Genomic DNA, 55,759 nt, shown 5'->3' on the forward strand with positions numbered 1-55,759 from the left:
AACAATTTAAGGTACACCGATGAAGCGCGCGGCAGCGCCAGACCGGCGCGCAGCTTTTCTCACAACATCGTTTCGCTGGTTCAGGCGCTGAACATTGCGCGCGCCAGCATTAAGCCCGTCCCTGCAGTGTGACGGTTCGGCTGGGGCTGAGTGGGTCGCCAGCGGTCCTCCACGAAGCGTGGCGTTACGGTGAAAAGATCCAAGACACTGACGTCATCTACGACTGGCTAAAATCTTTGTTGGAATGGTGTAAGAAAAATCGATGAGCACGCCTGATCATTCCCCGGTCACTTGGGTTGACGTTGCCCGCTGCTTGGCGGGAATCGATCCCGCCCAGTCGCCCTTGCCTGTGGAGATCGCCAGCGCGCGCGTTGGCTGGTTCGGCCTGTTGTTCGAAGCCACTGCAGCAGTAGATATCGCGCGTCTCACCGCTGGACTCGAAACGCTCTTCCCTTCCAGGGTCAAACTCAACCCGCTGCGAATCGAACTCGAAGGCGGCTTGTCGGCTAGCGATCTGCCGGTTCACGTCGATATCGTCTCAGATCAGGGGGCTTCGAGACAGCCTTTCGGCGTGATAGATGGATGGATCGATTTCCGGCCTGCCGAGGCGCAAGGTCCGCAGAGGCAAACCCCTATCGCAGCGGCTCTGAGCGTGAAGGGAGGCACGGGGCGCACAACGACCGCTGTAGCATTCGCCTTGCATTGGGCTGCCGCCAGCAAGCGCCCTATCCTGCTGGTTGACGCGGACCTTGAGGCGCCGGGGATCAGCTATCTGTTCGAGGCATTTGCCGGACACCCTAAGACGTCCCTAGAAGATCTGATCGCTTTGGCGCACGCCGAAGAGGCCGATGGCGCGCCGGAGACAACAAACTTCGTTGCTGAAAGGCTTCGAGACCATTTGCTGCCCGGAAATATCTTCGTTCTGCCCTTGCGGCGCGACATTGCTGAGTTAGCAAGTTCATCGATTCGGCCCGAGCATCTTTCCACATCCGAGCGACCGTTCGCGCTCGCAGACTTGCTTTCTGGAGTTGCGGCCCAACTCGGCGTCGCAGGGATCGTCGTGGACGTAAGGGCCGGCTTAGTCCCAATCGGTGTCAACCTCGCGATGGACCCGAACGTTTCACCGATCTTCGTCACTACCTTGGCCGATCAGTCGATCAAGGCGACAGCGGGCTTTGTGGGATTCCTTGCGCGCGAATTTCGTAGGAATGGCGCAACGCCGCGACGCCCCTTGCTAGTAATAAACCGCGTGCCTGTCCTGTTCCGGCAGACGGGAACGGACAAGAAAATTACGGAGCCCTTGACTAACGAGTTGCTGAATTCGCTTGTAGGAGACGCCTCTGTCGAGATTGGTGCGAGCGAAGACCTGTTCACGAGTGCATCCGACATCCAGCCCTTTGTCCAAGTCGATGTACCGGAGCTTCCCGATATCCAAGTCCCCACTGGGAATTGGCGCGACTTCGTCGAACAACTTAGCAGCAGTGGATTTTCTCGTGCATTGGCAAATGGAAGCGAAGAATTTGTTGCCACCGAACTGACGTTTAAGGCAGTGCAGAACAGCGTTGAGCCCGTGGCATCCTTCCCGCCTGTCGCCCATCAGCGACAGGCCCTGAGTGCCTTTGCTAACCAGTTGATCGCAGCTGAAAACGTGCAAGGGACCGTGCCGCGTCCATTGGTCACCCAGCCGCTGAGTGCCTTGGCTTCGCGCTACAAATCCGAAGTGCCGATCGCGATCGCGGAAGGTGCAAAAGGCACCGGTAAGACGCTCGCAGCACGTTTCATCGTATCGAAAGGCGAATGGAGTAAGGTCGCCGCAGATCTTGTCGGTGGCGATAATGCTATCGCCGCCGCTGTTGTGCCGATCGCGGCATCTATTCAGTCAAGCGCGATCTTGCAGCAAGAGGCAGACGATGCCCGTCGCGCTATTGCCGAAAAGCTGGGCTATGGTACGCCACTGAACATTTTTGAGACAACGAGCTACCTCAAGGAAAAGCTCCAGAGCAATTTGAGCGAGAGCAAATGGGTATTAGTCTGGCTTGACGTGATTGCATGGAGCGTTGGCTACAAAACCAAAACGGAAGGAGTAGGCGAAGGCTTCTTCGACGAGCTCCGCGCTGGCCCAACATCGATCGTGGCCGTCTTTGAGGGACTGGAAGAACTCTATTCGTCCGTGGCCGACTCCGGCGTGGAATTGGCGATGCGTGCGCTTCTCATCTCGCTTCCGCAGAAACTTCGGTCTGAACTGCGGCGGCCGATCGGGATGATCGCTTTCGTGCGCCGCGACACCGTTGAGGCCGCGATCCGTCAAAATCTTGATCAGTTCAGGCGCGAGTACGCCGCCTTCGCACTCACCTGGACGGAAGATGATGTCTTGGAACTCGCAGCATGGCTTGCATCGCAGTCAAGAGCGCTCCCAAACCTCTGGGACGCCGACTTCCAGAATCTCTCCTCGGCGGAGCGCGCAACAAAGCTTGAGCCTCTCTGGGGCACTAAGCTTGGGCCGGACGACAAGCCGGGCCAACGTACACGGGAAGCCTATACCGCCACTTGGATTGTTGCGGTCCTTTCCGATCTGCGCGGGCGCCTTGTTCCTCGCGATCTAGTTCGCCTTCTTGCTAGCGCGGCCACGGTCGCACCGGAAGGTGATGAGGCCACGCTTTACGCCGAGCGCTTGTTGACGCCGCGCTCGCTACGGACGGCGGTCGAATCCACGAGCACTTCGAAGGTGGAAGAAGCCCAGGAAGAGATAGGTGAACTAAAGCCCGCTTTTGCCAAGTTCAAGTCTCAGGCTGATGAACTTGCCGTTCCGCTCAGCCAAGAGGTCGTCGATCAGCTTGGGCTCACCGATACAGAGTTGGCAGCACTGATCCGCCACGGCATCATCTTTGGCGACAGTCCCCCATATGAAGTGCCGGAGCTATTTCGGCGGGGACTAGGTCTAAAGCATGCCGGGGCGCGGCGGAGCGTGGTGAACCTTTACAATCGTGCGCGGAAGCGACCATAGACACTGATGGGCGTGCAGTGAGCAACCGTTCAAACGTCTGAATAATGTGTCACTTTTCGACAAATACGTCGCAGAGCAACGTCTGCTGTTCCTTTAAATTTTGTAAGATGCTGCCATTCCGCAAACGGCCAAACCCACCCAGCTTTCCTACTCGGCCAATTTCTGTTCTATCCTCCACGATGGAGCAGCGACGATCCCTCCCATGCGCGCGCCAATGCGCCGCCACCCCCGCAACCCAACAGGCGCGTCACCGTGACCCTGATGGCGCGTCTCCATGACCCGGATGTGATCCAACAGGCGCGTCGGCGGCGCGTTTCAGGCGCGAAAACGCCGCAAAACGCCGATATCGTCGCGTCACGACACTGTGAACTTCGCGCCATGACCCTGGAGCGACCCAATAGTGACCCTGAAACCGCCCTCTGTCGGGCGCATCATTCAGGTGCGGGGGCGGGCCTGGCGGTAGCTGCCCAGAACGCGCACCCATTTGGTGTGGAATTCCAGCTCGGCGAGCGCGCGGTCGACCGCCGGGTCACCCGGCATCCCTTCGATATCGCAATAGAATTCGGTCGCGGCAAAGCTGGCGCCGCGCTGGTAGCTTTCCAGCTTGGTCATGTTGACGCCATTGGTCGCAAAGCCGCCCATCGCCTTGTAGAGCGCGGCGGGGATATTCTTCACCTCGAACAGGAAGGTGGTCATGACCGGGCCGACGCCCGCCGCCGGTGCCTTGGGCTCGCGCGCCAGCACCAGGAAGCGGGTCATATTGTCGTCGCTATCCTCGATATTCTCGGCGATCAGGCGCAGGCCATAGATTTCGGCGGCCAGATAGGGGGCGATCGCCCCCTCGCCCGGCGCGCGCGTTTCCGCCACCAGCGCGGCGGCGCCGGCGGTGTCGGCATAGGCGACCGGCTGGATGCCGCGCTCGCGCAGATAATGGCGGCACTGGCCCAGCGCCTGCGGATGGCTGATCGCGCTCTTCACCGGCACCGTGTCGGGCGCCATCAGGCAGTGGCGGATGCGCAGGAAATATTCGTCGACGATGTGCAGCCCGGATTCGGGCAGCAGGAAATGCATGTCGGCGACGCGGCCGTGCAGGCTGTTTTCGATCGGAATGATCGCTCGGGCGGCAAGGCCATTGCGCACGGCGTCGATCGCATCCTCGAACGCAAAGCTGGGCAGCGGCACGCAATCGGGGGCGTAGCCAAGCGCGGCCAGGTGCGAATTGGCACCGGGCGCGCCCTGATAGGCGACGGCGCGCGCCGGATCGGCAGCGGCCTTTTGCGACATGTCGGCGACCAGCGCGCGAGCGGGGGCGGGATAATTTTCCATGCGTGCCTGCGCGCTTAGGCAGTTGGGGGATCGCGCGCAAGCATCGGCGGGGCGGCGGGGCGCGAAAAGCGCCACGGCGGGTTGCACCCCGGCCTATCCCCCATTATGGCAAGTGCTTAAGTGGGGGAGCGCAAGACAGCCTCCATAACAAAGATGCGAGGGAAATCTGCGGATGGGCGATCGATTCAACACCGTTGCAGGGTGGGCGTTGTTTGCAGGCATCATCGCGCTGGGTGGCGCGATCGTCAGTTCCAAATATTTCCACGATGAACGGCCCGAAAAGATGGGCTATGCGATCGAGGGCGTCGAGGTGGAAGGCGAAGGTGGCGGCGACAGCGGCCCCGGCCTCAATACCCTGCTCGCCAGCGCGGATGTCGCGGCCGGCGAAAAGGTGTTCGCGAAATGCGCCGCCTGTCACACCGTCAACCAGGGCGGCGCCAATGGCATCGGTCCCAATCTCTACGCCACAGTCGGCGAAGGCATCGGCCAGGGCAAGGGCGGTTTCGCCTTCTCCGAAGCGCTCAAGAGCAAGGGCGGCGAATGGAGCTTCGACAATCTCGACCATTGGCTGAAAAGCCCGCGTGAATTTGCCCCCGGCACCAAGATGACCTTTGCCGGCCTCTCCAACCCGGCCGATCGCGCCAACCTGATCGCCTGGCTGAACACGCAGGGGTCCAACCTCCCCCTGCCCGCCGCCGATGCCGCGCCGGCCGCGGCCGACAATGCGGCGCCGGCCGAAGGCGGCGACAATGCCGCCAACGCGACCGAGGCCCCGGCCGAGAACGCGGCGCAGTAAAATTTCAGCAAGGGCGCGGCCGGTGGCTTTGGCTATCGGCTGCGCACCGCCGTCACGCAGCGCTGAGCATCCAGCGCCACGACCAGATCGGCCCGCGCCGGCATCTCGTCCAATATATGCCGGGTCAGCCGCTCATAATGCTGGATGAAGCAGGCAATCTCCGCATCGTTCATCACCGCACTGCCGCCGCCGGCCGCGCGCAATTCCGCCTCCTGCTGCGTCCGCCAGCACTGCACCACGTCGAACCCCGGCGCCGCCAGCAGCGCCAGCGCGTCGATCCGCCCGAACAGCGCCTGATACGCCCCCGCCAGCGCCGCATTGACGAAGCGCCGCCAGCGCCCGTCACCATCCTCGTCCCGCTCCAGCGCGTTGACCGGGGCATCCAGTTCACCTGCCTCCTGCCCCCGCGCGCCCACGCACCAACCCTCCAGGATCAGCAGCCGCAGCCCCGCCTTTGCCTCCGGCCACGCGTTTTCAGGCAAGCGATCATCCACCGCCTTGTCGAACCGCGGCAGCCGCACCGTCCGCCCCGCCGCCAGTGCGTCTAGCACCCGCAGCCCCAGCGCGACATCATGCGTCCCCGGCACGCCCCGCGTCCGCAGCAGCGGATGCACGCTCCCGGCGAGCACTTCCCGCTCAGCCTTCGTCAGATACAGATCATCGATCGACAGAATCGCGCTCGCCACGCCCCGCGCGCCCATCCGCGCCTGCAGCGCCTGCGCCAATGTGCTCTTGCCGCTGCCCTGCGCCCCGCACAGGCCGAGCACGGCCAGGCCGTCCTTCTCTTCCAGCAGGCGCAGCGCGAGGCGGTCGACTGCATCGAGCGCCGACGCCGCCATGGTCAGAGCTGCGCGACCAGCAGCTTGTCGATCTTGCGCCCATCCATGTCGACAATCTCGAAGCGCCAGCCCTGATCCTCGGCATAGTCGCCGACTTCCGGCAGGCGCTTGAGCAGCCACAGCACATGGCCCGCGACCGTCGCATAGTCGCGGTCCTCGGACAGGTTGATATCGATCTTCTCGGCCAGCTGGTCGATCGGCATCTGTCCCGACACCAGCAGGCTGCCATCCTCGCGCTCGACCAGATCGGGCTCGTCATAGACGTCGCGGTCCGACGCGAAATGGCCGGCGATGGCGGACAGCAGGTCGGCCGGGGTCACGATCCCCTCGAAATGCCCATATTCGTCATGCACCATCACCATCGGCACGTCGGACTTGCGCAGCACTTCCAGCGCATCCATCGCGTCGACCTGGTCGGGCACGACCTCCGCCTTGCGCAGCAGCGCCTCGATATTCAGCGCCTCGCCCCGGAACAAAGCGGTCATGATGTCGCGCGCCTGGACGATGCCGATAATGTCCTCGACCGATCCACGCCCCACCGGCAGGCGGGTATGCGGCGTTTCCAGCAGGCGCAGGCGGATCGTGTCCTCATCGGCGTTGATGTCGATCCAGTCGACATCCATGCGCTGGGTCATCACCTCGCGCACCGGCCGGTCGGCCAGCCGCACCACGCCGGAGATGATCGCCCGCTCGCTTTCCTCGATGATGCCCGACCGGCTCGCCTCGGCGACGATCAGGTGCAGTTCCTCGACCGTGACATGATGTTCGGATTCGCGGTCCAGCCCCAGCAGCTTGAAGATCAGGCCGCTCGACTTGTCGAGCACCCACACCACCGGAGCGGTCAGCTTGGCCAGATACAGCATCGGCGTCGCCACCAGCACCGCGATCGGCTCGGGCTGGCGCAGCGCGAACTGCTTGGGCACCAGTTCGCCAATGATCAGCGAGGCATAGGTGGTGAGGCCGATGACCAGCGCAAAACCCAGATTTTCCGCCATATTGGGCGACAGGCCCAGCGCCGCCAGCCGCTCGCCGGTCGGCCCGCCCAGGCTCGCACCCGAATAGGCGCCGGAGATGATGCCGATCAGAGTGATGCCGATCTGGACGGTCGACAGGAACTTGCCTGGGTCCGCCGCCAGCTGCAACGCCGACTTGGCGCCGCGCTTGCCCGCCTTCTCCATCGCCTGCAGCCGTGGCTTGCGCGCGGACACGATGGCCAGCTCCGACATCGCGAAGACGCCGTTCAGCGCGACCAGCGCCAGGATGATGATGAGGTCTACCCAGGGGAAGGGCGTCGGAGCGGGAGGGGGGATCGTGGCCATGGTGGTCCCCTCCCCTATAACCTTTATTCTTTCGTTTTCACAACCATCCCATCATCGCCCGTTCAGTTCACTTGTGGAACAATCCATCGCCTGGGTTATTAGGGAGGCATCCATCCACGCGGATGCCAAGGACAAGGGAATAGAAGAATGAGGATTTCGCACCGGATCATGATGGCCGCCGGCCTGGCCGCGATGCTGACCACCACGGCCTGCACCACCGACCCCGAAACCGGGCAGAAGCGCATGTCGAAGGCGGCGATCGGCGGCATCGGCGGCGCGCTGGGCGGCTATCTGCTGGGCGATCTGGTCGGCGGCCGGCATGACCGCACCGAAAAGATCCTGGGCGCCGGCATCGGCGCGATCGCGGGCGCCGGCATCGGCTCCTATATGGACGAACAGGAACGCAAGCTGCGCCAGCAGACCGCCGGCAGCGGCGTCGACGTGATCCGCCAGGGCGACGACCTGCTGCTGCGCATGCCCTCGGGCATCACCTTCGCCTTTAACGACGCCAGCGTCCAGCCGCAGTTCCGCCCCACGCTGGACGAGGTGTCCTCGATCCTGTCGCAATATCCCAAGACCTATATCGACGTATATGGCCACACCGACAGCGACGGGTCGGACGCCTATAATCAGACGCTGTCGGAACGCCGCGCCCAGTCGGTCGCCGGCTATCTGACCAGCCATGGTGTCCAGTCGGCCCGCATCGCCACGCGCGGCTTTGGCGAAACCCAGCCGATCGCGTCGAATGCGACCGAGGAAGGCAAGGCCGCCAACCGTCGCGTCGAAATCAAGATCTCGCCCGTCACCGAATCCGACGTGCGCAGCTGACGATGGCTCGGGCCGCTCGAACGGGCGGCCCGACCGACCATCTGCGCTGCCGACAGCACAAAACCGCCCCTACGCGCCCGTCAACATTATCCTCATTGACCTTCGCGCGCGCCGGGCATAGCAGGGCCGCCGCTGTCGCAACCCAAAGAGTGCCCTGACAATGACCTATGTCGTGACCGACAACTGCATCCGCTGCAAATATATGGATTGCGTCGAGGTCTGCCCCGTGGACTGTTTCTACGAGGGCGAGAACATGCTGGTCATCAATCCCAATGAGTGCATCGACTGCGGCGTGTGCGAACCGGAATGCCCGGCCGAGGCGATCCTGCCCGATACCGAGAACGGCCTCGAAAAGTGGCTGGAACTCAACACCAAATATTCGGCCGAATGGCCCAACATCACGGTCAAGGGCGAGGCCCCGGCTGATGCCGACGCGATGAGCGGCGTAGAGAACAAGCTGGAGCAGTTCTTCTCGCCCGAACCCGGCGAGGGCAGCTGATCGATATTATCCTGCGCCATCAAGGCGCAGCGTCCCATTTTGTGCCGCACCCCCAGACTTTGTGTCCGGGGGTGGCAATTTTGTTACGAATCTGCTAAATAGCGCCCAGCGGACGAACATGGTCGCGTTCGTCCTGGAGTATTCGCATCATGTCTTGACGGTGACGCCGCGGACTTTCCCCGACTCGTGCCCCTGCTGCACCTGCCCCGCGACGGCCCGTTCCCCGGTTGAATAGAAAGGTTTCAAATGGCTGCCAAGGCGCTGTCCTTTGACGTTGGTGATTATGTCGTTTACCCCAAGCACGGCGTGGGCCGTGTGATCGAACTCCAAAAGGAGCAGATCGCGGGCATGGAACTGGAGCTGTATGTGCTCCGTTTCGAAAAGGAGCGCATGACGCTGCGCGTTCCCACCAACAAGGCCGAAGGCGTCGGCATGCGCAAGCTGTCCTCCAACAAGACGCTGGAGGAATCGATGGAAACCCTGAAGGGCAAGCCCAAGGTCAAGCGCACCATGTGGTCGCGCCGCGCCCAGGAATATGAAGCGAAGATCAATTCGGGCGACCTGGTGTCGATCGCCGAAGTGACCCGCGACCTGTTCCGTGCCGACGACCAGCCCGAGCAGAGCTATTCCGAGCGCCAGATCTTCGAGGCAGCCTCCAGCCGCCTCGCCCGCGAACTCGCCGCGATGGAAGAGACCGACGAGCCCACCGCGCTGCAGAAGATCCTGCGCATCCTCAATGAGGCCGCACCGAAATATGCCAAGGTCGAAGGCTGATCACTTCGCCCGAACAGGCTGAAACATGACGAAGGGCGCCCTCCCAGGGGGCGCCCTTCTTCGTTACGGCAGGACCATTGCGGGAATCCCGCCCTCGTCCGTTGACTCCCCCGAACCGTTCTTCAGGACGCATAGGGGAATAGCCATGACCGACCAGGATGACGCGCAGCAGGATCTGATCCAGCGCGGCTATTCGCGCCGCGACGCGGCCCGCATATTGGGCGTGCTGGGCGCGGGCGTGGCGGTCGCCACCGCCGGCACCCCGGTCTGGGCGCAGCGCAATGACGGCCCCGAAGAAGGCAATTTCCCCAAGGTGCGGATCGGCTCGAACGAATGCTGGACCGGCCCCTTCCCCGTCGCCCAGGCCGCCGCGGCGAAGATCGTGTCCCACGCCAATTTCTACCACCCCGGCACCGAAGTCACCGACTTCAAGAAGACGCTCGCGACCATCGAGGGCGTGCCGGTCGATTATGTCCTGCCCTGGCCGGGGTCCAGCGACCCGCTCTCGCGCATCGTCGTCGCCTTTTGCTCGCCGCAAAAGGGGCTGGTGACCGCCGATGTCAGCTATGAACAGCCCTGGGGCACGGCGGAATGGGCCGGCGCCAAGGTGACGAAGGTGCCGCTGACGCCCGATTATCGCCACGACGTGAAGGCGATGCTCGCCGCCAATCCCGACGCCGGCCTCTATTATATCTGCTCGCCCAACAACCCCACCGGCACGCTGACGCCGGTGGCCGACATCGAATGGCTGATCGCCAACAAGCCGGCCGGATCGATCGTCCTGGTGGACGAGGCCTATCTCCATTTCTCGCACGGCCAGTCCGCCGCCCCGCTGGTCGCGCAGGGCAAGGACGTGATCGTGCTGCGCACCTTCTCCAAGCTGTTCGGCATGGCCGGCATGCGGCTGGGCGCCACCATCGCGCGGCCGGACCTGCATGCCAGGATGATGCGCTATGACGGCAAGCGCATGTCGACCAACCTGCCCCTGCCCTCGGTCGTGTGCGGCACCGTTGCGCTGACGCAGAAGGCGCTGATCGAGCAGCGCCGGTCCGAGATGATCGCGGCGCGCGACTTCACCTTCGCCCACCTCACCAAGCGCGGGGTAAAATTCATTCCGTCGGACGCCAACATGTTCATGGTCGACTGGGGCAAGCCGGCGGCCGGCGTCCAGGCCCAGTTCCTGGCGGCGGGTGTCGGCATCGGCCGCAACTGGGCGCCCTGGCCCACCATGTCGCGCGTCACCGTCGGCTCGATGGCCGACATGCAGGCCTTCTGCGCCGCGCTCGACAGGATCATGGTCTGAAAAAGGGCCGGCTTCGCTGTGGAAGCCGGCCCTTTGGATCAATTGCCCTTCACTCTGTCGGCGGCATCCTTGGCGGCGTCGCCGACATCGCTCGCGGCCTGACCGACCTGGCTCGCCGCGCTCGACACGGCATCATCCTTGCGGGTCTGGCTGCTGATCAGGAAGAAGGCGGCAACCGCCACCACCACGACCAGCAGCAGGATCGCGATGGTCGTGCCACCGCCGCCACTGCGCTTTTCGATGATGGTCGTCGTGGGCGCCGGGCGTTCCTGATAATCTGCCATATAGTCTCTCCTCTTTGTCACCCCGTGGGGGCAACAATGCCGGAGAGCGGGCAAAGGTTTCAGCCGCCCCGTTGGCCCGCCTTACTCGCCGGTCGGGACGAAGGCGCCCTTGGCGCGGTCCTTGACCACCTTGTCGGCGCGGAACACCGATCCGCTCATGGTGATGTAGACGCCCGGTTCGGCGACCTGCGCGGTGGCGAAAGCCATGCCAAGGTTGAAGCTCGCATCGCTCTCGCCAAAGCGCGCCGGCGCCAGCGCACCGACCAGCACGACGGTCTTGCCGGGAATGTCCTGCAACAGCTTGGCCGTCTCGGTCATGGTGTCGGTGCCATGGGTGATGACGATATGCTTCTCGCGCGCGGCAGCGACGCGGGCGGCGATCAGCGCACGATCCGTGTCATCCAGCTCCAGGCTGTCCTTGCGCGTGATTTCCTCGATGCGGAAGGGCCGCTTGACCCGTGCCACCTGCAACAGCTTGGCCATCACCGTCTCGCCGACCTGATAGTCGGACAGGGCGTCGAAATAGACCTTGTCGATCGTGCCGCCGGTGGTGAGCAGCAGGATGGGGGTTTCGGGGGACAGCATGAACGGACTCCGTATATCGATCGCGCCCCCTTAACGGATAATGGCGCCGACCGGAACCGTCCCTATTCGCCCCGCGCCATCGCCGCACCCCGGTCGCGCGCGGCGACCAGCGTGTCGGTCAGAAGGTCGAGCAGGCGATTGTCGGCGTCCAGCACATTGAGGCCCTGGCGCGTCATGCCGCCGGGGCTGGCGACCTGATCCGCCAGGGTCGCCGGGCTGACGCTGGCGCGCGCCGCCATGTTCGCCGATCCCTGCACCGTGGCCAGCGCCATGCGCGCGGCCTGATCGGCTGGAATGCCCAGCGCCTCGCCGGCGCGCGACAGCGCATCGATGAAGCGGAACAGGAAGGCCGGACCGCAGCCCGACAGGGCCGTCACCTGATTGAACAGGGCTTCGTCACCCATCCATTCGGCCAGGCCCAGCGGCGCGATCAGCGCGGCGATATCGGCCTTGGCCGCCGCATCCGTCGCCGCATCGGTGTAGAGCGCCACCACGCCCTCGCCCAGCCCGACCGGCAGATTGGGCATGGCGCAGACGACATCGCGCGGCGCCGGGAAATGCCGGCGCAGGTCGGCGATCGGCGTGCCGGCCAAGATCGACACCAGCCGCGTTTCCGCCGTCAGCAGCGGCGCAAGCCCCGCCGCCACGTCGGCAATCTGATAGGGCTTCATGCCCAGCAGCACGGTCGTGCCGGCCGGCAGCGCCGCGGGATAGGCGGTGACGACGGTCACGCCGTGCGCCACCGGCTTGCCGCTTGGCCGCAGCACGGTGACGCGGGCGGGATCGAGCCCGCACGCCAGCCAGCGGGTCAGCATCTGACCGGCCATATTGCCGCAGCCGACAAGGAAAAGATGATCGGGCCAGCAGGCAATGGTCATGGTCAGGCTTTCAGGCAGAAATGTCAGGCTTCGCCGCGGGTTTCGATCAGGCTCGCGCTGATCGCCTCGCTCGGGCTCTTGCCGCCCCACAGGACGAACTGAAACACCGGATAGAAACGCTCGCACTCGTCGATCGCGGTCTCGATCAGCACCTGCGCCTGGTCCAGCGTCAGCGTGCCGCCCTGCCCCAGCAAGGCGCCATGGCGGAACAGGATGATGCCGCTCGACGACCACAGCTCGAAATGGCCGAGCCAGAGCTGCTCGTTGATCAGGCCCAGCGTCTCGTAGATGACGGCGCGCTTGTCGTCATTGACGCGGATGTCGGGCAGCGCGAGAAGCTGCAGCACCTGATCCTCGTCACGCCAGATGCCGCGCAGCTCATATTGCGCCCACGACCCCTGGGTGCTCGCGACGATCTCGTCCTCGCCGACCTGCTCATAGCTCCAGCCATGCGCCTCGTAAAAGGCCGCCAGCATGTCGATCGGCGCGGCCTCATGGCCGCCATTCTCAAATTCGTCGCTATCCATCATCGGCGCGCCTTTATCACCGCAAGCGGCGAAAGGACAGGGCGCTTACTCGGCGCCCGCATCCTTATCCACAGCTTTCGTCTTGGCGGCGCGCACGGTCTTGGTGACCGGTTCGGGCGCCTTGCCTTCCAGCGCGTCGAGGCGGGCCTTGAGCAGTTCGACTTCCTCGCGCGCGGCGGCGGCCATCGCCTTGACCGCGTCAAATTCCTCGCGGCTGACGAAGTCGACGCCGCCGATCCATTCCTTAGCGCGTTCGCGCGCATTGGATTCGAACTCGCGGGTCATGCCCGCGACCGTGCCGGCAGCGCCGTTCACCAGCTTGGCCAGGTCGTCGAAAAAGCGGTTCTCGCTCTGCATGATCGTCTATCCTCGTATCAGGCGCGTGGGTGCGCCGAAATCATATCTGGGTCTGGAGTGCCGGCGCGACAAGCCTGTGCGCATCCGGGTTCAGGCGGCCGACCTCATAGTTGAGGTAGGAGGCAAAGACCAGCCAGACCAGATAGGGCAACATCAACGCACCGGCAAAGGGACGGATCCGCCAGAACAAGGTGGTGGTGAGCGCCACCAAGAGCGCCAGCACCAGGATCAGCCCCAGCGCCGCCCCCACCTGATGCGCGCGAAAGAAGAGCGGCGACCAGGCAAGGTTGAGCGACAGTTGCACCAGGAACAGCACGACCGCTGCTCCCCGCCCCCTGGCCCCGCGCGCATGCAGCACGATCGCGAAGGCCAGCGCCATCAGTATATAGAGGATCGTCCAGGCGACGCCGAAGGCCCAGCCCGGCGGCATCAGCGCCGGCAGGTTGAGCGAGGCGAACCAGCGATTGCCAAAACCGCTATTGGCGAGCCTGCCCGACAGGAAGCCGAGAAAGACGATCGCGGGCACCGTCACCAACGCCCAGCGCAGATAGGCAAGACGCAACTGACCCTGGGACGCGATCTCGTTCATCGGCAACGCAGCTCCAAGCTATTCGGCGGGTTCGGGCGAATCCTTGAGCGCCGAATCCAGTTTGCGACCAACGGTTTGCGGAGAAACCGTGCGCTTGGCAACGCGCGAATAGAAAATGGGAATGAGGAACAGGGTGATGAGCGTCGCCAGGCTGACGCCGAACACGATCACCACGCCGATCGAATGGCGCGCCGCCGCACCGGCCCCGCCGCGCAGCACCAGCGGCACCGCGCCGATGACGGTCGCGATCGACGTCATCAGGATCGGGCGCAGACGCCGCTTGGCCGCCTCGCGGATCGCCTCGGCAATCTCCATCCCCTCGTCGCGCAACTGGTTGGCGAACTCGACGATCAGGATACCGTTCTTGGCGGCGAGGCCCACCAGCATGACGATGCCGATCTGGCTATAGAGGTTGATCGACCCGCCGGTGATCGCCAGGCCCAGCGCGCCCCCCGCCACCGCCAGCGGCACCGTCGCGATGATGACGCCGGGGTGGATGAAGCTTTCGAACTGGGCCGCGAGCAGCAGATAGACGATCAGGATGGTGAGGCCGAAGACGATCCAGATCGACCCGCCGGTCTCACGCAGCGACTGGCTTTCGCCACGATAGCCGATCGCCAGCACCTCGGGCGACTGGCGCGCCTGATCCTCCAGGAAGGCGAGCCCCTGCCCCAGCGACGTCCCCGGCGTCAGCGCGGCGGTCAGGGTGATGGCGCGCAGCTTGTTATAGCGGTTGAGCTGACGCGGCCCGGCCACTTCGCGCACGCTCACGACCGCGGACAGCGGCACCAGCACGCCACTGCGGCTGCGCACCTGGATACGTTCCAGATCGGCCAGCGTCTGGCGCCCGTCGCGCTCCGCCTGCACCAGCACGCGATATTCCTCGCCGCGGTCGACATAGGTGGTGACGCGGCGCGAACCGAGCAGGCTTTGCAGCGCCTGGCTGACATCGTTCACCGACACGCCCAGGTCGCCGGCGCGCTGCAGATCGGTCTCGATCCGCATCTGCGGCTTGGTTTCCTTATAATCGCTGTCGAGGTTGATGAGGCCCGGATAGCTCGCCGCCGCCAGCATGATGCGGTCGCGCGCCGCCACCAGCCCTTCATAGGTAGAGCCGGCCACCACGATATTGACCGGCAGGCCACGACCACGGCCCAGCCCCGATCGCGGCGCGGCATTGCCGCGCACGCCCGGCTGGTCGGCGATCACCTTGTTGATGATGGTCGCGACTTCCGCCGTGGTGATGGTGCGGTCTTCCCACGGCCGCAGGAAGGCGATGACATTGCCGTTGTTATAATCGTCGGTGGTGCCGAAGCCGCCGGGGGTGCGGATCACCAGATTCTGCAGCGTGCCATCCTTGCGCAGGAAGGCGAGATCATTCTCGATCTTCTGCATATAGGCCATCATCCGGTCGAAGCCGGTGCCTTCGGGCGCGTTGACATTGGCCTCGACCACGCCGGTATCCTCGGCCGGGGCCAGTTCGGCCGGCAGGCGGGTGAAGAGGAAGAAGGCGACGCCCAGGAAGATCGCAACGCCCAGCAGCGGCATCAGAGGTTTCTTCAAGGTCCAGTCGAGCCAGCGGCCATAGCCATGCTCGATCCGCTGGAAGCGATCATCGACCCAGCGCGCCAGCCGGCCACGCTCGGCATTCTTGAGCAGCTTGGAGCAGAGCATCGGCGCGAGGCTCAAGGAGATGAAGCCCGAAAAGCCGATCGCCGCGATCATCGCGATGGCAAGTTCGCGGAACAAGAGGCCGGTCTGGCCGGCCAGGAACATGACCGGCACGAACACGGCGCAGACGACCAGCGTGGTCGAGATGATGGCAAAGCCCACCTGCCGCGTGCCGAGATAGGCGGCGACCAGCGGATCTTCGCCCTGTTCGACGCGGTGATAGACATTTTCCAGCACCACGATCGCGTCGTCGACCACCAGGCCGATGGCGAGGACGAAGGCGAGCAGGGTCAGCAGGTTGATCGACAAACCGAGCAGCCACATCACCGCGCAGGTGGCAAGCAGGCAGATCGGCACCGTCACCGCTGGCACGATCGTCGCGCGCACCGATCCCAGGAACAGGAAGATGACGAGGATGACGAGCAGAGCCGCCTCGATCAGCGTGTCATAGACATTGTCGATCGCGCGTTCGATGAACAGGGATTCGTCGGTGCCGATAGCGACGCGCATGCCCTTTGGCAGGGTCGGCTCCAGATCCTTGATCAGCGCCTTGGCCTTCTGTGCCACTTCCAGCGTGTTGGCGCCCGACTGGCGGATGATGCCGATGCCGATCGCCGTGCCCTGGTTGGAACGGAAGCTGCTATAGGGGTTTTCGGCCCCTTCCTCGATCCGAGCGACATCGCCCAGCTTCACCTGATAACCATCCTCGCCCCGGCCCACGACCAGCTGCGCGAACTGGTTCGGCGTGGCGAAGGGCCGCTCGACGCGCAGCGTCTGGTTCTGGTCCTTCGATTCAAAGCGGCCGGCGGGCAGCTCGACATTCTGGGTACGCAGCGCCGCCTCGACATCGGCCGGGGTCAGGCCGAAGGCGGCCAGTTTTTCCGCGTTGAACCAGATGCGGGTCGACGGCCGCGCCTCGCCGCCGATGGTGACGCGGGCAACGCCGTCGATCGCGGCGAAGCGGTCGGCAATGTTGCGGTCGAGATAGTCGCTGATCTGGATCGGCGACCAGCCGGGGCGCGAGAAGGCGAGGAACAGGATCGATCGCGCGTCGGAATCGACCTTGCGGATCTCGGGCGCCAGCGCATCCTCGGGCAGATCCTGCGTCACGGAGCCGACACGGTCCCGCACGTCATTGGCGGCGCTGTCGATATCACGCGAGGGATCGAACTCGATATTGATGTTGGACGTGCCGTCCTGCGAGGTCGAGGTGATGGTCTGGATGCCCTGCACACCCGCGACCGCATCCTCGATCTGCTGGGTGATGCGGGTTTCCACCACAGACGCGGCGGCGCCGGTATAGGTCGTCTCGACCGAGACGATCGGCGGATCGGTATCGGGATATTCGCGGACCGACAGGCTGAAATAGCCGACCAGGCCGACGATGCACATCAGCACCGCGACCACCGCCGAGAAGACGGGCCGGCGGACCGAGAGATCGGAGAGCTGCATCGGCTTAGCCGGCGGCCTTGGCGGACTTGCCGCCCTTGTCGTCATCACCCTTCTTGTCGCCGGCCAGCCGCACCGGTGCGCCGTCGGTCAGCTTCACCACGCCTTCGGTCACGATCTGCTGGCCGGCCTTCACGCCGCCCAAAATCTCGACCAGGCCGTTCTGGCGGATGCCGGTTTCGACCTTGGTCCGCTTGGCGGTGCGACCGTCCAGCACGAAGACGAAGCGTTCGTCGCCATCGCCGATCACGGCCAGTTCGGGCACGCCCAGAGACTGGCGCTCGCGCGAGAAGACGCTGACGGTCAACAGCATGCCGGGCTTCAGCGCCTTGTCGGGATTAGGCATGATCGCGCGGACCCGCACGGCGCGGGTGGCGGGATCGATCACCGGATCGATCGTCGCGATCGTGCCGTTGAACGGCCGGTCGGGCCAGGCGGCGGACACCGCCTTGATCGGCATGCCCTCGCGGATCATCGACAGCCGCGTCTCGGGCACGGTGAAGTCCAGCTTGATCCGCGAAATGTCGCTCACCGTGGCGATCGCGGTGCCGGCGGTGATGACCGCGCCGGGCGAGACCGTGCGCAGCGAGACCCAGCCGCTGAACGGCGCGCGGATGGTGCGGTCGCCGATGCCGGCACGGGCGAGGTCCGCATTGGCGCGGGCGCTGCTGGCGAGCGCGATCTGCTGCTCGACCGTGGCACCGGTGGCAAAGCCGCGCGACTTGAGCGCCTGGATGCGCTTCAACTGCTGGTCGGCCTGCAGCGCGGTCGCCTCGGCCGCGGCCAGTTCCGCCTTTTCCTGGCCCACGGCCATGCGGGCGATCACCTGTCCCTTGGACACGAAACCGCCATCGGTGAAGTTCAGCACATCGATCCGCTCGGTCACCGGCGCGGACAGCACCACCTGCTCATTGGCGAGCGCGGTGCCGACCGCCTCGACATTGTCGGTGAAGCGGGTGGGCGCAATCGCCACCGCCTCCACCAGAGCCGGCGGGCGAGCTTTCTTTTCCTTCTCTCCGCCGCAACCGGCAAGACAAAGGGCAACGAGAATGACAGGCAGGGTCGAGCGCATGACGAGGGGCTAACGGGCCTTTGTGACGGACACAACCGCATGGAATGTGTCAAAATGTATCGCAGGGCGGGTAACGAAGCTGGCGCGATTATCCGCCAAGCCGCGCATGAATCAGAAATTCGACATTTCCCTGTGGCCCGGTGATCGGACTGGTCGTGATTCCAAGCACTTCCCAGCCCTTCTCACGGACCCAGGCAGCCACTTCGTCGCAGACGCGCTGATGAATGGCGGGATCGCGCACCACTCCGCCCTTGCCCACTTCCTCGCGCCCCGCCTCGAACTGCGGCTTGATGAGAGCGACCAGCTGCGCGCCGGGCCGGGCGAAGCCGATCGGCTTTTCCAGCACCTTGGCCAGGCTGATGAAGCTGGCGTCGCACACGATGATGTCGACCGGCTCGGTTATGTGGGCGTCGGTCAGGATGCGGGCGCTGGTCTGCTCATGGACGATGACGCGATCATCGGAGCGCAGCTTCCACGCAAGCTGGTTGGTGCCGCTGTCGACGGCATAGACCTTTGCCGCGCCCTTGGTCAGCAGCACGTCGGTAAAACCACCGGTCGAGCTGCCGACGTCGATCGCGACGAAACCGGAGACGTCGATGCCATATTCATCGATCGCATGGGCCAGCTTGATGCCGCCGCGCGAGACCCAGGGATGGTCGCGCCCGCGCACGTCCAGTTCGGCGTCGTCCGGCACCTGCTGCCCCGCCTTCTCCACCTTCTTGTCGCCCAGATAGACGAGGCCGGCGAGGATCAGCGCCTGCGCCCGCGCCCGGCTTTCGGCGAGGCCATTGTCGACGAGCAACTGGTCAGCGCGAATCTTGGCCATCAGCGCACCAGTCCGGTGAGGGTCGACGGGGTCAGTAGCTGCGGCAATGTCTGGGCCTCCTTGCCCGGTGCGTACCAAAGGTAGAGCGGCACGCCCGAACGGCCCTGCGCTTCGAGGAAGCGGGTAATCGCCGGATCGGCATTGGTCCAGTCGCCCATCATGACGGTGACGCCCGCCTTCTCGAACGCTGCACGCACCTCCGCCCGCTCGATCGCGGCGGCCTCATTGGCCTTGCAGGTCAGGCACCAGTCGGCGGTGAAATAGAGGAAGACCGGCTTGTTCGCGGCGCGCAGCCCGTCGAGCTTTTCCGCATCGAAGGCGACGACCGCGCCCTCGCCCGCCGCTGCAAGGGCCGGCGCGCGCGCAGGCAACAGCATTGCGGCACCGACCAGCAGGACCGCCGCACCGACGCCGACCTGCAACCAGCCGCCGCGCCCGGCCCGCTGGCGCATGCCCAGCCACCAGAGCAGCAGCACCAACGCCAGCGCCGCGCCAAGGCCGATGGTCATGCCACCGACCCCGCGTTGCTGACCCAGCAGCCAGGCAAGGCCCAGCGCGGTGAGGAACATGGGGATCGACAGGATGCGCTGCAACCGGCCCATCCATGCGCCGGGACGCGGCAGGCGATTGCGCAGCGCAGGCAGATAGGCGAGCAGCAGGAAGGGCAGCGCCAGGCCAAGCCCAAGGCCGGCAAAAATCGCCAGCGCCGCGCCCAGGGGCAGCACCAGCGCCGTGCCCATCGCCGCGCCCATGAACGGACCGGTGCAGGGCGTCGCGACAAAGGCGACCAGCGCCCCAGTCCAGAAGGCGCCGACCATGCCGCCCTTCCCTGCCAGCTGGCCACCGCCGCCAAAGGCCGGCAGGTCGAACAGGCCAGCCAGGTTGAACGCGATCGCGCTGACCAGCAGCAGCAGCGCCAGGATGATGCGCGGATCCTGCAACTGGAACGCCCAGCCGACCGCGCTGCCCGCCGCGCGTAGGCCCAGCAGCAGGCTACCCAGTGCCAAGCAGGCCAGGATCACGCCCGCGCCATAAGCCAGCGCCTCGCGCCGCGCCGCTCGTTCATCGCCGCCCGCCTTGGCCAGGCTCAGCGCTTTCAGGCCGAGGATCGGGAAGACGCAGGGCATGACATTGAGCAGCAGCCCGCCCAATATCGCCCCGCCCAGCGCCAGCAATATCGTGCCCGCCAGCCCCTTGGGCGCGATCTCGGCTACCTCACCGGACTTGGCCGTCAGCAGGAAACCGACATGGTCGCCGGTGCGCAGCACCGCCTGCGCAGCGCCGCCCTTGAAACCCTCGCCCGCCTCCGTCTCGACCAGCAGCCGATCGCCCTCACGGCTGACCTTCTGCGCGGCGGCGAAGCGGGCCAGCCCGTCGCTCAACGGGAAGAGATGAACGTCGCGCGCCTGCGCATCGGCCGGAAACGGCACCGACAGGCGCAGCTTGCCATCGACGATCTGATAGGTCGCTTGCGCACCCAGCGGCCGGGGCAGATGGCCGCGCCAGCCATCGAAGCGCGCCTGCATCGCCGGTACGACCTTGCCATCGCCCGCGACCAGTTCCAGCGCCAGTTCGCCGCTTTCCGGCACGCAGATCTTGTCGGTGCAGGCCAGCCATTCGGCCTTCACCCGGATCGGCAGGCGGGTGCCCGCCGCCACGTCCGGCGCCACGCTCAGATTGGCGAGCACCGCATAAGGGCCTTCATAGACATGATTCATCAGGCCCGAAATCAGCAGCGTCTCGGGCACCGGATAGCGCAGCGCGCCAATCGTCACGCCCTTGGGCAGGGTCCAGGTCACGGTCATGCCCAGGCCCGCATCGCCCGGATTTTCCCAATAGCCGTGCCAGCCCTTTTCCGGCTTCATGGCAAAGGCAATGGTCGTGCCCTTGCCGGGCGCGGGCGCCGCACTTTCGGCCATCAACTGCGCGGCGATATGCGCCGGGCCGCCACCAAAGGCCGCCTGGGCCTGCACGGCCGGCGATGCGATCGACAGCCCCGCCAGCATGGCGAGCGTCACGAATATGACTTGAAAAATCCGCATCGGGCCTCTGGTCGGGTGGATGCAAGGGGGCTAGGTCGCTCCCTATCCGCCGTCAAGGCATGAGAAGGTACCCATATGTTGAAACACGTCGCCGCTGCCCTGTTGCTTGCCACTGCCATGCCCGTCGTGGCGCAGAGCCCCGCGCCTGCAGCCGCTCCTGCACCGGCCGCCCGCAGCATTGCCGCGACTCCGCCCAAGCTGATCGTCGCCATCTCGGTCGACCAGTTTTCGGCCGACCTGTTCAGCGAATATCGCCAATATTATACCGGCGGCCTCAAGCGCCTGACCAGCGAAGGCGCGGTCTTCCCGCGCGGCTATCAGAGCCACGCCGCGACCGAGACCTGCCCCGGCCACTCGACCATCCTGACCGGCAGCCGCCCGTCGCGCACCGGCATCATCGCCAATAACTGGTTCGACCTCGACGCCAAGCGCGAGGACAAGAGCCTCTATTGCGCCGAGGATGAGAGCCAGCCGGGCAGCAGCAGCGACAAATATGAAGCCTCGCCCCTGCACCTCAAGGTGCCGACGCTGGGCGGCAGGATGAAGGCGGCCAACCCCGCCACCCGCGTCGTGTCGGTCGCCGGCAAGGATCGCGCCGCGATCATGATGGGCGGCGCGACCGCCGATCAGGTCTGGTGGCTGGGCGGGCCGCAGGGCTATGTCAGCTACAAGGGCGTCACCCCCACCCCGCTCGTCACCCAGGTCAACCAGGCTTTTGCCCAGCGCCTCGCCCAGCCCAACCCCGGCTTCGAGCTGCCCGCCCAGTGCGTGTCGAAGGATTTCCCGGTCCAGGCCGGCAACCGCACCGTGGGCACCGGCCGCTTCGCGCGTGACGCCGGCGACTATAAGGGCTTCCGCATTTCGCCCGAGCAGGATGCGATGACCCTGGCCTTCGCCGCCGCCGCGATCGAGAGCATGCAGCTGGGCAAGCAGGCGCAGACCGACATCATCTCGATCGGCCTGTCGGCGACCGACTATGTCGGCCACACCTTCGGCACCGAAGGCACCGAAAGCTGCATCCAGGTCGACCGGCTCGACACCGAACTCGGCGCCTTCTTCGATCGGCTCGACAAGGACGGCATCGACTATGTCGTCGTGCTGACCGCCGACCATGGCGGCCATGACCTGCCCGAACGCCACCGCATGAACGCCATGCCGATGGAACAGCGGGTCGACATGGCACTGACGCCCAAGGCGCTCAACGCCACCATCGCCGAGAAGGCCGGCCTGCCCGGCAAGAAGGTGATCTGGAGCGACGGCCCGTCGGGCGACATCTATTATGACAAGGGCCTGACCGCCGTACAGCGCGCCAGGGTCGAGACCGAAGCGCTCAAATATCTGCGCGCCCATCCGCAGGTACAGACCGTCTTCACCAAGGCGGAAATCGCCGCCACCCCCTCGCCCTCGGGTCCGCCCGAAAGCTGGAGCCTGATCCAGGAAGCACGCGCCAGCTTCTACCCCAGCCGCTCGGGCGACCTGCTGCTGCTGCTCAAGCCACGCGTGATGTCGATCCCCGAACAGGCGGTGATGGGCTCGGTCGCCACCCATGGTTCGCCCTGGGATACCGACCGCCGCGTGCCGATCCTCTTCTGGCGCAAGGGCATGCAGCATTTCGAGCAGCCGCTGGGCGTCGAGACGGTGGACATCCTCCCCAGCCTCGCCGCGCTGATCAAGCTGCCCGTGTCCAAGGACCAGATTGACGGCCGCTGCCTCGACCTGGTCGCCGGCAAGGACGACAGCTGCGCCGGGCAATAAGCCCTTGCCGATCCTCCCCCCGTCAAAAGGGGGAGGATCAGATATTCTCGCCAATCCCGTCCGTGCTTTCCAGCAGGGCATGAACTCGGTGCGGGGCCGACACCTCGACCCGGCTGGTCACTTCGTGCCGGGCCTTGGCCTGGCGCACATTGCTGTCGGCCGGCACGCTCTCGGTCAGCCACACATTGCCGCCGATGACCGATCGGCTGCCGATGATGATCCGGCCCAGCACCGTCGCGCCGGCATAGATGACGACATCATCCTCGATGATCGGATGGCGCGGCTGCGCCTTTTCGAGCGCGCCCTTCTCGTCCGAGGGGAAGCTGCGCGCGCCCAGCGTCACGCCCTGATAGAGCCGCACCCGATCGCCGACGATCGCCGTCTCGCCGATGACGACGCCGGTGCCATGGTCGATGAAGAAGCCGTGGCCGATGCGCGCGCCGGGATGGATGTCGATGCCGGTATGGGAATGGGCGATCTCGGAAATGATCCGCGCCACCAGCGGGGCGCCCAGTTCATAGAGGCGATGCGCCAGTCGATGATGGATGATCGCCAGCATCGAAGGGTAGCAGATCAGCACCTCGTCCACGCTGCGCGCGGCCGGATCGCCCAGGAAGGCCGCCTCGACATCGCTGTCGAGCAGGGTGCGCAGCGCCGGCAGGCTGTGCGCGAACTCGCCAATGATCCGCGCCGCCGCCGCGTCGACTGCGGCAATCGGATCGTCCTTCATCGCATAGATGAGTTCGAGCCGGATCTGGCCATAGAGGCGGCTGAGCACGGTCTGCAGCGTCTCGGCGACATAGGCGTCCTCATTATGCAGTCGCACGAAGCTCGGTCCCAGCCGCAGCGGGAACAGCGCGCCGCACAGCGCACCGGTGATCTTCACCAGATTGGCGCGAGACGGGAATCCTTCGGCGCCATATTCGGCATGATGCTGCTGTTCCTGCCGCCAGCGACTGCGCGCTGCGGCCAGGTCCGTGACCAGCCGGTCCAGATCCCAATAGCCCACGCCTTCACCCTGCATATCGCCGTCCGCCATTCCCTGCGCCTCTTGTCCGATGGGCAACCGGAATAACCCGCGTCTGCGCGCCAGGATAAACGAGTTTTGCTTGGGGGTAGCGAGATTCTCTTTGCCGAACGCGCCGGAAGGCCGATCAGACCTTGGCTTCCGGCCTGTTCGGATAGAGGCAGATTTCGACGCGCAGCCCGCCCTCGGGTCGGTTGGCCAGCGTCAGGCGACCGCCCTCCTGCTCGACCGTCTTGGCAACGATGGCCAGGCCCAGGCCCATGCCACGCGTGTTGCGCTGACGCGCCGTATCCAGCCGATGGAAGGGTTTCAGCACCTCCTCCAGCCGGTCGCGCGGAATGCCGGGGCCATCATCATCGACGCGGATCAGCACCTCATTATCGTGCCGCGCCACGCTGACCCGCGCACGCACCCCATAATGGAGCGCATTCTCGATCAGGTTGCGCACGGCACGGCGCAGCGACAGCGGGCGGACCTCCATTTCCAGATGATCCGGCCCGTCATAGATCACATCGTCGCCATGATCCTGGAAGGCGTCGACCACCGTCGCGATCGTGACCGCTACGTCGATCCGCACCGCCGGTTCGGGGTTCTTCTCGCCGCCCAGAAAGGCCAGCACGGACTCGATCATCTCGCCCATCTCGGCCAGATCCTCGCCCATCGCCTCGCGGATTTCGGGGTCGTCCACCGCTTCCAGCCGCAATTGCAGCCGAGCGAGCGGCGTGCGCATGTCATGGCCGACCGCCGCCAGCGTCTCGGTCCGCTCGTTGATCAGGCGATGGATGCGGGTCTGCATCGCGTTGAAGGCGCGGATCAGGTTGCGCACATCATTGGTGCCCGCTTCCGCCACCGCCACCTGCTGGGCCAGGCCGATCCGCTTGGTCGCATGAGTGAGGTCACGCAGCGGCGCCAGGGTCCGCCGGATCAGCACGCCACCCGCAATCAGCAGCGCCAGCACGGGGATCAGCGCCAGGCCGAAGCGACCGAAGGTGAAGGCCCATTTGCCGCCGCTATGGTGCATGCCGAAATAGAGCCAGCTGCCGTCCGCCAGTTGCAGCCCGCCATTGATCTGCGAGGAACGGCCGGGTGAATTGAGCCGCAGCCACAACCGCGATTCATGCAGGCTGGGTTCCCAGTCGACGATCTGCTGCCGCATCCGCGCCAGTTCGGGCGACAGCGGCGGTGGCGGCGGCGCGGCCAGCGTCCAGTGGATGTCATAGCGGTCAGTGGTCAACTGCGCGCTGACCCCGCCGCGCTGGCTGACCGGCGCCTTGGCCACCAGCTTGCGCGCGATCACCAGATGCTCGGCCAGGCGGCGCGCCTCGTCATCCTGCAGCGACAAATGGCTGGCGCGCTCATAGATGAGCGTACCGACCACGAATTCCAGCAGAACGGTCAGCAGCAATATGCCAAAGATGCGGCCGACCAGCCCGAGCGACCGGCTGAACCGCTGTCGTCTCAAGCGCGCGCGACTTCCGCGTTGAACATGTAGCCGACGCCGCGCACCGTGGTGATCGGCGCGGGCCGGTCCTCGGTCGACAGCTTGCGACGCAGGCGGCTGACCAGCACGTCGATGCTGCGGTCGCTGCTGTCACCCATGCGGGTGCGCGACAATTCGATCAGCCGCTCGCGCGCGATCACCCGCTGCGGATGGCTGAGGAAGCTGCCCAGAAGGTCGAACTCGGCGCCGGTCAGGTCGACGATCGCGCCCGTGGGCGACCGCAGTTCACGGCGCGGGAAGTTGACGATCCAGCCGTCGAAGCGCGCTTCATTCTCGCGCTGCTCGTCCGGGCCACGCTCCACGCCGACACGGCGCAGGATGGCCCGGATACGGGCGATCAGCTCGCGCGTGCCAAAGGGCTTTGGCAGATAATCGTCGGCGCCCAGTTCCAACCCGACGATACGGTCGGTCTCGCTGCCCTTGGCGCTGATGAAGATGATGGGAACGTCGCTCTTGCGACGGATCTGGCGGCACAGGTCGATGCCGTTGGTGCCGGGCAGCATGACGTCCAGAACGACCAGGTCGACCGGGCCGGCATCGAAGGCCACCCACATTTCCGGACCGGACGAGGCCGGACGGACCTGATAGCCATGTTCCTGCAACGCGCGCGCCGTCAGCGTGCGGAGCGGCGGATCGTCTTCGACAAGGATGATCGAGGGGGCGGTCATGCGCGGAGCGACATCAGGCTGTTCATGATGTTGGGAGATAAGCAGCGACCGGTGGAGGGTCAACCGCAGCTTGCTGCCGAAACAGTTGACGGGGGCCACAGCAACAATTTGTCACGCCGGCGACAGCTCGGCACAAGATAAGGCCCGGAAATACAGCAGATCGGGCCCGCGCGAACGGGCCCGATCCGTAAAGATCAGAAAGCGGCCGAGATCGAGAAGACGACCGTGCTGCGCGCGATCGACTTGCCGAAATTATCGCCGTCCGCGACCTGGAAGTTGGGACGCAGATAATTTTCCTCGACGCGGGCGATGTCGGTGTCGACATAGGCGATGCTCAGCGTCAGCGGCGTGCCCGGCACGGCCAGGTCGGCACCGACCAGCCAGTCGAGATATTTGCCGGTCGGCGCGACCGACGTGCCGTTCGGGCCCAGGCCGCTATTGCCGTTCGACCAGCCCAGATGCGCCTTCAGGCTGACCGGGGTGTTCGGGATCGCACCGCTGACATCGCCCCAGATGTAGAAATTATCTTCCTTGTCACCCGGCTTGTAGATGGTGCAATCGGCGTCGCTGCACCACTTGCCCAGCGCTTCCTGCTTGGGGGCATAGGCCACGCCGAGCAGACCCTTGACCGGGCCGACCTGGCTCGACAGCTTCACATAGGGTTCGGCGAAGTCGGTCTTGTCGGCGCCCGACGGATACATGTACCAGGTCAGGCCGAGGTCCAGCGTCGCGCCGCTGTCACCCAGAGGAATGGCATAGCCTGCGAACAGGTCCAGTTCCATGTTGGCGCCGCCGAAGGTGCCCCAGCCCGACAGGTTGGAACCCCAGGTACCGACATAGACGCCGCTTTCATGGGTTGCGGTCAGGCCGCCCTGGATCGCCATGCCGCGATCGGACTGCGAAACACCACGGAAGCGATAATCGGAAACCAGGCCGACGCTGCCGGTCACGGTGACCGGGCCTGCGGGTTCTTCCTGGGCGAAGGCCGGCGCACTCGACATCAGAGCCAGAGCGGCACAAGCGATTTGATACTTCATGAACATTCCCCTTTTACGAAAGAATGTTCCGTCCTGCATCCGCGGCCCGAAGATCTGTTGGAATATCGTCTTCCGTACCGGCGGATGACTACTCGACTATTCTCGCCAGCCCTCGGCGCAAACCTCTATCTTCGCATCTGCACAAGGGAAGAGGGGCGCTGTGATATAGCGATCACGGTTCTTTTCTAATTGCCACCGATATTGTTTCTATTTGATGTCCAAATTGCATCTGAACATGAAAAAGCCGCCGCATCCGGGGATGCGGCGGCTTTTCTGTCATGAAGGCTCGTGTCAGGCGACGAGCTGGCGCATCCGTCCGGTCGCGCCGAACAACTCCACCTTGGCGCCCGCGCCGGTGCGGCGATCGGCCCATTCGCGCACCATTTCGGCGCAGGTATGGTCGATATGGGTCAGGCGCTCGACATTGAGGATGACCAGTTGTCCCGCCGGCACCGATTCCAGCTTGGCTGACAGCTTGGGCAGGCTCAGGAAGCTCGCCGTGCCGTGCAGCGCCACTTCATGCGCGTCGCCGCGGCTGGCTTCCTCGACGCCCAGACGCAGGCGGCTGGCATGGGGGATCAGTTCGATCAGCGACAGGCCAATGCCCACCAGCACGCCGGTCAGCAGGTCGGTCGCGACGACGCAGATCAGCGTCGCGGCCCACACGATCGCCGGCAGCGGACCATAGAGGTGGAACAGATGCTTGACGTGCGACAGGCTGACCAGGCGGAAGCCGGTCACGACCAGAATGCCGGCCAGCGCCGCCATCGGCACTTCGCGCAGCAGCCAGGGCAGCAGGGCGACGAAGCCCAGGATCCAGGCGCCGTGCAGGATCGCCGACAGGCGGGTCTTGGCGCCGGCCTGGACGTTGGCGGACGAACGGACGATGACGCCAGTCATCGGCAGCGCGCCAGCCACGCCGCACAGCAGGTTGCCCACGCCCTGCGCGCTCAGTTCGCGGTTGTAATTGGTGCGCACGCCATCATGCATGCGGTCGACCGCCGCGGCCGACAGCAAGGTCTCGGCACTGGCGATGAAGGCGATGGCAATGGCGGTGGTGGTGATGGTCGGGCTCATCAGCTGCGCCAGCAGGCCCTGTTCGGGCAGGCTGATGGCGGACAGGATCGATTCCGGCACGACAACACGGGCGACCGGCAGGCCGAGCGCGAAGGCGACCAGCGTCGCGGCGACCACGCCGACCAGCGCACCCGGCACCAGCTTCATCGATGCAGGGCGGAACTTCTCCCAACCCAGCATCGCGCCGATGGTGACCAAGCCGACAGCGAAGGCGGTGGCCGCATCCTGATTGGTGAGGCCCAATATCTGGCCCGGCATCGCGATCAGATTGTGCAGGCCGCTCGACAGCGGCTTGTCATCGAACAGCACATGGAACTGGCCGACGACGATCAGCACGCCGATGCCCGCCAGCATGCCATGCACGACCGCGGGCGAAATGGCGCGGAACCAGCCGCCGACCTTCAGCAGGCCGGCGACGATCTGGATCGCGCCTGCCAGGATCAGGATGGGGCCAAGGGCCGACAGCCCCTGTTCCCGCACGATTTCGAAGACGATGACCGCAAGACCGGCCGCCGGACCGCTGACCTGCAGCGGCGAACCCGCCAGCAGGCCGACGACCAGGCCCCCGATGATGCCGGTGATCAGGCCTTTTTCCGGCGGCACGCCGGAGGCAATGGCGATGCCCATGCACAGCGGCATGGCCACCAGGAACACGACGATCGACGCCGTGAAGTCGCGGCTGAACGTGCCGCCGGAAAAGGCCTTCAACATGATTTACTCCGCAGCTTGTGCGATGAGCGATTCGCCGGCCAGGCGACGCCCATGCGGCAGCGCCACGGGCAGCTTCTGCCCTTCGCGCAGCACCGAGAAACGGCCGGTTTCGCCGTCCAGGCCCAGGACCTGGCCGGCATGGATGTCGACATACCAGCCATGCAGGGCGATCTCGCCGCGGGCGATGCCCGACGCGACCGACGGATGGGTGCGCAGGTGCGACAGCTGCACGACGACATTTTCCAGCGCCATGTTGCGCAGCTTTTCGGCGGCATCCAGGTCGGCAGGATAGGATTCGCGGCACAGCTTCTGCGCGGCATGGCTGTGGCGCAGCCAGGCGGCGACATTGGGCATGCCGGTCAGGTCGGCGTCGGTGGCCAGCGCCTTCATCGCGCCGCAGTCGCTGTGACCGCACACGATGATGTCGCGCACGCCCAGCACCATGACGGCATATTCGACCGTGGCGGTCACGCCGCCCAGCTGGCTGTCATGCGGCGGCACGATGTTGCCGGCATTGCGACAGACGAACAGGTCGCCCGGCTGGGCCTGCATGATGTGCTCGGGAACGATGCGCGAGTCGGCGCAGGAGATCATCAGTGCCTTGGGGCTCTGACCATGGCTGGCCAACTGATTGTAGAGCGTGCTTTCGTTCGGGAAGACCTTGGTCTCGAAACTGAATACACGACCGATAAGCTCGTTCATGGCTTTCATCCTCTTATTGCTATTGCGTTGCCGGTCAGGGGGCGGACCGGCCTAGCTTGCAAAATACGCAGCAGATTTTGCTGCGGCGCAGCGGAATTGTTAAAAATCATGTCTGGGATGCAAAGCGCCCGACAGGCGCGCCAAATGGCGGAAAACCGCCATCAGCGCGCCTTTTCGGGAGGTCAGCGCCGGTCGACGACCGCGCTGAACATGTATCCGACGCCACGAACAGTCACGATCGCGGCGGGCCGTCCCTCATGGGACAGCTTGCGCCGCAACCGGCTGATCAGCACGTCGACACTGCGGTCGGACGAGGGCGCGTCGCGCACGCCCGCCAGTTCCATCAGCCGCGCACGGGCAATCACCGCCTGGGCATGATCCAGCAACACGGCGAGCAGCGAAAATTCCGCTGCCGTCAGTTCGACCAGCGCGCCGGCCGGGTCGGTCACTTCGCGCCGGGCGAAATCGACCACCCAGTCGTCGAAGCGCGCCTGGGTCTGGCGCCGCAGGCCCAGCGCCCGCTCGCTCCGCCCGCGCCGCAGCACGGCGCGCAGACGCGCCGCCAGTTCGCGGGTCGAATAGGGTTTGGCCATGTAATCGTCGGCGCCCAGCTCCAGGCCGACCACCCGGTCGACCTCGCTGCTGTCGGCGCCGACCAGGATGATCGGCACGTCGCTACGCTCGCGCACGTCGCGGCACAGGTCCATGCCGTCCGGCCCGCGCAGCCCTGCGTCCAGCACGACCGCGCCGACCGGCATCCGGTCCATGGCACTGAATATATCGCTCGACGAGGCCGCAGGCAGAGCGCGAAACCCGCTCTGCTCCAGGAATTCGCGCACCTTGTGCCGCAAATCCTGTTGCGTCTCGGCGACCAGTATCAGCGGTGGACTCATCAGCCCTTCACGGTCAGCGCGCGTACGCTGTCCAGTTCATTCACCAGCACGGCACGGTCCTGCTGCGCGACCGACACGGCCTCGGCATTGCGGGCGCTGGCATAGCGGGCGACCTCTGCGTCCACCTGGCTGCGGGCAGCAGCGCAGGTGCCGGCATAGCTGCCCGACAGCGGGGCGAAGCGATGGACCGCCTTGCCGAAGGCCGGCACCGACTGGCCCTGGGCCGCGACGGCGCGGTCAACGCGCACATCAGCCTGCCAGCGGCAGACCGGGATGGCGTTGCGATTGCCGAAGCGCGGCTCGACCTGGGTGAAGCGCACCGACGATGCGGTGTGATAGCTGGCCGTATAGGCCTGGGCGCCGTGGGTCAGTTCAGCGCTGTGGATCGGGGTGGAGGAAGCGGCGAGCGCCGCGACACTGGCAAGGATCGGCAACATGGGTGGCTTCCCTTCGAAACAGACAATATCCAGCAATAAGCGGGATCCTTCCGAGGGGTTTAGGCAGGGAGAATGTCTCCCCAATATGCCGAACGTTACAAATTATTGCTGTGTCGCTGCATGCCGTCAAGCGACCCTTGCGATCACCGGGCTGGCCTGACGCGGCTGCACCGCCCCCGACAGGGCCTCGATCAGCCCGGAAAGCCACAGCGCATCGGCCACGGCGCGGTGCCGCGCGCTATGCAGCGCATCGGCATGGGCCATGGCGGCCGCGATCCGCGGCTCGTCCGCGCCCCACTCATCCAGCAACAATGAGACATGATCGATCGCGAACGGCGCCACCACGGCCTGCGCATCTGCCAGCGTCTGCAGCCAATATTGGTCGATCACGCTGTCGGCGACCACGCGGCAGCCGGCGACCGCCGCCGCCAGTTGCGCCAGCACCACGTCCGCCGGCTCGCCCTCCGCCTCGATCCGGGCGCGCGACAGGCCGTGCAGCGCCTCTGCTTCGGCGGTCCAGTCCCAGCCGGCCCAGGCTGCATGAGGTCGAATGATCCAGCTGCGGGCAATGCCGCCGCCCGCTATGCCCACTTCGATCGGGAAGGATCGTCCGTGCCGGGGCAGGCACGACGCCTCGAAATCGATCGCCATGATGGTCAAAGGCTCTCTCCGAATAATTCCACGTCCGCCCCATTTTTGGGTCTGGCCGTCCACGTCTGATACGCCCCTGTCTCCTCCAACTATGTCAGGCCGATGTCATTGGCCATCAGGATTTTCGGAAAAGATGCGAACCGACGGTCCGGTGCGACCGGTGCGACCATCGCACCGGATTTCAACCGCCTATGGCCAGCGGCCTGCATTGCCGCTACCCCATGGCGATGACGGACGGACGACTGCGGGACGCGAACGACTAATGTGGGTGTTGCTGGGCATCGCCCTGATCGTCGCGGGCTTCGTGTTGCGCTTCAATCCGCTGCTGGTGATCCTGGCCTCGGCCATCGCCACCGGCCTTGCCGCCGGGCTCGATCCGATCACCATCCTCGCCGCCTTTGGCAAGGCGTTCAACGACTCGCGCTATGTCTCGGTCGTCTGGGTGGTGCTGCCGGTGATCGGCCTGCTCGAAGCGCATGGGCTTCAGGAACGGGCGCGCGGCCTCATCGACCGGATGCGCGGCGCCACCACCGGCCGTTTCCTTCTCTTCTATCTTGTCGCCCGCCAGATTTCGGCCGCCATGGGCCTGATCTCGGTCGCAGGCCATGCCCAGACCGTGCGCCCGCTGGTCGCCCCGATCGCCGAAGCCGCGGCCGAGAAACAGGCCGGCGCGCTCGATGAGGAGCAGCGCGACGAGATCAAGGCCTGGGCCGCCGCGACCGACAATGTCGGCGTCTTCTTTGGCGAGGATATCTTCCTCGCCATCGGGTCGATCCTGCTGATCAAGGGGTTGCTGGAGCAATATGGCATCTTGCTCGAACCGCTCCAGCTCTCGGTCTGGGCGATCCCGACCGCGATCGCCGCGCTGCTGATTCACGGCTTTCGACTGTGGCGGCTCGACCGCCGGCTGAACGCGCAGGGTGCCAAGGAAGCGGAGGACGCGGCATGATCACCCTCCACTGGGTCTATGCGCTGATGGGCGCGGTGTTCGCTGGCTATGCCCTGCTCGGCGCCGCCGACCGCAGCAATCCGCGCCGCTTCACCACCGCCGCCTTCTGGGCACTGCTCGCGCTCAGCATGTGGGCAGGCGATCGGCTCGGCGACATCGGCAATGGCGTCCTGGTCCTCGGCCTCGTCGCCATTGCCGGCTTCAAGGGGCTGGGTCGCGGCAGCGGCGGCGTGACGCTGGCGGAGCGACAGGCGCGGGCCGACCGCCATGGCAATGGCCTGTTCGCCATCGCCCTGGTCATCCCCGTCACCGCGCTGGCCGGCACCTTCCTGTTCAAGGCGTTCCCCGCCTGGATCGATCCCAAGCAGACCACCCTCATCTCGCTGGCGCTGGGCGTCCTGATCGCACTCGCCATCGGCTGCACCTGGCTGCGCGCCCGGCCGATCGTCGCCCTGCAACAGGGGCGGCAATTGATGGACTCGGTCGGCTGGGTGGGCATATTGCCGCAGATGCTGGCCAGCCTCGGCGCGGTGTTCGCGCTTGCCGGCGTTGGCGATGTCGTCGGCGGCATCGTCCGCCTCGCCATTCCCGATGGCAGCCTGCTCGGCGCGGTGATCGCCTATGGCCTGGGCATGGCGCTTTTCACCATCGTCATGGGCAATGCCTTTGCCGCCTTCCCGGTGATGACCGCCGCGATCGGCATTCCGCTACTGATCCACCAATATCATGGCGATCCGGCGATCATCTGCGCGATCGGCATGCTGGCGGGCTTCTGCGGCACATTGCTGACGCCGATGGCTGCCAATTTCAACCTCCTCCCCGCCGCGCTGCTGCAGCTCAAGGATGAATATGGCGTGATCCGCCGCCAGGTCGGCACCGCCCTCCCCCTGCTCTGCGTCAACATCCTCCTGATCTATTGGCTGGCCTTCCGATGACCCGACTTTCCCAAGATATTGCCGATCGCTTCGCTGCGCTGACCCTCTCTCATCTGGGGCGGCAATATCCCTACAAGATGGACCTGACCTATCAGGGGCCGGAGGATGCGCGCATCCCGGCGGAGCATCATCCGATCTTCCATGGCAGCTATGACTGGCACAGCTGCGTCCATGGCTGGTGGCAGGTGATGCGCCTGCGCCGCCTCTACCCCGCCATGGCCCAGGCCGATGCCATCCGCGCCCGCGCCGACATGATGCTGGTGCCGGACAAGGTCGCGGGCGAACGCGCCTTCCTCACCCGCCCGACCGCCGGCGGGTTCGAGCGGCCCTATGGCTGGGCCTGGCTGCTCGCGCTCCATGCCGAACTCGCCCGACAGGACGGCCCCTGGGCCGCCTCGATCGAACCGCTGGCGCTCGACTTCGCCGCGCGCTTCCACGCCTTCCTGCCGAAAATGACCTATCCGCTGCGCGTCGGCACCCATTTCAACAGCAGCTTTGCGCTGATCCACGCTTATGACTGGGCCAAGGACCGCGACCCCGCGCTCCAGGCGCTGATCCGCGAGCGCGCCCTTGCCTGGTTCGGGCAGGACCGCGCCTGCCAGGCCTGGGAACCGGGTGGCGACGAGTTTCTCTCCTCGGCGCTGACCGAAGCGCTGCTGATGAGCCGGCTGCTCGCGTGCGATGAATTTGCCGCCTGGTTCGGCGCTTTCCTGCCCGATCTTCTGACCGGCCAGCCGGCCACCCTGTTCACCCCGGCCACCGTATCGGACCGCAGCGACGGCAAGATCGCCCATCTCGACGGCCTGAACCTCAGCCGCGCCTGGTGCTGGCGCGGCATCGCCGCCGCGTTGGGCCCCGACGCCCCGATCGCGCCGATCGCCGAGCAGGCGGCAATCGCCCATCTCAACGCCGCGCTCCCCCATATAGCCGGTGACTATATGGGGGAACATTGGCTGGCCAGCTTCGCGCTGCTGGCGCTGGAGTAACCCCCGCCTCAGGGCATGTTGGCGAGCAGCAGCTTCATATGTGCCGTCGGCGTGGTCGTGCGCGACTGGAGACGGAACATATAGTCATAGGCCCACCAGGCGCCGCCGCCCCAGGCGGTCCAGCCCAGCACCGCCGACGACGTCTTCAGACGGCGCAGCATATCGGGATATTCCTTCGCGCATTGCGGCTGGCCCGACGCGGCAATCTCGCCGAAGAACAGCTTCACCTTGTATTTCTCGGCCCAGGTCAGCGCCGCATTCACGCGCTGGCCGGCCTTGACCTCGCACTTGTCGGTGGTGCCGGTCGACCAGGCATCCAGATATTGATGCACTTCAAAGGCGTAATTCTTGCCGGGATCGACGAACTTCACCGCCTGCGCGGCATTGCCCGAACTCACCCAATTATGCGCCCCGGTCCAGGCCGTACCGGGGATCAGCAGCTTGTTGCTGATCTTCTGGGCGCGGATATCCTTGGTCACCTGACCGGCAATGGCCCACCATTGCGCCGCCGTCTGGCGATTGGGCTCGTTCATCAGGCCGATCCAGACCTTGGGGTTGGACCGATAATCCTCCATGATCTTGACCCAGGCATTGGTCAGCGCCGTCGTCGCCAGCGTGCCGCTGCCGACCAGCGCCGCCGAGCCCTTCACCTGGCGCGCACCATAATTATGCATGTCCAGGATCACCGTCAGGCCCAGCGCATTGGCCTGGGTCACCACCGACTTCAGCGCCTTGCGATCGACCTCCGACAAGGGGCCGTAGAGATTGGGCTGCAACCGTTCCCAGCGAAACGGCACGCGCAGCAGCTTGAAGCCCTGCGCCGCATAGCTGCGCATTTCCGCCGTGCTGGGATAGATATAGTTGCTGCCCAGCTTGCCGCCGGTGCCACCAAATTCGCCGCCGGAAATATTGATGCCCGGCAGCACCTTGGACGTGCTGGTCGCCGTAGCCGCCGGCACGGCGGCCGCTGCCGCCGCAGCATAGGCCTGCGCCGCTGTCGTCGTCGGCACCGTCGCGCTGGTGCCAGTGCTGGCGGCTGACGCAGAACTGGACGATGACGGGATGGTAATCACCCGTGCGTCCGGCGCATCCGCCTCGCCCCCCGATAGTGTAACGGCCGCAAGAACACCCGTCGCGGCAAGCGCGACCACAGCGGCGGCAACGCCGCCCCCCATCTTCTTCATGAATTGCCTACCCTGTCAGACCCAAAAGGAGGCGGGCCCTTAGCTAGCCTAGTTAGACAATGTCTTCACCCGGTTGCGGGATTTGGTTAAGCCTCCGACAGGCTGTTCTAATAATGCGCCATACGGGTTTTCCCTTAGGCAAAACTCCCGATCCGCCAAGGAAGACGGGGTAGACCATTGTTCCCATGGCCACAAAATCAAGCCGGCATATTTGACCCGGACAAATATCATTTGCCAATATATCCGGGTAATATTAAAGTCCCTCATGACCGAAGAGGAAAAGCGGGCCGCGATCGCCGCCTACAGGGAGCAGAAAGTCGAAAGCGGCATCTATGCCCTATCCTGCCTGCCCTCGGGCCAGCGCTGGGTCGGCAGCGCACTCAATCTCGCCACGATCCGCAACCGGCTCTGGTTCACCCTGCGACTGGGCAATGATCGGCACCCTGGCCTGCAGCATGCCTGGAATGCCCATGGCGAGGACGGCTTCGACTTCGAGATTCTCGAACGACTGAAAGCGGATGATCTCGGCGCCGGCCGCGACCGCCGGTTGAAGGAGCGCCTGCTCCAATGGACGGAAGAGTTACAGGCGACGCGGATCTGACCGAGCCGCCCGCCCTGTTTCAGCTTGCGACTGCCAGCAGCTTGGCACTCATCGCCGGCCATTCGCTCATGTCCCATCCTTCGGGCGTCTCGCGGGTGATGATCTGGTCCGCACCGAAGCAATTGCCGAGGTCAATATCCTCGCTCTTCTCGAACGCCCGGTCAGAGAGCGAATAGAAGGGGCGGACCTTGGGCAGGGTCAGGTCATCGGGATTCTGCTCGACCACGATCGCCAGCCGGTGCGATCGCAGCCGCACCAGCGACCCGATCGGATAGATGCCGACCGCGCGCTGGAACGCCTGGAAGATTTCCGCGTCGAACAGCGCGCCGCCATCCTCGTCGATCTTCAGCAATGCGCGCGACGGGTCTTCGCCACTGCGGTGCAAACGATTTGACGTCATGGCGTCATAGCTGTCGCAGATCGCGGCCATGCGCGCGAACATGCCGATCTGCTCGCCGGCCAGGCCATTGGGATAGCCGCTGCCGTCCAGCCGCTCATGATGGTTGAGGCACACGTCCAGCACTTCCGCCGGCATTTCGCCGCCCAGGGTCAGGAACTCGTGCGCCAGCGTGGTGTGGCTCTTGACCACGTCCCACTCCTCCGGCGTCAACGGTGCGTCCTTGTCCCACACTTCCTGCGGCACATGGGCCATGCCCATGTCCATCAGCAGGCCGGCGAGGCCAGCCTTGCGGATGTCGTCGGGCGACAGGTGCATCTGCTGGGCAAGGCCGATCATCAGCGCGCAGACCGACAGCGCATGCTGATACAGATATTCGCCGCTATTCTTCATCCGCGTGATCGCCATGAAGGCGTGCGGGTTGCGCTGCACGGAACTGGAAATCTCGTCGACCATGGTTTCCAGCTTGGCCGCCTTCACCGCCTTGCCCAGCCGCACATCCTCATAGAGCTTGCGCATGGTGCGCCCCGACTTGCGCGCCAGCCGCTGGGCATGGACCATCTCGGCGCGGATCGGCAGCTTGTCCTTGGACAGCGGATCGAAGGGACGGTCGACCGGCTGGGGCGCGGCGCGGCGCACGATCGTCGGCCCGGCACGGCCGAACACCCGTTCGCGCGGCTCGGCCATCTGCACCACGCGGGATGGCACCGGCTGGGCCGGAGCGACATCCGCACCGCGCGACACGTCGATCGTCACCCACTCGACCTTGCTGGCATGCAGGTCCGCCAGTTGCTCGGGATCGTCGAGCAGCATCTTGCGCTTCCAGAAGGGGTGGGAAAACCACGACCCGTCCAGCTTGTGCAAGAACATCCCCAGTTTCACGTCCTGGGTGCGGATTTTTTTCAGCATTTATACGGCCCCGTAGTCCCCGCTTTCATTTCGCAGGTCGTGCCTTTCCAAAAGGTTAAGACACATGATGCCGGCAGCAAAAGGGCCGCATCGTTTCACCGCATAAACGCGCACCAACTGCTTGAAAGTCGTCAGTTCTCTTCCTGGTTGCGGGAGACGGCACCTCGCGCCGGCCAATGATGTCGCTGCGCCTACCGCAACCGGCCATTTTCGCTTATCCTCCTGCGGTCCGGACAGGGAGGCGATCGATGCGCGTGATGGTGCTGGTGAAGGCGACGCAGGACAGCGAGGCAGGCGGCCCGCCCGACCCGGAGATGATGGCGGCGATGGGCCGCTTCAACGACGAACTGGAAGCGGCCGGCATATTGCGCATGGCCGACGGCCTGCTCCCCTCCTCTCATGGCAAGCGTATCGCCTTCGACGGCGCCGATCGCCGCGTCATCGATGGGCCCTTTCCCCAGGTCGGCGAACTGGTCGCGGGCTTCTGGCTGTGGGAAGTGGCCGACATGGACGAAGCGGTCGCCTGGGCGAAACGCTGCCCCAATCCCATGCCCGGCCCCAGCGAGATCGAAATCAGGCCCTTCCACGAATGGGCCTAGCGCCCCTCATATCCTTGCATTGCATTGATCTGCTGCCGTTTTTCCCCGGAACTCGGTATTTACCCCGATAGCTCTTGGGCTGACGAAGCGGAATCATCCGACCTCCCTTCTTCTCGATTGCCGGCCGCCGCGCACATTTCCGGTCCGGCGCGCGCCAGGGACAGGAGATCGTGTGGCGAAAAAGATTTTCGTGCTCGGCGGCGACGGCTTTTGCGGCTGGCCGACAGCGTTGCATCTGTCCGAACTGGGCCATGAGGTCGTCATCATCGACAATCTTTCGCGTCGCCGGATCGACGCGGAACTGGGCGTCCACAGCCTGACGCCGATCGCCATGGTCGACCAGCGGCTGGATGCCTGGCATCAGGTCAGCGGGCGGACCATCCGGTTCCATTATCTCGACGTCGCCCAGGATTATGCCCGCCTCCTTGCCCTGCTGGCGGAGGAGCGCCCCGAAGTGATCGTCCATTTCGCCGAACAGCGCGCCGCCCCCTATTCGATGCGCGGACCGACCGAGAAGCGCTATACCGTCAACAACAATGTCGGCGGCACCCACAATGTCCTGACCGCGCTGGTCGCCTGCGACCTCGACGCGCATCTCGTCCATCTCGGCACCATGGGCGTCTATGGCTATGGCGGTGCCGGCTTCGAGATCCCCGAAGGCTATCTGACCGTCCAGATCCACGACGATGCCGGTGCCCCGCATGACTGGGAAATCCTATATCCGACCCGGCCGGGCAGCGTCTATCACATGACCAAGTCGATCGATCAGCTGCTGTTCCAATTCTATGCCCAGAATGACCAGCTGCGCATCACCGACCTGCACCAGGGCATCGTCTGGGGCACCCAGACGGCGGAGACGCGACGCCACCCCGCGCTCATCAACCGGTTCGATTATGAGGGCGAATATGGCACCGTGCTCAACCGCTTTCTGGTGCAGGCGGCGCTTGGCCATCCGCTGACCGTCCATGGCACCGGCGGCCAGACCCGCGCCTTCCTCAATATCCAGGACACGGTGCACTGCATTGCGCTCGCCGTCGCCCATCCGCCGGAGCGCGGCGACCGGGTCAAGATCATCAACCAGATCGCCGAAAGCCTGCGCGTGCGCGACCTTGCCCGGCTGGTATCCGACCTGACCGGGGCGGCAATCGAATATCTGCCCAACCCCCGCAAGGAAGCGGCAGAAAATGACCTCGACGTCAGCAACGCCACCTTCCGTGCGTTGGGCCTCGACCCGATCCTGCTGACCGACGGCCTGCTGGCCGAGACGCTGGAAATTTCCGCCCGTTATGCCGACCGCGTCGACCAGCGCCACATCCCGGCGCGCACGGCCTGGACGCGGGAGCAGCAGGCGGCGCTCGACCAGGCGGGGCCGATCGAGACGATCCGCCCCGTCCTGCCCGGCGTGGCGGGAGCGGGCCGATGAGATTATGGGTCATCTGCCTTCAGGCGCTGTTGTTCATCGGCCTGCTCATCGCGATCGGCCAGAGCGGCCTGTTCGACACGATCATGGGCCGCAACGTCCGGATGGGCGACCCTCTGTTCGAGGATTATCAGCGCGGCTCCATCCCCTTCATCGATGTCGATGGACGCGACGTGTTCGTCGCTCAGTCGCACCCGGACAATCCCCTGATCCTGTCCGGCTTTCCGGCCTATGCTAGCAAGGTCTTCCGCCTGCCGACAGACAGCCGGCCGCTCAGCGGCACCTATAATATCGCCTTCGCGACCGACGCCGTGCCCGATGCCGAGGGTGCGCTGCGGATCAGCATCAACGGGGTCAAGCGCGCCGACGTCGTGCTGAACCAGGGGCGTTTCAAGCGGCGTGCCAAGATCGAACTGACCCCCGCCGAACTGGCCTCAGGCCAGCTGGAGGTCAAACTGGCGCTGGTCGGGCGTGGCCCGATGGCCGAATGCACGCCCAATGAAGCGCTGGCCGCCGTCGTCACGATCCTGCCCGAAAGTGGCCTGCACCTCAAACTGGACAAGGCACCATCCACCACCCGCGACCGGCTCGCCTTGTGGGGCGACCTGATCCCGGTCAAATGGGACGAGGATGACAAGGTGGCGGATCTCGCCACCCTGCTCGCCGCCGCACGGCTGAGCGAGAAAGGCTATGGCATCTATTTCGGCGAAAGCGGCTATGCCGCCCAGGCACTGACCGACATCGACAAGGGCGCAGCCATCCGTCCCGGCCGGACGCAGGCGCTGCGCTATCCGGTCAGCCTGGTCAGCGCGATCGAGAATGGCGGCGCACGCCGCTTCGATCGGGAAACCACCTGGCGCTATCGCTATGATGTCGGGCAATTGCCCAATGGCGAACTGCCGTCCGCGCTCGACCTGCGCCTGCTGCTCGGGCCGATCGCCGAAACCCGCACCGCGCTGTTCGTGACGCTCAACGATCATCTGCTCTTCACCCGCACCCTGACCGACGAGGATCAGCGCTTCAGCCATTCGATCGCGCTGCCGACCGCCGATCATCTGGATCGCAACCAGTTGGAAATCACCCTGACCGCGCATGAGCGGGAAGAAATGCGGTGCGGCGCGCGCCGTCTGATCGCCGCGGAAATGCTGCCGGAAACCATCTTGCGGGGCGGCGGCGAACGGCTTGTGCCGGCGGTCGTCCAGTTGCGGGGCCTGCTTGCGGCCAATCGCCCGGTCGCCTTGAAGGCCGGCGCACTGACCGCACCGCAGGGACAGGCTGCGGCCCAGTTGCTGGGTCAGATGCGGCCAAGCGCCCTCGCCTTCGGCACCCAAAGGCCGGGCACCACGATGGAGGTGCTGACGGGCGACATTGCCGGCGCGCTGGCACGGGTCCGCCCCGCCGGACGGCAATGGCTGGTCCACTTCCCCGATGACCGGCGCGAAGGCGTGATGGTGGAACCCTTCGCGCGTGGTGCATCGGCGGCTAGGGCAGCCGTGGCCCTGCTGGTGACGGTCCATCGCCCGGTTCCCGTCCCGCCGCCCGCCACGCCGGCGACCACCCCGCTACGCGCAACAGCCCCTGCCCCCTGATGCCGCCGCCCCCGGATTATGACCGGACCCAGGCCAATTTCCAGTCGACGGACAGTTTCGCCGGCGGGCTGGCCCGCCCGGTATCGATGTTGCGCGCACCCGCTCTGCTGCTGACCTTCACGACCATCGCCCTGTTCCAGCTATGGTTGTTCGAACTGGGCTTTCTCGACCGCTTCTTCCGCACCCATGATTATGTGTTCGGCCCCTATCTGGGCTTCAGCGCGATCTCGATCCGGACCTTCATCTATTCCTATTTCATCTCCTTCTCGCTCTATGCGGCGGGATCGGTGCGGGCGCGCATCCTGCTCTGTCTCGACCTGTGCCTGCGCTACATGGCGCTCTGCACCATCCTCGACCTCGGCAGCGTGGCGCTGTTCGCCTATGTCGGCACCCCCTTTTCGCTGGCCGCGATCCAGATCATGGCGGGCCTTGCGGGCATGGCGGTCTTCGCCTTCGTCATCATCCGGCGCGGCACCATGCCTGCCCCGGTGCCGGTGCTGCGCGGTCCCCAGCCCAAGGGGCGCGCCCTCTACCGCCTCGCCATTGCCGGCACGATCGCGGCGATCATCGCCATCTGGGCGGCACAGCAACCGATCCTGCTGTTCGAGGAGATGCGCGACATCAGCCTGCTCGGCGGCATCGGTCCGGGCGTCATCCTGTTCGTGCTGCTGACCTTTGCCCAGCTCTACATCGTTGCCGTCACCGAGCGCTATCGCCTGTCGCGCCCCGACTTCGCCGCCCCGGTCAGCGTCATCGTGCCCGCCTTCAACGAGCAATATGTGATAGGCCAGACGATCCAGCATATCGACCGCGCCGCTGCCCATTATGGTGCGGAGGTCGAACTGATCGTGATGGACAATGGCTCGGTCGATGGCACGGCGGACATCGCCCGCGCCGTGATCGACGCCTGCTCCGCGCTCAAGGGGCGGGTCGTGCATGTCGCGACGCCCGGCAAGGCCCATGCCCTGAACGAAGGCGTGCTGCATGCGCGCCATCCGTTCATCGTGCGGATCGACGCCGACACGCTGGTGGGCGAGGATAATCTGACGCTGGCAATGCAGAATTTTGCCGATCCCGATGCCGGCGCGGTCGGCGGCGTGCCCTTGCCGCCAGGCGGCGCGATCTTCGATGCGGGGCGCCTGGTCGAGGTGATCGTCAAGCATGGCTATTATTCGCCCGCGCTCAGCGTCATGGCAGGGCTGGTCGGCATTCCAGGCATGTTCGTCATCTATCGGGCGGACGCGCTGCGCCGGGTCGGCCAGTTCGCCTCCGGCATGAATGGCGAGGATACCGACATCTCGTTGCGCATCGCCGAACTGGGCTATCGCACGCTGGTCGATCATCGGGTCAGCTATGTGTCCGAAGTGCCGACCAGCTTCGCCCATCTGCGCGAACAGCGGCTGCGCTGGTTCCGGTCGGTCTATCACGTCAGCGCGCGCGCCCATTCGCTCATCAGCGCGCCCGACTTCAGCATCCGCGGCAAGCTGGTCCTGCCCTATATGCTGATGAACACCGCGCGCCGGGCGATGATGATCCCGCTCGTCATCTTCGGCCTGCTCGAACTGTTCATCACGTCGAGATCGATCGCTTTGCCCCATTGGCAGGCGATCGTCGCCGTGCTGGTCGGATCCCCCATGGTTGCCGCGGCGATCGCGATCCTGGCGAATAATCGCCCCCGCGCCCTGCTGGCGCTGCCCCCCTACATCTTCTTCCGCGCGCTGCGCGCCTGGTACACGCTCGAATCCGCGCTCACCATCCCGATCACGTCGATGTCCACGCGCATCCAGATCGGGCGCGACCCTTGGCCGCAAAGCCCGCCGCCCGATCCGCTTCCCCCGCCATCCCCCCCTTCATCGCCGGAGGTCTCATGAAACAGATCGTCATTCCCGCCGCCCTGCTGGGCCTCGCCGCCATGCCCCAGGCCGGCTGGGCAAAGCCGGGTGACCTGTCGGTCGAGGGTGAACTCTCCTACGGGCTCGACGTGGTGCCACCCGACGTGGTCGACAACAGCCCCGATCAGGATCGGATCAAGTCGCTGTTCACCGGCGAAGTGGGCCTGGCCTATGATGCCGGCCCAGCGATCCTGCGCGCGTCCGCGGGCGCCCACATCTATCCCTCCGAAGCCGATTATAATCGCTATCCGCTGACCGTCGGCGCGCAGATCGACTGGCCACTGGCGGCCAGGGGGCGGACCAGGTTGCGCTTCCAGCCCAGCTATGAATATGTGCTGGGCGATGATGGCCGGGTGTTCGATCGTGCGCGCATGGATGTCCAGCTCATCCACCGCCACAATCCTGCCCACACCAGCACGGTGCGCCTGCGCTACGGCTATCGCAACCAGAGCGAACAGCGCTTCCAGGGCTATGACCAGAGCGAGTGGCTGGGCGAATTGCGTCATCTCTGGCGGCCGGGCGGCGGGCAGACCCGCATCATGGGGTCGCTATTGGGCCTGCATGCCAATGCGCAGGCCAACCGCTTCAGCTATAATGGCTATGGCACGATGCTGATCGCCCGCACGCCGCTGCGCGAGGGACTGGAAGTCTATGGCCGGCTCTATCTGGTCCATCGCAACTACAAGGCGGCCTTCTCCAACGCCTATCCCTTCAAGCGGGAGGATACGCAATTGCGCCTGACCGGCGGCGTCGAACAGGCGCTGACCCGGCGGATCAACCTGTTCGGCGAGGCCGGCTATGCCAGCGATGATTCCAACGTCCCCACCCGCGACTATAGCGGCTTCGTCGGCCGCATCGGCATCCGCTTCCACTGAGCGTGAAAATGCGGAGAAGCTCCGATCGGGCGCAAGCCCGGCAACGACCGGGGCCCACCCAGCATGCTCACGGGTTCCAGGGATCGTGACGATCATGCCTGATCCAGCGGGTGCATAGCCATTTCTGTCCCGCCATGACCGGCGCGCCCAGATGCACGGCGGCTTCCGCCGCCTGCCCCTGCGCATCGGTGTTGCGGAACAGCAGGGCATCGCCCTTCCGCCCCTTCACCGACAGGCCCAGCCGCGGGAAGATCGTTTCCCCGCCGGCATAGCCTTCGTTGAGATAGATCAGCATCGTCCATGCCCGCTGGTTGCGGACATGGGGCAGGCAATCATGATGCTGCCGATATTGCTGGCCGACGGCATAGCGCAGCAATGTCAGCGGCTCGCCGCCCGACAGCATCGTCCCGCTTGCCGCTGCAATCCGCCGGTTGATCGCCTGGATCACCACATCCTCGCGCGCCGGGCCGAAAATCCCGCCATCCGACGTGCGGATCGGATGCGGCATGGGCCGGCCACTGCGCGGATCGATCACCATCGCCGGTTCCAGCAGCGCCTGGCCTTCGCTGATGACATGATGGCATTCATCGGCCGTCAGGAACTGGCGGAACAGCCGGACATCCCAGCCGCCGGCCAGCGCTTCGCCCGCGGGCACGGCCACGGGCGCACCGTCCGGGGCCAATGCCATGCGTTCGATCAGCGCCCGTTGCTGCTGCGCGACCGGATCCCCCTGCGCCGCGATCTTCAACCGGGCCAGCGCCTCCGTCCAGTCGACCGGTCCGCCGCTGCCATTGGCGGTCAGCGCGATTTCCATCAGCGCCGCATCGACATGGCCGATCTCGACCGCGCGGCGCAGCAGGCCCCTCGCCCGCTCCAGATCGCGCGCCACGCCATGGCCCGCCAGATGCCAGGTGGCGAGGCAGAAGAGCGCGTCGACATCGCCCTGCGACGATGCCTGTTCCAGCCGGGCGACAGCCTGCGCCACTTGGCCGGATGCGGCCAGTTGCCGGGCATGGGAAACGGTGGGGGAAGTCATGGCCAAGCAGAAAACGAAAAGGGCCGGAAGTCAATCCGGCCCTCTCCCTTACAGCATGTCGCTGCGATCAGAACTTGGCGACGGCGCCGATATAGCCATAGCGGCCGCGGACGTCGTAGATGCCCGAACCCGCACCCACGCCGGTCAGGCCGAAGGGCGGTGCGCGGTTACCGATATTGTCGACACCGACATAGATGTTGAACTTTTCGGTCACGTCATAGCCCATACGTGCGTCATGATAGAAGACGTCGGGATATTTCTTGAGCGAGGCATAGTCCGCATTCTGCGGCGGCAGCCCGTTGACCGAGTTATAGTCCTCATAGGTGTTGAGGTACATCTTGTCGATCCAGCGCATCTGATAGCCGATCGTCAGCTTGCCGAACTTCACGTCGCCGTTGAAGTTGACCTGGTTCTTGGGATCGCCCAGTTCTTCCAGGATCTGGTTGCGGAAGCTCGGATCAGCCGGATTGAGATATTCGTTCCGCTTGATCATGCGCGTGTAGACCGTCTTGAAACCAGCCGAACCCCAGCTGAAATCATGACGATAGTTGAGTTCGGCGTTGATGCCTTCGGCGGTCAGCTTCGCATAGTTGAGCGTGGTCTGCTGCAACGAACCCTGAAGCACCTGATAGGCCGCTTCACCCGACGGACCTTCGGTCGCGCCGTTACGCGTGAACAGGCCGCAGAACGGATTGTCCAGATTGGGTGCGTCATAGCAGGCGTTCAGGATCTGCTGGGCCGACGGCGCGGTGATGACGTCGTCCACCTTGATGTTGAAATAGTCGACCGACAGCGACAGGCCCGGAATCCAGCGGGGCTGCAGAACGCCACCGACAGTCCAGCTGGTCGAGGTTTCTTCCCGCAGATTGGGGTTGCCGCCCGAAATCAGCTCGATCGACGAGGTGTAGACGAAGTCATAGTTGGTCGGCACGCCGGCCGCACGGCAATTGGCCTCGCGATAGGAGGAACCGGTGCCGATGTTGCGCAGCGAGCAGGGATCGTTCGGCGCAGGCGCGAAATTCTGGCTCTGCTCCGAATAGAGATCGACCACGTTGGGCGCACGGATCGCCTTGTTGTAGGTGCCGCGGAAGCGGATGTCCTGAACCGGGGTCCAGGTCAGTTCCGTGCCCCAGGTGTAGACGGTGCCGGTCGCGCCCTTATAGTCGGACACGCGGCCCGAGGCATTGGCGGTCAGTTCCTTGAAGAAGGGAACGTCCTTCAGGATCGGCACGCTGATTTCGCCGTACAGCTCCTTCACTTCGAACGCCGGGGCGCGGAAGGTCGGGATCGCGTTGTAGAAGGCGTAGCCCTGCTGGGTCAGCTCATCCAGGTCATAATAGACCTTCTCGCGGCGATATTCGCCACCGACCGAGAAGCCGACCGGGCCGCCGGGCAGTTCGAACCAGGCGCTGGTGTCGCCCGCCACGAAGCCGGACGCCACGAACTGCTTGATCTTGCCGGTCGCGACCGTGTCCATCAGCACATAGTTGCGCGCAGCCTGCGAGACCGAGCCCTGGCCGAAGGGATTGATCGGAACGCATGCCGCAATGTCGGCGGCCAGGATGGCCGCATCCGCGCCATAGTCGACCGTGCCGGCCGGATTCAGCTTCGAACGGCAGACGATGTTGCCGGCGGCGTCGCGGGTGGTGTCGATACCCAGGAGGTAGCGCTGGACGTTGACATTGCCCTTGACGACATTCTTCTCGCGATGCTCGCCATAGTTGACGGACAGTTCATAGTTCCAGTCGTCGTTGAAGTCGCCGCGGACACCGACGACAGCGCGATAGGTTTCACGACGGATGGCTTCGTCACGAATGCCGAAGTCGACCCAGTTGCGACGCAGGTTGAACCGGAACGTGCCGGCGTTGATCGCGGCGCGCTGCGCGTCGAGCTGCGCCGCCGTCAGGGCTGCGCCGGTATTGGCGTTGACGGTCGTCGCCAGCAACTGCTGGGTCAGGAGCGTGCGGGCCTGGTCCGACAGGAACGGGTTGTCGAGACGGATGCGTTCGCGACCGCCCGGATCGCCCAGCGTCGTGCCCTGCGAGAAGAAGGGACCGCTCTGCGAGCCATAGGCATCGGCCCGGACATATTTCGCTTCCCAGAAGGGCACGAAGGACGGGCTGAACTCATAATGGCCCATCAGGTTGACCGAAATGCGTTCCAGATTGGGGCTCAGCGCCAGCAGCTTGCCTTCGCGGCTGTTCGTGCCGTTGCCGCCGACATAATTGCCGTTGGGACCCAGGCCGATGCGTTCACCGGTCTGCGGCACCAGCGTGCCGTCGGGCTGGAACAGCATGTTGCAGACAAAGGCCGCGCCTACCGCATCACGACCGCAGGCCGCGTTGCCGGCGCTCTGGAAGATGCCGGTCTGGCCGCCCAGCGAGATGGTGGCCGAACGCACGTCGCGGAAGAACTGGCGGTCGAACACGCCGTCCGAACCGTTGGCGGTGCCGGCCGGGTCGGTGTCGACGACGATGAACGCATCATTCTGGCGCATGGTCGGACGGTTGGAACCGTAGAAATCGTCCGACTGGGCATATTCGACGTTGATCGCGATATTGCCGCGGCCATCGGCGAAATTCTTGCCCGCCAGGATCGAAGCATAGCGGTTGCCGGCGTCGCCATATTTGCTCGCGCCATTCTGGCCGCGCACCTGGACGCCTTCATAGTCCTGCTTCAGCACGAAGTTGACCACACCGGCGATCGCGTCCGACCCATAGACCGACGATGCACCGCCGGTCATCACGTCGACGCGCTCGATCAGGTCGGTCGGGAAGGTGTTGGTGTCGGGCGACACGCCGTTCGACAGGACGTCGGAACCGACATGGCGGCGACCATTGACCAGCACCAGCGTGCGCTGCGTGCCCAAGCCGTAAAGGTCGAGCAGGTTGAGGCCGCGCGTGCCCAGGAAGCGGGTCGAGTTCTGCTGGCTGAAGGTGCTGCGCAGCTGCGGCAGCTCGTTCAGCGTATCACCGACCGACAGTTGGCCCGTCTCGAAGAACTGCTCGCCCGAAATGGTGGTGATCGGCGCATTGGCTTCCAGATTCGGACGACGAATGCGCGAACCGGTCACGACGATCGACGACGCGACCTCCCCGGTCGCTTCCGGATTGCGATCGGCTTCGGTCGTCTGCGGCGTGGCGCTGCTCCCCTGCGCCATGGCCCCCGTTGCAAAGGCAAAACTGCCCGCCAGGGCAGTAAATGTCAGAAAGCTATATTTTTTCACGAAGCTTCGGTCCCTGTTCAGAAGGACGCGGGCCCTCTCCCGCGCCGCTGCGCACAGGGTGCCCCAACTGGGACGCAAGACAAGCGATATTGTAATATCCTTGTCACACATTGAAATTTTCGTGAAACATGTGACCGTCGTGCAACAGCATGACGCGCAACAAGATGTCACGCTCGCGCCCCACCGATGAGCGCGTAAGTCATTATGATTTCAGGAAAATGGTGCACCCGACATGAAAGCGATGGGCACTCAAATCATTGGGAAATTTCCGTATCTCTATTGGATTGAGTGCCGCTTTGCGCCGGAGTGGCTACCATACGGTGTCAGGATTCAGAATCCCGAAAGCCTTCCCTGGCTTATCGGTTAGCATGCGCTGGAATGGCTACGCCCCCTTGAGCATCAGATTTTCAGGCTGATTGGATCAGTTTTTTGCTATCCGGCCGGGGGGGGATTCGCAGAACACTCCATTTCCCGCAAGCGTGGACACAAATTCGCCTCAATCAGTTCGCCACATCAATGGTCAAGAAGATACGAGAACTGAAGATGGCCGATGGCCGTTGTGCGCTGTTTGTTGCACGCCATAACGGCATTTCGATGAGTGCCTTCACCTCCAGATTGCGCAAAGGGATGACCATTGATGAGGCCGCCACCACACCTCCACAAAACAAGCCATCGTCATAACCGCTGAAAATATCGGTCTCATTTCAAGATGTGTTTCGTTGCGGCTCTGATATAACGGCGGCATGCAAGACCACCTCCGTTATGCGGCCCTAGCCTCCTCCATGTCCGATGATGAACTGGTTGACGCTCATTCCACGATCGTTGACCCTGAAAATCTCACTGCTGAGCAGCAGGCGATCGTGGACGAATTGGTCCGTCGAAACTTCAACGCGACCAGTGCGGAACGATTGCGGCCCTAGGGAGGCTGCTTCCTAAATAGGTGATGGACGTCCACACCCTATCTGAAATTCTGACCACGACCGTCGGATGCGTAGCCACAACCGTGGACGCCTCCGACCACGACCTCAACGATCGCAGCGACCTTTCCCCTGCCGATCTGGCCGAACTGGGCCTCAGGCTTCCGCGCAATCCCTGCCCCGCCGGATGGTGGCAAACGACCGTCGATCAGGCAGAGCATCTGGACCAGCCCAGCTTCACTTCATCGTTCAATAAGGTCCGATGGTTCGCGTTGCGCAGCCTTGAGGATCAGGGCAGCCTGACCAACGATTCGGTCGAACTGGATCGCATCGAGAGCGAGCGGGAATACTGGTTGGGAAGGACGGAGGCGGACCACCTTTTCGAGATATTCCGCCTAGCGGCTGATCAGGCCGCGAACGTGGCCAATATTTGCCCAGCGCGCCAACGCCTCAATTCGGCTACGCGTTCGTAAGCTTGTTGCAGTTCGTGGGCCTTTACCAGTTCGTCAATATGAACGAGGGTTTCGAGGTTTGAGACGAGCGCAGCAGTGCCCTGCATATTGATGGTTGCGGCATTGTTCGCCGTGGTGCCGTAGTCGATGTCGACACCGATGATGCAGTTAGCGCCAAGGCTCATCGCTTTTTCAACAAGGATGGAGCGGGCTGCTGCCTCCCCTTTGTTGACCTTGTGGCTCATGCCCGACTTGACGTTGACCGCCCCGGTAAAGTCCGAAAATCCCTGACTGAATTCACTGAAAAATCCGGTTCCGACCGTTAGGTTCGCGGTGATCATCCCCTTGAACCGAACGTCGATCGATGCCGGAAGCCATGACATTGTGAACATGGGATAATCTACGATCAGCGACTGGATCACTTCAAGCTGCTCAGAAATCCTGCGATCAATTATGCTGTATGCTTCTTGAACCAATCCGGGACCACATTTCTCGCACAGATCGGGATAATTGGCCTCGTGAATAAAATTCACATAGGCGACCGTTTCAGGCGACTTGCGGGAATTTGGAAGTTTGAAGGTGGAACCCGGCGTAATCGCCGCGTTGCAATTCCGGCAAACGTCACTCATCACCGCCCCCACCCCCTCGATATGCGAACATGCTTAAGATTTTATTATTACGATGAAAATGTTTATTTCGGAATGTCGCGACCATGGCGCGCATAATGATAGAATCGAAGGCCGAACCACGTGATAGCCATCACGGCGCTGATCGCGGTCAAAATGGGCGTGATCGCCCCGGCCCACGAAGCCAGAGACATCAAAATGGGGCCAGCCCCCGCGACGTGATCCACAACCGTCTTCCCATGGCCAAACATCACAGCAGGTCGGCCGCGCTTTGCTCTACACCCACCGGCGCAAGGATCACGTTTCGAAGGTCCGTAGCGGTGTCGGGCGCAACCAGTCCAAACACGGAAGCGACGCCGAGCATGATAGAAATGTTGCGGCGATTGATCAGCGGCCAGACTTGGACAGCAGTCTGAACGAGAGCATGGAGGGTAGCCTTGCCCCATATGATTGGCTTGATGGTCATCCCGTATTTATGCCGATCCGCCCGAAAGTTAGGGCAAGACGAACTGAGTTAGATTGACCGGCGGACCCATCTAGCTAGGCTGATGGCGATCCCGGCGCGCACCCCTAATTCCCCCCGAATTTCGGTGACGCTGGGATCACCTATCCCATGACAAAAGGGTGGGCCGTAATGCCTTCTCAGAAATCGGAATACGCCCGCATGCGCCGCCTCGCAGTGGACGAAGAAGCGTCTGCCGATGAGGCCCAGCAACGCGGTGATGACATCATGCTGATTGATGCACACAGGCGTCGCGCAGCATATTTCAGGCGGCAGGCCGACTTACTTCGAACCGACGCAGCGGATTAGGTATCAGGTCGACGGGTCCATCAAGGCTGTCACGATTCCATACATCGAAGTGATCGCATCGACAGCCTGATCGCGAAATTCCTCCCAAGGCCGATCATCTCGAGCTATGCCCTTGGCCACTTCCTCAATGATCCGCTCGTCACGACTATCAAGTGCGGTGCGCAGGATATATTCGGCCACCCTCGCCATCTTGAAGCTGCCGTCCACCTGCACAAGCGTCCCGTGGGCGTCGACCGAGTCATCGCCCAATTGGTGGCGCAGTTCGCGAACCGCTGCATCAACTACCTGCTGGCGAAAATCATCCATGGCTGATCCTCCGATGTTCGCCCGCCATTCAAACGGACCTGCATCGGAGGCGCAAGTCAGTCAGCGTCCCAAGCAGCGATGATACCGAACAGCCGCGCCCTTTCTTGCTCAAGCTGGATGTTGCTGCCGGTCAGGATCGAAACATGCTGGGCGATGATCTGTGCGGTCACATAGTCCAGTGCATCAGCGGTGTGAGCGTTGGCCGCATCAGCGGTTTCCACCACCTTGGCCTGCATGGCCTCGATCGCGAGTAGGCTGGTTTCGACGATCTCACGCTGGGTAAGATTTGGATTGGTATAGTTTGTCATGCGTATATTTAGGCGGACACGCTTCCTCGCCCGCCTGAAATCAGATGAAGGTCCATTTCAGCCGCAGATTGCTGAAGCTGAAATTGGTATAGCTGCCGCTGAGCGTGCGCGTGTAATAGTCGCCCTGATTGACGATGCCGGTGTCGGTGCTGCCTCTGAAAGCGACAACTTCCACCGTCACATTGCCCGTGTATGTGTCGGCAGCCGGTGCATCGAACACGGTCGTCATCGCCGAACCGAATGCCAGCGAACCATAGGTGCCCAGCAAATTGCCAGACCATCCGGTGCTTGCGATGATATTGCCATTCTTCCTCAGCAAGACATTCACGCCACCGTCGTTCGCGTAGTCGGTGTAGAGCGGCTTGGCGCGATTGAGCTGCTCGACCTGCTCCAGGGTGCGCCAGAACGCAGTGATCTCCGTGCGATCGGCGCCGATGTTGCTGGACCAACCCTCTTCGCCGGATTCGAGCGCTGCCTCGCGCGTAATATAGCGGGCGAAACGGCTGGCTTCACCCGGCCGCCACGCTCTCCCGCGCCCCCCGCACAAGCCGCGACTTTTCCACTGGACGTAAAGCGAGCGGGATCCATGTTTCCCATGACGTGATGGCGAAAACCAGGTGAAGGAACGCAGCCCATTCGCGGGCCGGTGAAACAGATTACGCGCCGCTCGATCCGATATTCGCGGTCGTTCAGACTCCGCGACTCGAATCCGGAAACGCAGCCGCTGCTGCAGTTCACGATCTTCTCGGAACCGCTTCAGCAACGTCAGCTTCAGCAGGCTGGCGGTTTCTCGATCGGACCGACGCTCGCGGGCGGCGCGGTTGCGCGCGCTGCGGACTGCTGCGCATCCAGCCGCGATCTGCTCATTTTGGCGAATGATATCGGCAACTGGGCGAAGCATCTGAACCGTCTGAATTGAGTTGTTGAAAGGGGGGTGGTCGTCCGTGTTGTTGGCCGTTGGCCAAACAACACTTTTACGCGCACCACCCCCCTTTCTCTTTCGCCCTATTAAACGGCCCTAATGGTGGTGGATGCGCGACCCATGCGCACATTCTAAGCCTCTGTAGAAAACCATCGAATGGGTCGCGCTCAGGCTTAGCAAGTCATGCTGGTCGTAACGTGCACGTGGGTCGCCCGTCAGGTACGATGATCGCCGGCCGTGCTCTGTCGAAAAATAGTGCACATGGGTCGCGCAGCGTGCCGCGCCTGAATGCGGCACGAGATGCGCATGAGCACAAGCCGCGCACAATCATTGGCCGCCAGCCTCCAGCAACGATCTGCAGAGTATGATCGACGGCTGTCGCAAATCGACGACGAGTTGGGCGAGCTCAATCGGCTTGCCGCAGCAGCCGGCAAACGCCGCGGCGACAAAAAGCCCGGCGGCGACGATACACAGAAGTATCGGCTAGGTTCGATCTTTTCTGTGCTGTCGAGCAGGTTCATCGAACTCGATGACCTGGCACTCCTGGGGCTACTCGCGGACGCTCATTATACCGTTACGCTGCTTCATTTCTCGACCATCGACGATGGCGCCAGCCTTCTCGATGTCTTTAATCAGCTTCTCTTGGACCCGATCCTCGCGCGAAAATTTCGTGAAGAGGGGGCTACGCTGCCGCCGGCAGCCCTGCGCGCGCGCGAACTCCCCATCCCACGGGACCTGATCGAGAGCCCGGATTACTCAGCACGGCTCGCAAATGAGAAGCTCATCCATGCAGGTCTGGATACCACTCTAATCGCACTCGTCGAGAAGACGTGGATCGATTTTTGCAACGCACCTCAACTTAGCGCCCATTCAGCCATGCTATCGAGTCTGCAGCAATCCGCAGATCCGGAAGAACGATCTTTCTATCTCAGGATCATGGCCGGCCACCACCGCAGCGCTCTTTGGCATATGCGGAAATCCGGCCCACCTGGTCGCCTAACGATCAAGGCCTGCCTGGATATCATTCTGGTCCAGACACTGATTTTCAACGCACGCGATGTACAGTCAACGATCGCAGATATTCAGTTGGCCCTAGTGCAGCCCGCCTACGGACTTGTTGCACCAGCTGAAGGCTATATCCGCGCGAGCGGCCTTACCGGGGTCTTCAAGAAAGTGGCCGAGACGGCAGAAAGATGCCTCCGCGGCTACATGACCCGTCCTGAACGGGACGCACACCGATGCGAACGCATTGCTGCCAGGAAACCGGGAAAACCAGTTCCAAAACCACGATATGCCACGCCCAAGGGGAGCATTGCGAAAACGCTGGCCCCCGTAGTCGAGGCCAGACTGGCAAAAATGCAGTGGCGTATGCGTGTCAAGCTCCGTCGGCAGCTGGATCATTTTATCGAATTTGCGCGCGAAAAGCTGGCCTCCTCGCCCCATCTCTTTCCATCGATGCCAGTCTCAATAGAAGGATCAAGTGATAAAAATGGCAACAGGAAAACTGTAGACCTAACAAAGAAACTGGCCACAGGTGCCCGCTATTCAGGCTTGTCCCCACTGGAATGCTCCGCCGTAAGTATTTGCCGTTTCGTGCATTCGGCCATTTTTCTGAGCCAAGCGTTCGAACACGCCGCCACGGTATATGCTCTCACTGGGCAATTGCCATATAATCTTGATGGCCAACTGCCCGGCTTCGACAAAAGCAAAATGCCACGCGGCGCAAAAAATCATATCAAGCTCCTGCTGGATTCATATCGCCGGGTTATCCTCGAGGATTCAGCTTTTGGCGCGAAATCGGGTCGCCGAGATCCGATTGCGTCGTTTGATAATCAAGGTGTGGCACCGGTTGATGCGGCGATCGAGTGGCTATCGACGATGGGACCGCGCGTAAATGCGGACCACTCCGGTGATATCAATGATGAGCGCAGAACGTTCTATCTGCTCGATGTGCTTCCTGACATCCGCCTCAGCCGATAGATCAGAAAGTGCACATGGGTCGCGCAGAGCCGGGCCGGCAATCTCGCCATGGAATAGGCCATGGCGAGACCGGTCAAACTCTGCGGAAAGGTGTCTGGCGGCAGTTCAGCGAGCAACGCCGAACCCAACATAAAAACCTCTCGACGAAGCGATTATCAGGTGCAATCCGACCTCAAATGTTCTAATTTTGTTCTCGAAGATGAGGTTGCTTTCCTGGATCGTCTCCTCGGTTTCGAAATCGCCGCACTCTTCGAACACTGAAAAGTTGCGGTCAGTCAGAGGGCCGCATGCAGCACGATTTTCAGGGCAAGAGCGTTTTCGTTTATGCTCGGGTTTCGACCACCAGGCAGGAGAAGAACGACCTCTCTCTGCCTGATCAGATTGCCAGCGCAGAGCGTTGGATCCAGGAAAACGACGCGACATGCGTCCGGGTTTTCTCCGAGGCCGGAAGCGCCACTGATGACGAGCGCCGCGCCTTTCGCGAAATGATCGCTCTGGCTGAAGCCGACGATCACCCTGTCGACATCATCCTCGTTCATTCATTGTCGCGCCTGTTTCGCAATGCCTTGGACTTCATGCAGTATCGCGAACGCCTGCGCCGACGAAAAATCCGCATTGTCTCGATTACGCAGAATTTTGGCGATGATCCCGCATCGGACATGGCCGTGTCGATGCTGGCGATTTTCGACGAATACCACTCAGCTGAAAACAGCAAGCATGTCCGCAGAACTATGATCGCGAACGCCGTCAACGGGTTCTGGAACGGTCAGACCCCGCCGCTTGGGTTCCGCACTTACGTTGTTCCGCAACCGCGCGGCAAGGACCGCAAAAAGTTGGAGCATGATCCTGAAACGGTCGACCTCATCCGTTGGATATTTGAGAAATATCTGCATGGAAACGAGGATGGCCCCGTCGGCATCACGAAACTCGCTCAACTGCTGAATCAACGGGGCGAACGGATCCGCGGGAAGCGGTTTAGCGTTTCCAACGTCCATAATATCCTGACCAACACCGCCTATTGCGGATACGTCATGTTCAATCGGCGCGACTCGCGCACGCGTGAACAGCGTCCCGAGAACGAGTGGGTGCCAATCCCGGTCCCGCCTATCGTGTCCGAGGATGTTTTCTACGCTGTAAAAAAACAGATGGCCGATCGCGATCCCAGGATGGGCGCGGCTGCGCAGAAGACGAACACCAACCTTCTGACTGGTCGCGCCGTTTGCGGATGCAATGGCGATGGCTGCGGCGGGGGTTTAGGCACCGCGACAGGAAAATCTGGCCAATATCGCTATTATGCTTGTGCCGCGCGGGTAAAGCAGGGTGCCGAGAGTTGCAAAGGCCGCCGCATCCCTATGTCGACACTCGACGAAATCGTGGTGGATGCTGTTGGTGAACATCTGACAGACCCTGAC

General features: G+C 63.9%; 53 protein-coding genes and 2 pseudogenes (1 of these 55 cut by a window edge). 23 read left to right on the forward strand and 32 right to left on the reverse strand.

Annotated elements, in window-relative coordinates:
• Both AC0KVN_RS13285 and AC0KVN_RS13290 read left to right on the forward strand, forming a co-directional pair.
• Positions 1 to 132 carry the end of a hypothetical protein gene (locus AC0KVN_RS13285; RefSeq protein ID WP_435567329.1) on the forward strand. It extends 150 nt beyond the left edge of the window, so only the last 132 of its 282 coding nucleotides appear in the window; its start codon lies beyond the left edge, outside the window; its stop codon occupies positions 130 to 132.
• 130 nt (positions 133 to 262) lie between these two features.
• The gene (locus AC0KVN_RS13290; RefSeq protein ID WP_483656142.1) at positions 263 to 3,004 is read left to right on the forward strand and encodes a KGGVGR-motif variant AAA ATPase; all 2,742 of its coding nucleotides are present in this window, start codon (positions 263 to 265) and stop codon (positions 3,002 to 3,004) included.
• A gap of 435 nt (positions 3,005 to 3,439) precedes the next feature.
• Here the strand turns inward: AC0KVN_RS13290 and AC0KVN_RS13295 are convergent, their stop codons facing one another.
• Positions 3,440 to 4,330, reverse strand: coding sequence for a prephenate dehydratase (locus tag AC0KVN_RS13295; protein WP_004211109.1), 891 nt, complete (start codon positions 4,328 to 4,330; stop codon positions 3,440 to 3,442).
• Between the two features lie 172 nt (positions 4,331 to 4,502).
• Here AC0KVN_RS13295 and AC0KVN_RS13300 point away from each other — a divergent pair, with 172 nt between their 5' ends.
• Positions 4,503 to 5,126: a c-type cytochrome gene (locus AC0KVN_RS13300; protein WP_037510216.1), complete on the forward strand. Its 624-nt coding sequence runs from the start codon at positions 4,503 to 4,505 to the stop codon at positions 5,124 to 5,126.
• Positions 5,127 to 5,158: 32 nt separating this feature from the next.
• Here the strand turns inward: AC0KVN_RS13300 and AC0KVN_RS13305 are convergent, their stop codons facing one another.
• A complete protein-coding gene (locus AC0KVN_RS13305) occupies positions 5,159 to 5,965 on the reverse strand; it encodes a kinase (protein WP_483656143.1) in 807 nt (268 codons plus the stop codon).
• 2 nt (positions 5,966 to 5,967) lie between these two features.
• A complete protein-coding gene (locus AC0KVN_RS13310; protein WP_017500236.1) occupies positions 5,968 to 7,284 on the reverse strand; it encodes a hemolysin family protein in 1,317 nt (438 codons plus the stop codon).
• 147 nt (positions 7,285 to 7,431) lie between these two features.
• On the opposite strand from AC0KVN_RS13310, the gene AC0KVN_RS13315 reads away from it, so the two are divergent.
• From AC0KVN_RS13315 to AC0KVN_RS13330, 4 genes are all read left to right on the forward strand, one after another.
• Positions 7,432 to 8,112 carry a YiaD family glycine zipper/OmpA-like lipoprotein gene (locus AC0KVN_RS13315; RefSeq protein ID WP_029547626.1) on the forward strand — a complete coding sequence of 227 codons (681 nt, stop codon included), beginning with the start codon at positions 7,432 to 7,434 and terminating at the stop codon, positions 8,110 to 8,112.
• A gap of 160 nt (positions 8,113 to 8,272) precedes the next feature.
• Positions 8,273 to 8,611: a ferredoxin FdxA gene (gene fdxA / locus AC0KVN_RS13320; RefSeq protein ID WP_004211101.1), complete on the forward strand. Its 339-nt coding sequence runs from the start codon at positions 8,273 to 8,275 to the stop codon at positions 8,609 to 8,611.
• 246 nt (positions 8,612 to 8,857) lie between these two features.
• On the forward strand, positions 8,858 to 9,385 hold the full coding sequence (locus AC0KVN_RS13325) for a CarD family transcriptional regulator (protein WP_004211100.1): 528 nt from the start codon (positions 8,858 to 8,860) through the stop codon (positions 9,383 to 9,385).
• Between the two features lie 145 nt (positions 9,386 to 9,530).
• A complete protein-coding gene (locus tag AC0KVN_RS13330; protein ID WP_435568499.1) occupies positions 9,531 to 10,688 on the forward strand; it encodes a pyridoxal phosphate-dependent aminotransferase in 1,158 nt (385 codons plus the stop codon).
• A 38-nt stretch (positions 10,689 to 10,726) separates the two neighbouring features.
• Here the strand turns inward: AC0KVN_RS13330 and AC0KVN_RS13335 are convergent, their stop codons facing one another.
• The 10 genes from AC0KVN_RS13335 to AC0KVN_RS13380 form a co-directional block, all read right to left on the reverse strand.
• Positions 10,727 to 10,972, reverse strand: a complete 246-nt coding sequence (locus tag AC0KVN_RS13335; RefSeq protein WP_435568498.1) for a hypothetical protein — start codon at positions 10,970 to 10,972, stop codon at positions 10,727 to 10,729.
• 81 nt (positions 10,973 to 11,053) lie between these two features.
• Positions 11,054 to 11,557 (reverse strand): asparaginase domain-containing protein, encoded by a 504-nt coding sequence (locus tag AC0KVN_RS13340; protein ID WP_004211094.1) that lies wholly within the window; start codon positions 11,555 to 11,557, stop codon positions 11,054 to 11,056.
• 62 nt (positions 11,558 to 11,619) lie between these two features.
• Positions 11,620 to 12,435: a pyrroline-5-carboxylate reductase family protein gene (locus AC0KVN_RS13345; protein ID WP_037491111.1), complete on the reverse strand. Its 816-nt coding sequence runs from the start codon at positions 12,433 to 12,435 to the stop codon at positions 11,620 to 11,622.
• A gap of 23 nt (positions 12,436 to 12,458) precedes the next feature.
• Complete coding sequence (locus tag AC0KVN_RS13350) at positions 12,459 to 12,965, reverse strand: type III secretion system chaperone family protein (RefSeq protein WP_004211091.1); 507 nt, start codon at positions 12,963 to 12,965, stop codon at positions 12,459 to 12,461.
• A 42-nt stretch (positions 12,966 to 13,007) separates the two neighbouring features.
• Positions 13,008 to 13,319, reverse strand: coding sequence for an accessory factor UbiK family protein (locus AC0KVN_RS13355; RefSeq protein WP_004211090.1), 312 nt, complete (start codon positions 13,317 to 13,319; stop codon positions 13,008 to 13,010).
• Positions 13,320 to 13,359: 40 nt separating this feature from the next.
• Positions 13,360 to 13,908 carry a TspO/MBR family protein gene (locus tag AC0KVN_RS13360; RefSeq protein ID WP_435568497.1) on the reverse strand — a complete coding sequence of 183 codons (549 nt, stop codon included), beginning with the start codon at positions 13,906 to 13,908 and terminating at the stop codon, positions 13,360 to 13,362.
• Positions 13,909 to 13,926: 18 nt separating this feature from the next.
• Positions 13,927 to 17,031, reverse strand: a complete 3,105-nt coding sequence (locus tag AC0KVN_RS13365) for an efflux RND transporter permease subunit (protein WP_435568496.1) — start codon at positions 17,029 to 17,031, stop codon at positions 13,927 to 13,929.
• Positions 17,032 to 17,035: 4 nt separating this feature from the next.
• Positions 17,036 to 18,100 (reverse strand): efflux RND transporter periplasmic adaptor subunit, encoded by a 1,065-nt coding sequence (locus AC0KVN_RS13370; protein WP_435568495.1) that lies wholly within the window; start codon positions 18,098 to 18,100, stop codon positions 17,036 to 17,038.
• 88 nt (positions 18,101 to 18,188) lie between these two features.
• The gene (locus AC0KVN_RS13375) at positions 18,189 to 18,926 is read right to left on the reverse strand and encodes a TlyA family RNA methyltransferase (RefSeq protein WP_435568494.1); all 738 of its coding nucleotides are present in this window, start codon (positions 18,924 to 18,926) and stop codon (positions 18,189 to 18,191) included.
• A complete protein-coding gene (locus AC0KVN_RS13380) occupies positions 18,926 to 20,968 on the reverse strand; it encodes a protein-disulfide reductase DsbD family protein (protein WP_435568493.1) in 2,043 nt (680 codons plus the stop codon). The genes AC0KVN_RS13375 and AC0KVN_RS13380 overlap by 1 nt, the downstream gene beginning before the upstream one ends.
• A gap of 75 nt (positions 20,969 to 21,043) precedes the next feature.
• Between AC0KVN_RS13380 and AC0KVN_RS13385 the strand changes: the two genes are divergently transcribed.
• Positions 21,044 to 22,723 (forward strand): alkaline phosphatase family protein, encoded by a 1,680-nt coding sequence (locus AC0KVN_RS13385; protein ID WP_435568492.1) that lies wholly within the window; start codon positions 21,044 to 21,046, stop codon positions 22,721 to 22,723.
• A gap of 37 nt (positions 22,724 to 22,760) precedes the next feature.
• Here the strand turns inward: AC0KVN_RS13385 and epsC are convergent, their stop codons facing one another.
• The 9 genes from epsC to AC0KVN_RS13430 all read right to left on the reverse strand — a co-directional run bounded on the left by epsC (position 22,761) and on the right by AC0KVN_RS13430 (position 31,427).
• Positions 22,761 to 23,762, reverse strand: coding sequence for a serine O-acetyltransferase EpsC (epsC, locus tag AC0KVN_RS13390; protein WP_004211082.1), 1,002 nt, complete (start codon positions 23,760 to 23,762; stop codon positions 22,761 to 22,763).
• A gap of 115 nt (positions 23,763 to 23,877) precedes the next feature.
• The gene (locus tag AC0KVN_RS13395; RefSeq protein ID WP_435568491.1) at positions 23,878 to 25,212 is read right to left on the reverse strand and encodes an ATP-binding protein; all 1,335 of its coding nucleotides are present in this window, start codon (positions 25,210 to 25,212) and stop codon (positions 23,878 to 23,880) included.
• Entirely contained in the window at positions 25,209 to 25,919 is a 711-nt protein-coding gene (locus tag AC0KVN_RS13400) for a response regulator (protein ID WP_004211079.1), read from the reverse strand. The genes AC0KVN_RS13395 and AC0KVN_RS13400 overlap by 4 nt, the downstream gene beginning before the upstream one ends.
• A 194-nt stretch (positions 25,920 to 26,113) precedes the next feature.
• Positions 26,114 to 26,962, reverse strand: coding sequence for a TorF family putative porin (locus tag AC0KVN_RS13405; protein ID WP_010337000.1), 849 nt, complete (start codon positions 26,960 to 26,962; stop codon positions 26,114 to 26,116).
• Between the two features lie 285 nt (positions 26,963 to 27,247).
• Positions 27,248 to 28,744: a SulP family inorganic anion transporter gene (locus AC0KVN_RS13410; protein ID WP_435568490.1), complete on the reverse strand. Its 1,497-nt coding sequence runs from the start codon at positions 28,742 to 28,744 to the stop codon at positions 27,248 to 27,250.
• Positions 28,745 to 28,747: 3 nt separating this feature from the next.
• Positions 28,748 to 29,446, reverse strand: coding sequence for a carbonic anhydrase (locus tag AC0KVN_RS13415; protein WP_004211075.1), 699 nt, complete (start codon positions 29,444 to 29,446; stop codon positions 28,748 to 28,750).
• Between the two features lie 182 nt (positions 29,447 to 29,628).
• Positions 29,629 to 30,339: a winged helix-turn-helix domain-containing protein gene (locus AC0KVN_RS13420; protein ID WP_004211073.1), complete on the reverse strand. Its 711-nt coding sequence runs from the start codon at positions 30,337 to 30,339 to the stop codon at positions 29,629 to 29,631.
• Positions 30,339 to 30,776, reverse strand: a complete 438-nt coding sequence (locus AC0KVN_RS13425; RefSeq protein ID WP_004211071.1) for a hypothetical protein — start codon at positions 30,774 to 30,776, stop codon at positions 30,339 to 30,341. Before AC0KVN_RS13425 ends, AC0KVN_RS13420 begins: the two co-directional genes overlap by 1 nt.
• A 126-nt stretch (positions 30,777 to 30,902) precedes the next feature.
• Entirely contained in the window at positions 30,903 to 31,427 is a 525-nt protein-coding gene (locus AC0KVN_RS13430) for a hypothetical protein (RefSeq protein WP_435568503.1), read from the reverse strand.
• Positions 31,428 to 31,689: 262 nt separating this feature from the next.
• On the opposite strand from AC0KVN_RS13430, the gene AC0KVN_RS13435 reads away from it, so the two are divergent.
• Genes AC0KVN_RS13435 through AC0KVN_RS13445 form a run of 3 tightly spaced genes read left to right on the forward strand, consistent with a single transcriptional unit; the run spans position 31,690 to position 34,297 of the window.
• Entirely contained in the window at positions 31,690 to 32,376 is a 687-nt protein-coding gene (locus tag AC0KVN_RS13435) for a DUF969 domain-containing protein (protein ID WP_435568502.1), read from the forward strand.
• On the forward strand, positions 32,373 to 33,311 hold the full coding sequence (locus AC0KVN_RS13440; protein WP_435568489.1) for a DUF979 domain-containing protein: 939 nt from the start codon (positions 32,373 to 32,375) through the stop codon (positions 33,309 to 33,311). Before AC0KVN_RS13435 ends, AC0KVN_RS13440 begins: the two co-directional genes overlap by 4 nt.
• Complete coding sequence (locus tag AC0KVN_RS13445) at positions 33,308 to 34,297, forward strand: DUF2891 domain-containing protein (protein ID WP_435568488.1); 990 nt, start codon at positions 33,308 to 33,310, stop codon at positions 34,295 to 34,297. The genes AC0KVN_RS13440 and AC0KVN_RS13445 overlap by 4 nt, the downstream gene beginning before the upstream one ends.
• Positions 34,298 to 34,305: 8 nt before the next feature.
• Here the strand turns inward: AC0KVN_RS13445 and AC0KVN_RS13450 are convergent, their stop codons facing one another.
• The gene (locus AC0KVN_RS13450; RefSeq protein ID WP_435568487.1) at positions 34,306 to 35,481 is read right to left on the reverse strand and encodes a glycoside hydrolase family 5 protein; all 1,176 of its coding nucleotides are present in this window, start codon (positions 35,479 to 35,481) and stop codon (positions 34,306 to 34,308) included.
• A gap of 265 nt (positions 35,482 to 35,746) precedes the next feature.
• On the opposite strand from AC0KVN_RS13450, the gene AC0KVN_RS13455 reads away from it, so the two are divergent.
• Positions 35,747 to 36,082: a GIY-YIG nuclease family protein gene (locus AC0KVN_RS13455; protein WP_435568486.1), complete on the forward strand. Its 336-nt coding sequence runs from the start codon at positions 35,747 to 35,749 to the stop codon at positions 36,080 to 36,082.
• 19 nt (positions 36,083 to 36,101) lie between these two features.
• Here the strand turns inward: AC0KVN_RS13455 and AC0KVN_RS13460 are convergent, their stop codons facing one another.
• On the reverse strand, positions 36,102 to 37,388 hold the full coding sequence (locus AC0KVN_RS13460) for a cyclic di-GMP phosphodiesterase (protein ID WP_125985236.1): 1,287 nt from the start codon (positions 37,386 to 37,388) through the stop codon (positions 36,102 to 36,104).
• Positions 37,389 to 37,636: 248 nt separating this feature from the next.
• On the opposite strand from AC0KVN_RS13460, the gene AC0KVN_RS13465 reads away from it, so the two are divergent.
• The 5 genes from AC0KVN_RS13465 (at position 37,637) to AC0KVN_RS13485 (ending at position 43,763) form a co-directional block, all read left to right on the forward strand.
• Positions 37,637 to 37,987, forward strand: a complete 351-nt coding sequence (locus AC0KVN_RS13465) for a YciI family protein (RefSeq protein WP_313392762.1) — start codon at positions 37,637 to 37,639, stop codon at positions 37,985 to 37,987.
• Between the two features lie 172 nt (positions 37,988 to 38,159).
• The gene (locus AC0KVN_RS13470) at positions 38,160 to 39,410 is read left to right on the forward strand and encodes an NAD-dependent epimerase/dehydratase family protein (RefSeq protein WP_435568485.1); all 1,251 of its coding nucleotides are present in this window, start codon (positions 38,160 to 38,162) and stop codon (positions 39,408 to 39,410) included.
• Complete coding sequence (locus tag AC0KVN_RS13475) at positions 39,407 to 40,996, forward strand: cellulose biosynthesis cyclic di-GMP-binding regulatory protein BcsB (protein ID WP_435568484.1); 1,590 nt, start codon at positions 39,407 to 39,409, stop codon at positions 40,994 to 40,996. Before AC0KVN_RS13470 ends, AC0KVN_RS13475 begins: the two co-directional genes overlap by 4 nt.
• Entirely contained in the window at positions 40,996 to 42,867 is a 1,872-nt protein-coding gene (locus AC0KVN_RS13480; protein ID WP_435568483.1) for a glycosyltransferase family 2 protein, read from the forward strand. Before AC0KVN_RS13475 ends, AC0KVN_RS13480 begins: the two co-directional genes overlap by 1 nt.
• A complete protein-coding gene (locus AC0KVN_RS13485) occupies positions 42,864 to 43,763 on the forward strand; it encodes a hypothetical protein (RefSeq protein WP_483656144.1) in 900 nt (299 codons plus the stop codon). Before AC0KVN_RS13480 ends, AC0KVN_RS13485 begins: the two co-directional genes overlap by 4 nt.
• 67 nt (positions 43,764 to 43,830) lie before the next feature.
• Here AC0KVN_RS13485 and AC0KVN_RS13490 read toward each other — a convergent pair whose 3' ends face one another.
• Positions 43,831 to 44,799 carry a 2OG-Fe(II) oxygenase gene (locus AC0KVN_RS13490; protein ID WP_435568482.1) on the reverse strand — a complete coding sequence of 323 codons (969 nt, stop codon included), beginning with the start codon at positions 44,797 to 44,799 and terminating at the stop codon, positions 43,831 to 43,833.
• A 67-nt stretch (positions 44,800 to 44,866) separates the two neighbouring features.
• Positions 44,867 to 47,959: a TonB-dependent receptor domain-containing protein gene (locus AC0KVN_RS13495; protein ID WP_017500208.1), complete on the reverse strand. Its 3,093-nt coding sequence runs from the start codon at positions 47,957 to 47,959 to the stop codon at positions 44,867 to 44,869.
• Between the two features lie 582 nt (positions 47,960 to 48,541).
• On the opposite strand from AC0KVN_RS13495, the gene AC0KVN_RS13500 reads away from it, so the two are divergent.
• Both AC0KVN_RS13500 and AC0KVN_RS13505 read left to right on the forward strand, forming a co-directional pair.
• Positions 48,542 to 48,706 carry a hypothetical protein gene (locus AC0KVN_RS13500; RefSeq protein ID WP_155282070.1) on the forward strand — a complete coding sequence of 55 codons (165 nt, stop codon included), beginning with the start codon at positions 48,542 to 48,544 and terminating at the stop codon, positions 48,704 to 48,706.
• Between the two features lie 262 nt (positions 48,707 to 48,968).
• Positions 48,969 to 49,415 carry a hypothetical protein gene (locus tag AC0KVN_RS13505; RefSeq protein ID WP_278392345.1) on the forward strand — a complete coding sequence of 149 codons (447 nt, stop codon included), beginning with the start codon at positions 48,969 to 48,971 and terminating at the stop codon, positions 49,413 to 49,415.
• Here the strand turns inward: AC0KVN_RS13505 and AC0KVN_RS13510 are convergent.
• The 5 genes from AC0KVN_RS13510 to AC0KVN_RS13530 form a co-directional block, all read right to left on the reverse strand.
• The gene (locus AC0KVN_RS13510; protein ID WP_278392343.1) at positions 49,349 to 50,023 is read right to left on the reverse strand and encodes a heavy metal-binding domain-containing protein; all 675 of its coding nucleotides are present in this window, start codon (positions 50,021 to 50,023) and stop codon (positions 49,349 to 49,351) included. The genes AC0KVN_RS13505 and AC0KVN_RS13510 overlap by 67 nt on opposite strands.
• A gap of 247 nt (positions 50,024 to 50,270) precedes the next feature.
• Entirely contained in the window at positions 50,271 to 50,486 is a 216-nt protein-coding gene (locus tag AC0KVN_RS13515; RefSeq protein WP_375187487.1) for a hypothetical protein, read from the reverse strand.
• A gap of 348 nt (positions 50,487 to 50,834) precedes the next feature.
• Positions 50,835 to 51,137, reverse strand: coding sequence for a hypothetical protein (locus AC0KVN_RS13520; protein WP_278392340.1), 303 nt, complete (start codon positions 51,135 to 51,137; stop codon positions 50,835 to 50,837).
• A 56-nt stretch (positions 51,138 to 51,193) separates the two neighbouring features.
• On the reverse strand, positions 51,194 to 51,445 hold the full coding sequence (locus AC0KVN_RS13525) for a hypothetical protein (protein ID WP_278392339.1): 252 nt from the start codon (positions 51,443 to 51,445) through the stop codon (positions 51,194 to 51,196).
• 40 nt (positions 51,446 to 51,485) lie between these two features.
• Positions 51,486 to 52,346, reverse strand: a complete 861-nt coding sequence (locus AC0KVN_RS13530) for a hypothetical protein (protein WP_435568481.1) — start codon at positions 52,344 to 52,346, stop codon at positions 51,486 to 51,488.
• Between the two features lie 327 nt (positions 52,347 to 52,673).
• Between AC0KVN_RS13530 and AC0KVN_RS13535 the strand changes: the two genes are divergently transcribed.
• The 3 genes and pseudogenes from AC0KVN_RS13535 to AC0KVN_RS13545 form a co-directional block, all read left to right on the forward strand.
• On the forward strand, positions 52,674 to 54,347 hold the full coding sequence (locus AC0KVN_RS13535; protein WP_483656146.1) for a hypothetical protein: 1,674 nt from the start codon (positions 52,674 to 52,676) through the stop codon (positions 54,345 to 54,347).
• Between the two features lie 60 nt (positions 54,348 to 54,407).
• Positions 54,408 to 54,608 carry a hypothetical protein gene (locus tag AC0KVN_RS13540; protein ID WP_139149913.1) on the forward strand — a complete coding sequence of 67 codons (201 nt, stop codon included), beginning with the start codon at positions 54,408 to 54,410 and terminating at the stop codon, positions 54,606 to 54,608.
• Positions 54,609 to 54,634: 26 nt separating this feature from the next.
• Positions 54,635 to 55,042: pseudogene (locus AC0KVN_RS13545) on the forward strand (recombinase family protein); the annotation flags it as partial.
• Positions 55,043 to 55,045: 3 nt separating this feature from the next.
• Here AC0KVN_RS13545 and AC0KVN_RS13550 read toward each other — a convergent pair.
• Positions 55,046 to 55,342: a hypothetical protein gene (locus tag AC0KVN_RS13550; protein ID WP_435568479.1), complete on the reverse strand. Its 297-nt coding sequence runs from the start codon at positions 55,340 to 55,342 to the stop codon at positions 55,046 to 55,048.
• Between AC0KVN_RS13550 and AC0KVN_RS13555 the strand changes: the two are divergent.
• Positions 55,235 to 55,723 (forward strand): annotated as a pseudogene (locus AC0KVN_RS13555) (recombinase family protein); the annotation flags it as partial. The gene AC0KVN_RS13550 and the pseudogene AC0KVN_RS13555 sit on opposite strands and share 108 nt — an antisense overlap.
• Positions 55,724 to 55,759: the final 36 nt, after the last annotated feature.

This window comes from Sphingobium sp. SG1 (genome assembly GCF_057063145.1).

Excerpts from the sequence above, each read along its gene's own strand:
- AC0KVN_RS13290 (WP_483656142.1), top strand. The coding sequence starts at position 263 with ATGAGCACGCCTGATCATTCCCCGGTCACTTGGGTTGACGTTGCCCGC.
- AC0KVN_RS13295 (WP_004211109.1), bottom strand. The coding sequence starts at position 4,330 with ATGGAAAATTATCCCGCCCCCGCTCGCGCGCTGGTCGCCGACATGTCG.
- AC0KVN_RS13300 (WP_037510216.1), top strand. The coding sequence starts at position 4,503 with ATGGGCGATCGATTCAACACCGTTGCAGGGTGGGCGTTGTTTGCAGGC.
- AC0KVN_RS13305 (WP_483656143.1), bottom strand. The coding sequence starts at position 5,965 with ATGGCGGCGTCGGCGCTCGATGCAGTCGACCGCCTCGCGCTGCGCCTG.
- AC0KVN_RS13310 (WP_017500236.1), bottom strand. The coding sequence starts at position 7,284 with ATGGCCACGATCCCCCCTCCCGCTCCGACGCCCTTCCCCTGGGTAGAC.
- AC0KVN_RS13315 (WP_029547626.1), top strand. The coding sequence starts at position 7,432 with ATGAGGATTTCGCACCGGATCATGATGGCCGCCGGCCTGGCCGCGATG.
- fdxA (WP_004211101.1), top strand. The coding sequence starts at position 8,273 with ATGACCTATGTCGTGACCGACAACTGCATCCGCTGCAAATATATGGAT.
- AC0KVN_RS13325 (WP_004211100.1), top strand. The coding sequence starts at position 8,858 with ATGGCTGCCAAGGCGCTGTCCTTTGACGTTGGTGATTATGTCGTTTAC.
- AC0KVN_RS13330 (WP_435568499.1), top strand. The coding sequence starts at position 9,531 with ATGACCGACCAGGATGACGCGCAGCAGGATCTGATCCAGCGCGGCTAT.
- AC0KVN_RS13335 (WP_435568498.1), bottom strand. The coding sequence starts at position 10,972 with ATGGCAGATTATCAGGAACGCCCGGCGCCCACGACGACCATCATCGAA.
- AC0KVN_RS13340 (WP_004211094.1), bottom strand. The coding sequence starts at position 11,557 with ATGCTGTCCCCCGAAACCCCCATCCTGCTGCTCACCACCGGCGGCACG.
- AC0KVN_RS13345 (WP_037491111.1), bottom strand. The coding sequence starts at position 12,435 with ATGACCATTGCCTGCTGGCCCGATCATCTTTTCCTTGTCGGCTGCGGC.
- AC0KVN_RS13350 (WP_004211091.1), bottom strand. The coding sequence starts at position 12,965 with ATGATGGATAGCGACGAATTTGAGAATGGCGGCCATGAGGCCGCGCCG.
- AC0KVN_RS13355 (WP_004211090.1), bottom strand. The coding sequence starts at position 13,319 with ATGCAGAGCGAGAACCGCTTTTTCGACGACCTGGCCAAGCTGGTGAAC.
- AC0KVN_RS13360 (WP_435568497.1), bottom strand. The coding sequence starts at position 13,908 with ATGAACGAGATCGCGTCCCAGGGTCAGTTGCGTCTTGCCTATCTGCGC.
- AC0KVN_RS13365 (WP_435568496.1), bottom strand. The coding sequence starts at position 17,031 with ATGCAGCTCTCCGATCTCTCGGTCCGCCGGCCCGTCTTCTCGGCGGTG.
- AC0KVN_RS13370 (WP_435568495.1), bottom strand. The coding sequence starts at position 18,100 with ATGCGCTCGACCCTGCCTGTCATTCTCGTTGCCCTTTGTCTTGCCGGT.
- AC0KVN_RS13375 (WP_435568494.1), bottom strand. The coding sequence starts at position 18,926 with ATGGCCAAGATTCGCGCTGACCAGTTGCTCGTCGACAATGGCCTCGCC.
- AC0KVN_RS13380 (WP_435568493.1), bottom strand. The coding sequence starts at position 20,968 with ATGCGGATTTTTCAAGTCATATTCGTGACGCTCGCCATGCTGGCGGGG.
- AC0KVN_RS13385 (WP_435568492.1), top strand. The coding sequence starts at position 21,044 with ATGTTGAAACACGTCGCCGCTGCCCTGTTGCTTGCCACTGCCATGCCC.
- epsC (WP_004211082.1), bottom strand. The coding sequence starts at position 23,762 with ATGGCGGACGGCGATATGCAGGGTGAAGGCGTGGGCTATTGGGATCTG.
- AC0KVN_RS13400 (WP_004211079.1), bottom strand. The coding sequence starts at position 25,919 with ATGACCGCCCCCTCGATCATCCTTGTCGAAGACGATCCGCCGCTCCGC.
- AC0KVN_RS13405 (WP_010337000.1), bottom strand. The coding sequence starts at position 26,962 with ATGTTCATGAAGTATCAAATCGCTTGTGCCGCTCTGGCTCTGATGTCG.
- AC0KVN_RS13410 (WP_435568490.1), bottom strand. The coding sequence starts at position 28,744 with ATGTTGAAGGCCTTTTCCGGCGGCACGTTCAGCCGCGACTTCACGGCG.
- AC0KVN_RS13415 (WP_004211075.1), bottom strand. The coding sequence starts at position 29,446 with ATGAACGAGCTTATCGGTCGTGTATTCAGTTTCGAGACCAAGGTCTTC.
- AC0KVN_RS13420 (WP_004211073.1), bottom strand. The coding sequence starts at position 30,339 with ATGAGTCCACCGCTGATACTGGTCGCCGAGACGCAACAGGATTTGCGG.
- AC0KVN_RS13425 (WP_004211071.1), bottom strand. The coding sequence starts at position 30,776 with ATGTTGCCGATCCTTGCCAGTGTCGCGGCGCTCGCCGCTTCCTCCACC.
- AC0KVN_RS13430 (WP_435568503.1), bottom strand. The coding sequence starts at position 31,427 with ATGGCGATCGATTTCGAGGCGTCGTGCCTGCCCCGGCACGGACGATCC.
- AC0KVN_RS13435 (WP_435568502.1), top strand. The coding sequence starts at position 31,690 with ATGTGGGTGTTGCTGGGCATCGCCCTGATCGTCGCGGGCTTCGTGTTG.
- AC0KVN_RS13440 (WP_435568489.1), top strand. The coding sequence starts at position 32,373 with ATGATCACCCTCCACTGGGTCTATGCGCTGATGGGCGCGGTGTTCGCT.
- AC0KVN_RS13445 (WP_435568488.1), top strand. The coding sequence starts at position 33,308 with ATGACCCGACTTTCCCAAGATATTGCCGATCGCTTCGCTGCGCTGACC.
- AC0KVN_RS13450 (WP_435568487.1), bottom strand. The coding sequence starts at position 35,481 with ATGAAGAAGATGGGGGGCGGCGTTGCCGCCGCTGTGGTCGCGCTTGCC.
- AC0KVN_RS13455 (WP_435568486.1), top strand. The coding sequence starts at position 35,747 with ATGACCGAAGAGGAAAAGCGGGCCGCGATCGCCGCCTACAGGGAGCAG.
- AC0KVN_RS13460 (WP_125985236.1), bottom strand. The coding sequence starts at position 37,388 with ATGCTGAAAAAAATCCGCACCCAGGACGTGAAACTGGGGATGTTCTTG.
- AC0KVN_RS13465 (WP_313392762.1), top strand. The coding sequence starts at position 37,637 with ATGCGCGTGATGGTGCTGGTGAAGGCGACGCAGGACAGCGAGGCAGGC.
- AC0KVN_RS13475 (WP_435568484.1), top strand. The coding sequence starts at position 39,407 with ATGAGATTATGGGTCATCTGCCTTCAGGCGCTGTTGTTCATCGGCCTG.
- AC0KVN_RS13480 (WP_435568483.1), top strand. The coding sequence starts at position 40,996 with ATGCCGCCGCCCCCGGATTATGACCGGACCCAGGCCAATTTCCAGTCG.
- AC0KVN_RS13485 (WP_483656144.1), top strand. The coding sequence starts at position 42,864 with ATGAAACAGATCGTCATTCCCGCCGCCCTGCTGGGCCTCGCCGCCATG.
- AC0KVN_RS13490 (WP_435568482.1), bottom strand. The coding sequence starts at position 44,799 with ATGACTTCCCCCACCGTTTCCCATGCCCGGCAACTGGCCGCATCCGGC.
- AC0KVN_RS13495 (WP_017500208.1), bottom strand. The coding sequence starts at position 47,959 with ATGGCGCAGGGGAGCAGCGCCACGCCGCAGACGACCGAAGCCGATCGC.
- AC0KVN_RS13500 (WP_155282070.1), top strand. The coding sequence starts at position 48,542 with ATGGTCAAGAAGATACGAGAACTGAAGATGGCCGATGGCCGTTGTGCG.
- AC0KVN_RS13505 (WP_278392345.1), top strand. The coding sequence starts at position 48,969 with ATGGACGTCCACACCCTATCTGAAATTCTGACCACGACCGTCGGATGC.
- AC0KVN_RS13510 (WP_278392343.1), bottom strand. The coding sequence starts at position 50,023 with ATGAGTGACGTTTGCCGGAATTGCAACGCGGCGATTACGCCGGGTTCC.
- AC0KVN_RS13515 (WP_375187487.1), bottom strand. The coding sequence starts at position 50,486 with ATGACCATCAAGCCAATCATATGGGGCAAGGCTACCCTCCATGCTCTC.
- AC0KVN_RS13520 (WP_278392340.1), bottom strand. The coding sequence starts at position 51,137 with ATGGATGATTTTCGCCAGCAGGTAGTTGATGCAGCGGTTCGCGAACTG.
- AC0KVN_RS13525 (WP_278392339.1), bottom strand. The coding sequence starts at position 51,445 with ATGACAAACTATACCAATCCAAATCTTACCCAGCGTGAGATCGTCGAA.
- AC0KVN_RS13530 (WP_435568481.1), bottom strand. The coding sequence starts at position 52,346 with ATGCTTCGCCCAGTTGCCGATATCATTCGCCAAAATGAGCAGATCGCG.
- AC0KVN_RS13535 (WP_483656146.1), top strand. The coding sequence starts at position 52,674 with ATGAGCACAAGCCGCGCACAATCATTGGCCGCCAGCCTCCAGCAACGA.
- AC0KVN_RS13540 (WP_139149913.1), top strand. The coding sequence starts at position 54,408 with ATGGCGAGACCGGTCAAACTCTGCGGAAAGGTGTCTGGCGGCAGTTCA.
- AC0KVN_RS13550 (WP_435568479.1), bottom strand. The coding sequence starts at position 55,342 with ATGGACGTTGGAAACGCTAAACCGCTTCCCGCGGATCCGTTCGCCCCG.